This is a genomic window from Variovorax sp. dw_308, assembly GCF_019207085.1.
GTDB lineage: Bacteria > Pseudomonadota > Gammaproteobacteria > Burkholderiales > Burkholderiaceae_C > Variovorax.
The window spans coordinates 1-56643 of the sequence record NZ_JAATOM010000018.1 but is presented as its reverse complement, the minus strand read 5'-3'; the positions used below and the strand labels follow the sequence as shown (position 1 = coordinate 56643).

Genomic DNA, 56643 nt, shown 5'->3' with positions numbered 1-56643 from the left:
GGCATCACTCCCATGCCAGCGTCCCGCACGCAACCGTTCATTGTATCGCCCGGGTCCTAGGCGGCAGGACGCCGGGCGCGCGGCTTGGTCGACCATGCGTGACGCATGGCGCTCCATGCCTGCGAAATCGACTGTTCGTTCAGGCGAGACTGCAGGCTCACGAACCGAAGTTGGCACTCGATGCTCACGCGATCGGCAATCACAAGATGGCGCGCGGCGGCTTCCGCCTCGGCAATCGAATCGCGGACCAGGCTCAATCCGACGCCGGACTCCACGAGGTCCAGCATCGACGCTTCCCGATCGCTGGTTGCCGATCGCTGGGGCGTGATGCCTAGCGGGCTGAAGACCGACGTGAGCAACCAACTGTGAGCTGAGAATTCCGGCGCGGAGACCCAAGGTAGCTTGGCGAGGCTCTTCCAGTTCTTGCCGCGAACGCGTGCCTCCCACTGCGCAGGTGCGGCGACGCGATAGAGAACGTTGCGCAGAGGTTCGGAATGGAAGCGCGTCTTGATGGCGAGCCTGTCATTTGGCGATGCAATCCGATCGCGGGTGCCGGCGGCGCCACCGGCCGGCGGCAGCTCCAGGCAGTAACCGACATCCAACTCCTGCCGAGACAGCTTCATCAGGACCTCGTCGCTCATGCAGTGCGTCAGCCTGAGCTCGGCTTTTGGCGCGCAACTGACCAGTTCTTTCAAGAACGAGGCCAGCTTGATGACCTCCGCGTCAAGGATCGTGCCGATCCGAAGCATCTGTTGATGCGTGCCCTTCAGTTTGGCCACCTGCTGACCGAAGCCTTCGAGGGCGAGCAGGGTCTTGTCGGCTTCCAGCAGCAGGCGCGCCCCCTCGGTCGTCAACACCAGGCCACTGGGCGAGCGATGAAAGAGCACCAGCCCGATCAAGGACTCCAGGCTCTTGATCTGAAGGCTGACAGCAGGCTGGCTGAGGTGAAGCGTTTGGGCCGCGACAGATATGGAGCCTGCGCGGGCCACCGCCGCGAAACATCGCAGCGTCTGAAAGTTCTGAGGGACCAGCGGCATTTGAAGATCTTATACCCCCTCGGCAGAACTCATTAGACGCGCCCCGGCAGTCCTGCCAATACTCGCCGCATGAGACAAATCGACCCTGGAGACAAGGGCATGCATCCGTTGTTCCTTTCCGTGCGCCGGCAAGGCCGCGCGGCATTGCCGCTTCACCGGAGAACGCGCGCAGCGTACTTCTCATGATCGGCCAGCAGCTCCTCAACGGGGTAGTGGCAGGAAGTGTCTACGCGTTGTTCGCACTCGGCTTCACCCTGATCTTCAGTGTGAACCACATCCTGAACATGGCCCATGGCGCGGTCTTCATGGTCGGCGCGTTCACCGGACTGGTATGCGTGACACGCCTTGAGTTGCCGATTGCCCTGGTCTTCGTGATGGCCGCCGCATGCGCCGGCATGCTCAACGTTGCACTCGATCATCTTGCTTTCAGACCCCTTCGAAAACGCCGCGCGCCGGAATTCTCGGCCATCATCTCGAGCGTTGGGGCCGGGCTCATCATCATGAGCGTGGTGCAGCGCCTGTCGGAGACGCGGGTCCTGCGATACCCCTTCGGCACCTTTCCGGTGGTGGTGTTCGAGATACTGGGGCTGCGCGTCACCCTCATCAATTGCGTGATGGTCGGCACGGCGCTCGTGTTGTTCCTGGCACTGATCTTCTATCTGTTCCACACGCGCTTCGGCGCACAGTTGCGCGCCGTGGCCGTGAGCGAGCGCGCGGCCGCTCTGCTGGGGATCAATTCCCAGGCCATCTATTTCCAGGCCTTCTTCATTTCGGGTGCCTTTGCCGGCATCGCGGGCGTCCTCATCGGCATCGCCTACAACTCGGTGCACTACATGATGGGTGAAGGCTACATGCTCAAGGCATTCGTGGTGATCGTCCTCGGCGGCCTCGGCAGCATTCCGGGCGCCCTGCTGGCCGGCCTGCTGCTGGGAATCGTGCAGACCTTGACGGTCGCGTACCTCTCCACCGGCCTGAGCGACGCCATCATCTTCTCCATTCTCTTCGTCACCCTGCTGGTGCGACCCACAGGATTCTTCGGCTACATCCGCAAAGAGCGCCGCGTCTGCCGCGAATGAGCCCATCACCATGAACGAATACCTTGCCAGCTTCGTGCCACTCATCTGTCTGACGATCCTCAATTGCGGCCTTGCCTTGAGTCAATACGTTGTCTTGCGCGTGGGCGTTTTCTCCGTGGCGACCGCGGCGCTCGCTGCCATGGGAGCCTACACCGCAGGCGGGCTCGTGCTTCGCTTCGGAGCGTCCACGCCCATCGCGGTGCTGGCCGGGACACTGGTCGCCACGGGGGCGGCGCTGGTGCTCGCCATTCCGTTGAGCCGACTGCGCGGGGTGTTCCAGGCCATCGCGACGGTGGCGGCCGTGCAGATCAATCTGTCGCTGGTTCTCTACTACGCGGACTGGACGGGCGGCCCGCTTGGTCTGAATGGGATACCGCGCTCCGTCGGACTCGCGGAACTCCTCGTGTTTCTGGCCATCGTGCTGCTATTGCTGATACGCATGGGCCGCTCGCACGCAGGCGCCGCCTTCGACGCCATCCGGCAGGACGAGACCGTTGCCGTCTCGCTTGGCATTCGGGTCGCCCACTATCACTTTCTGGCCTTTGGGCTGAGCGGGGCCATCGCCGGCGCGACCGGCGCGCTGATGGCTTGCTACAACCACGTCGTGGTTCCGGAGGAGTTCGGATTCAACATGCTGGTGTCGGTCCTGACGTTCGTCGTGCTCGGCGGCTCCAGGTCCGTGCTGGGCCCGATCGTCGGAGCCGTGATCCTGTCCCTGCTGCCAGAGGTTGCGCGACCCTTCGCCGAGAACCGGCTGGTCATCCACGGCGCGCTCCTGATGGTCGTCATCATCTACCTGCCGCTGGGCATTGCCGATTCGCTCGCACTGGCGACGCGTCGCCGGCGCACGCGGCTTGCCCTCACGGGACAACTCGACGCGGGGCGAGCCAATGTCACTGCTTGAACTCGACGGCGTTTCGCGGCAGTTCGGGGGACTCTGGGCGGTTCGCGGCGTAAGCCTGAGCGTTCCTGCCGGCCGTATCACTGGATTGATCGGTCCCAATGGTGCGGGCAAAAGCACCATCGTGAACATGATCGCCGGCCTGACGGCGTTGACCGAAGGGCGCATTCTCTTGGATGGCGCCGAGATCCATCGGCAGCAGCCGGGCCAGGTGGCGAGACTGGGCATTGCACGCACGTTCCAGAACGTGCGCCTGCTCAACGAGGCGAGCGTCGTCGAGAACATCGCGGTGGCTTGTCACCACCACCAGGGCGTATCGGCAATGGCCGAAGTGTTCGGCCTGGGGACGGCTCGCGCGGCGCAGGCCCAGGCGTACGCGCGAGCCCGGGAACTGATCGCCATGTTCGACATGGAACGCTACAGCGACTTCCTGGCCGGTGAGCTTTCCTACGGGCACCAGCGGCGCGTCGAAATCATGCGCGCGCTGGCGATGAAGCCGCGCGTCGTTCTCCTCGACGAGCCGGTCGCCGGCATGAACGACGTCGAGGCGCAGCAATTGGCTGTGCACTTTCGCCGCCTCGCCTCGGAGGGCATCGCGCTCCTTCTGATCGAACACAACATGCAGTTCGTCATGTCGCTGTCCGACCAGGTGCACGTCATTGCCGCCGGTGAACTGATGACCAGTGGCACGCCGCGCGAGGTGCGCAACGACCCGCGGGTGATCGCCGCCTACCTCGGAGACGAGCAATGCTCCGCGTGAAGAATCTCAGCTCCAAGTACGGAGGCATCCTCGCGCTGGACCAGGTGTCCTTGGAGGTCAGCGCAGGCGCCACGGTCGCGCTCATCGGCAGCAACGGGGCCGGCAAGTCGACGCTGCTCAACACCCTGGTCGGTGCACAGCCCGATGCCGGAGGCGAAGTGGTGTTCATGGACCGGCCCCTGCTCGGGCTCGAATGCTTTCGCATCGCCCGTCATGGAATGCTGCTGGTGCCGGAAGGGCGCCAGATCCTGGCGCCGCTTTCCGTTCGGGAGAATCTGGAACTCGGCACGCAGGCGCGGGGAGCGCGCAAAGCGCGGTATGACCTCGGCGATGTGTTCGAGTTGTTTCCCCGGCTGAAGGAAAGACAAGGCCAGGTTGCGGGCTCGCTCAGCGGGGGCGAGCAGCAGATGCTTGCCATCGGACGCGCATTGATGGGGGCCCCGGAGATATTGCTCCTGGACGAGCCAAGCCTGGGGCTGTCGCCCGTCATGGTCAACCTGGTATTCGACACGCTTCGTATGTTGAATCGAAACGGGCTGACGATCCTCATCGTCGAGCAGAACGCCCGACGCGCGCTTCAGATCTCCAACAAGGCCTATGTGTTGGAGCGCGGACGCATCGTGCGGCAAGGCGACAGCGAGGTGCTTCGCAATGACCCCGAAATCGCCACGCATTACCTCGGAGAAGCGGCCTAGCCGCTACTCGGCGCGTCTTCGCTCACTTTTTCAAAGGACGAACCATGAAGACAATGCATCTTTCAAGGCGTTGGGCGGTACTCGGGATGGGGGTCGCGATGGCACTGGGAGCGGATGCAGCGAGCGCGCAGTCGAAGGAATACGTCATCGGCGCTCCTGTGGCGCTGACAGGGCCTTACGCCTGGGTCGGGGTGCCCAGCCGCGAGGGTATGGATGTCGCGATCGCCGAACTGAACGACAGCGGCTATCTGGGCACAGGCAAGCTGAAGGTGCTCATCGAGGATACGGGAAGCGACAAGTCGCAGGTCGTCGCCTTGATCAATCGCTTCGCGAGCCGCGACAAGGCGCTGATGATTCTCGGCCCCAGTTCCAGCGTCGAAGGCATGGCGGCGGCGCCCGTTGCCAACGACCTGAAGATCCCGATGCTCTCTCCGACCGCCGCATCCGACCGGATCAACAAAGCAGGGCCCTGGACTTTCCGAATGCCCGCCAGTCCGAGCGCGGTCTCTATAGAGGTGTGCAACTATGCCGTTAAGAAGCTGGGCATCACGTCGGTGGCGCTGGTGGTTGCCCGCGACAACGACGCCATCGTGACGCTGCACGATGCCACCTTGAAGTGCTTCAAGCAGCACGGCGTCAATGTCGTTTTCAACGATTCGGTGCTCGCCGCCGAGAGCGATTTCCTGGCGCTGCAGTCCAAGATGATTGGCTCGAAGCCTCAGGCGCTGTTTATGGCGTTAGGCGGCGAGCAGGCCGGAAACTTCGCCGTACAGGCGCGCCAGAATGGGATCGACGCCAAGGTCCAGTTCATGGGCGGACCTGCGATGGGCGCGGGTCAGTTCCTCACCATCGGCGGGGGCGCGGTCGAAGGGACCATTTATCCCGCCGACTACTTCGCGGGACTCGCCGGAAACGACAATAAGCGATTTGTTGCCGCCTACGAAAAGCGCTTCAACCGGCAACCGGATTTTGGTGCCGCGCTGGGCTATTCGGCGGTGAAGATGGCGGCGGCGGCCATCAAGTCCTCGGGGCCCGATCCGACACGCGATCAGATTCGCGACGCGCTGCGGTCCATCAAAGACCAATCTTCCATCATCGGAGCAGGCCGTTTCTCCTTTGATGAAGATCGAGGTGGAAGCTATACGCCATTAATTCTCCGGGTCAAAGGCGGAAAGATCGGCACCGCCGAATGAGCGACTCAGAACTTCCCTCCCATGAACTCGGCAACCAACGTTCATTCTGCGCTCACTCACTCTTTCTCGAAGGAATAACCATGAAGCAAAGGCACTTTTTGAGGCGTTGGGTGGGGCTCGGAACCGGGCTCGCCGTGGCACTTTCTGCGAACGCAGCGAACGCGCAGCCGAAGGAATACATCATTGGTGCCCCCGTGGCGCTGACGGGGACATACGCCTGGGTCGGAGTGCCCAGTCGCGAGGGGATGGATGTAGCGATCGCCGAGCTGAATGAGAGCGGCTATCTGGGCACAGACAAGCTGAAAGTGATTGTCGAGGATACCGGTAGCGAGAAGTCGCAGGTCGTCGCCTTGATCAATCGCTTCGCGAGCCGCGACAAGGCGCTGATGATCCTCGGTCCCAGTTCAAGCGTTGAAGGAATCGCGGCGGCGCCGGTAGCTAATGATCTGAAGATCCCGATGCTCTCTCCGACCGCCGTTTCCGACCGGATCAACAAGGCAGGGCCGTGGAGCTTCCGGATGCCCGCCAGCCCGAGCGCGGTCTCCATCGAAGTCTGCAACTATGCCGTGAAGAAGCTAGGCACCAAGTCGGTGGCACTTGTGGTCGCCCGCGACAACGACGGCGCGGTGGCACAGCATGACGCGGCACTGAAGTGCTTCAAGGAGCATGGAGTCAACGTCGTGTTCGATGATTCGGTGCTCGCCGCCGACAGCGACTTCCTGGCGCTGCAATCCAAGATGATTGGTTCGAAGCCCCAGGCGCTGTTCATGGCGCTAGGGGGCGAGCAGGCCGGGAACTTCGCCGTGCAGGCGCGCCAGAACGGCATCGACGCCAAGGTCCAGTTCATGGGCGGACCTGCGATGGGGGCGGGTCAGTTCCTCACCATTGGCGGGGGCGCGGTCGAAGGGACCATTTATCCGGCCGACTACTTCGCGGGACTCGCCGGAAACGACAACAAGCGCTTCGTTGCCGCCTACGAAAAGCGCTTCAACCGGCAGCCGGATTTTGGTGCCGCGCTGGGCTATTCGGCGGTGAAGATGGCGGCGGCGGTCATCAAGTCCTCAGGCTCCGATCCAACGCGCGAGCAGATTCGCGCCGCGCTTCAGTCCATCAAGGACCAGGCCTCCATCGTCGGCTCGGGGCGCTTCTCCTTCGATCAGGATCGGGGTGGGACCTACACGCCCGTGATTCTTCGCGTCAAGAACGGAAAGATCGTCGCGGCCGAATGACGTACTTCGGATCGACGATGCGACAGGTCCTTTAGGGGCTCGCACGCATCAGCGGAACGGCGGCCAAGCCGTATCAATCATCAACTAGGAAAGGTTTCTGGAAATGTCAGCGAAGAGGCTTGAAGGAAAGATCGCGATCGTGACGGGCTGCGGCAGCTCCGCACCCGGCTGGGGAAACGGCAAGGCCACCGCCGTTGTGTTCGCGCGTGAAGGCGCCACCGTAATCGGGACGGACGCCAATCTCGAAGCCGCGGAGGAAACGCGCAAGATCATCGAATCCGAAGGCGGCCGTGCCTTCATGTACGCTTGCGATGCGCTCGACAGTTCCCAGGTGCGCGCTTTCGTGGAGAAGGTCGTGCAGCAGTTCGGCCGCATCGACATTCTGGTCAACAACATCGGCGCGTCGGCGCCCGGCGGGCCGGTTGAGATCTCCGAAGAAATGTGGGATGCGCAATTCAACATCAATGTCAAGAGCGCCTATCTGGCCTGCAAGTTCGTCCTGCCGGTGATGGAGCGCCAAGGCAAGGGCGCCGTCGTGAACACGGGGTCCATCTCTGCGCATCGGTACACGGGCAAGCACCAGGTCGCCTACTCGGCAAGCAAGGCCGGGCTCGTGCAGTTCACGCGAGCGACTGCCGTGATGTACGCCCCGAAGGGGATCAGGCTCAACACCGTCATTCCGGGACTGATCAACACGGGTGCGCTTAAGGCGCATGCCGACCGCTACGGCGTCGACTACGACGCGATGTCCGAGGGACGCAACAAGGCGGTGCCGATGTTGCACATGGGTGACGCATGGGACGTGGCCTATGCATCGCTCTATCTTGCGTCCGACGAAGCGAAATACATCACCGGCATGGAAATCCCGGTCGACGGCGGCATCCGGCTCACGACCGGCATGTCGTATTGAACACAATGAAGGAAAAACGATGCCGCAGAATCCACTGATCGCACTCGTACACGCCATTCCGGACTCCATGCCCGCGGCCATCGCGGCTTTCGAGGCAGGCTGGCCGGAAGCCGATCTCGTGAATATCGTCGATGACTCACTGTTCCACAACCTCAGTTCCGGCAAGGCCGACCGGGAGGCGGCCGTGGCGAGATTCCAGGCCCTGACGGAGTACGCGCTCGGGCCGACCACGGACGGCCGCAGGCCGCAGGCCTTGCTGTTCTGCTGCTCGGCATTTGCCTATGCGATCGAGCTTGCGCGCGCCGGCCGGCAGGTGCCGATTCTCACGCCCGCCGAAGCTGGCCTAGAGCAGGCGCTGCAAACCGGCAGGAGAATCGGACTGGTGGTGTCTACCGACCCGGTCATGCCTCCGCTGGCCGAGGAACTGGCCAACATCGCGCGTGCCATGGGGCGCGACTATGAATTGGTGCCCATCGTTGCCGAAGGCGCGATCGCTGCCCTGCGCGCCGGTGACGGGGAAGCGCATGACCGCCTGGTGATCGAGGCGATTGCCGCGGCGCCCGCCACGGACGTGGTGCTGATGGGGCAGTTCACCATGTCCCGCGCCGCATCGGTCGTTCCACGCGATCGCATGCCACCCGTGCTGACGACGCCAGGAGCAGCTGTCCATAAACTGCGCGCGCTGCTGCAGCATTGAAAACGCGAACCGCTTCACAAGGTCCAGAGTCCTCATGTTTGAACTTCCTCCTCCCATTACCACCAGGATCTTTGCCCGCGTGCCCAATGACACCGCGGCGGGGCCCATCGATCCGGAATGGACGGCGGGGCAGCTTGCGATCGCCCCGGCGCACGGCGTTCTGGAGGGTCCTTCCTTCGATCTCGACGGCAACCTCTACTGCGTGGACGTTCCGCGGGGCTGCATCCACCGCATTGCGCCGGACGCCAGTGTCGAGCTCTTCATCCAGTATGACGGCTGGCCCTGCGGATTGAAGATCCATCGTGACGGCACGATCTTCGTCGCCGACATGAAGCACGGCCTGATGAAGCTGGACCCCAAGACGCGACGCATCGAACCGGTGGTCACGCGCTACAAGCTGGAGCGATTCAAAGGCATCAACGACCTGTTCTTCGCTCGCAACGGCGACATCTATTTCACTGACCAGGGGACCACCGGATTGCATGACGCGACCGGCCGGCTCTTTCGCCTGAGTGCGTCGGGCGAGTTGACCTGCCTGCTCGACAACATTCCGAGCCCTAACGGCTTGGTCATGAATGCCGACGAGACGGTTATCTACCTTGCCGTCACTCGTGGCAATTGCATCTGGCGCGTGCCGCTGCTGCGCAACGGCATGCCGTCGAAGGTCGGCCTGTTCATTCAGATGACCGGAGGATGGGGGCCAGATGGCATCGCCCTGGACACCAAGGGCCGCCTCGTGGTCACGCATGTGGGCTTGGGCATCGTGTGGCTCTTCGATCCCTCGGGTGAGCCGGTCTACAGGATCAAGGCATGCGAGGGCACGCACGTGACCAACGTGGCCTATGGCGGCCCGGACGGCGCCACGCTCTACATCACCGAGTCGCATTCCTCGACCGTGCAGGTGGTGGAATTGGATGCACCCGGAAAGCCGATGTATTCCCACCACTAGCAGCGTCTTGGCGATCACTTCATCGACGCGCGCATCGTCGATGGTTCTTGGCGGACCGCTGCGCGGCGCATCCAGCAGGCCATCGAACCGATGAGCAACGAACCGTGCCCGCCACTTACTCACCATCTGCGTATCTGTCCGAGCAGCCCCGTTGCTTGGTGGAATATTCAGATGTCCATCACGTGGCGCAGCATGTGGAATGGCACTCGCCCGGAGGAGGCGTCCTCGCATTCTGAAATGACAGTGCGAAAGCGAACCATCGAACACGCGTTCGGAACTCTTAAGCTGAAGTTCCACGACCAGTCAGGCGAGATTCCCTTGTGATTCAAGCACTTGCCTGAATTTGCGGGGATGGTTTCTGTCTACGGAGTGATGGCCTGGGCGAGCGCGAGGGCGCGCTGATGCAAGGGCTGCGCGGTGGTGACGATGTCGAAGGTCGGCGCATCGGGGGCGCCGTCGGGCGTGCGGCAGGTGTTGCGCACGACGGTGGCGAGTTCGTTCATCAACGTTGCGAAGCTGTGCGCGGGGGTGCCGTCGGCCAGCGTATGGGTTGAGACCTTTTGCTGCGCTGTCCCGGAGCGTTTGGCAGGGGCCACCGGATCGCGCGTGGCCTTGGCCTGTTGATCGGTATCGGCGAACATCAACTCGCGCCAGGCCTCGCGCAGATGCCACTCGACGTAGTAGGCCAGCATGCACAGGAAGATGTGCGCGCGCACCCGGTCGGCCAGGCGGTGGTGAATCGGACGCACCTTCAGATCGATCGTCTTGATCGAGCGGAATGCGCGCTCGACATTGGCCAGCGACTTGTAGTTGCGCACGCACTGAGCGGCGTCCATTTGCGCGGCGGCCACCGAGGTGCGGATGATGTACAGGCCGTCCAGCGCGGCCTCGCTGGCGATCTCCTCCAGCTTGCGCGTCCAGGACAAGGCGATGTCGGTGATGCTCAGCTCGAAGTGCTTGGCGACCTTGTACTGGTTGATGACGCGACCCACCCGCAGCCCGATGGCATCGGCCCCTTGGAGCTTGCCCGCGTGCACGCGCTGCTGGACCTTGGCCAGGTTGGCCTCGGTGGCGGCGAGCAGTTCCTCGCGCTTGTGCGCGCGCAGCTTGGCCAGCGCATCGTTGCGACACGCCACCAGGCGCTCGCCGGGATAGTCGGGCGAGGCGAGTTCCACCAGATTGCGCTCATCGAACAGGCCCAGTTGCAGTTGGCCCTGCTCGACCAGCGAGCGGATCGAGGCGCTCTTGAGCGCCGTGATCCAACCCACGCCGTCGCTCTCGCGTTCAGGAGACACGATGGCCCAGAGCTACGCACAGATCCAGAAGCAGATCGCATCATTGCAGCGACAGGCTGAAGCAATTCGCCTGAGCGAACTTAAAGGCGTTATAGACCGCATCAAAGTCGCAATCGCGCACTACGGTCTGACACCTGCGCAGTTGTTCGGCTCGACCAAGTCGCCCACGTCGAAGAAGACCGTTTCAGTCACTGAAAAGTTTGTCGACGGGAAAGGCAACGCGTGGTCAGGTCGTGGGCCCCGACCTCAATGGCTCCGCGATGCAATTGCGGCGGGAGCGAACATCGATGATTTCAAGCCTGCTCCGGTCTCAAGCGCTGTCGCCGACAAATCCTCAACAGCGGTGGCCAGCGCTACCGTTAAGAAAGTAAAGCGCGCGGCATCAAAGGCCCTATATGGCGACGATATGGGCAACACTTGGACCGGACGCGGACCCAAGCCAGGGTGGCTGAAGTCAGGGCTGACCGCTGGCAAAGATCTTAAGGACTTTGCAACGCAAGCAGACTGACCACGTCGCATCATTGGGGTTGCGGCAGGTCCACCTAGACTGCCAGTCGAAGCGGAGGTTCAGACTGTTTGCGGTTCGGAGCGCTTGTAGATGGTGACCGCTCAGCGCTACGTTGCAGGAGTCGAGCAGCCAGACGACCGCCCTGCTTGCTTCCATCGTTGGCCGCTGTTAGACATGTAGGGAGCCACGACTCAATCTAGGCGACGTGGAGTTCGCAGTTGCTGTTGTGACGTCTCCCCCGAATTCCGGACTTTTCAAAACTAGAGGTACGGTTGCTTTCCGGTGGCCCGAAGGGGCGCAAGGAGAAGCAATGAAAAGGTCGAGATTCAGCGAGGAGCAGATCGCGTATGTGTTGAGGCTGGCCGAGTCGGGGACGCCTGTCGTCGACGTGTGTCGCCAGATCGGCGAATTTGCGACGTCGTCCGCGTCGATGCGCCTTGTGATGCTGGCGGGCGAACAACATAATCAGCCCGGCAACTGCAATTCAAGAAAACAGGAATGCCTCGTCGTCTTGCTGTGCAAAGCGCGAGGCAATTCCCACCTGATGCCCCAAGCCCCCGCCGGGCGACTCGTGAGCTTGGCAACCTGAAGAAACGTGCCGTACGAATCGGGCGCAGTCAGGCATGAAGTCGGTCGGTCCGAGCCTGCGCGTGAACGTTTTTGATCCGGCGGACCATGTCAAAGTCCCTGCCATCGGCAGGCCCAAGACCGCAAGCATCCAGTAGACCCCGCAGTCCAAGGGAATGCGCATTGCGCCACGCCCAACATCAGGGCAGTGGTCTTCGAAGGAGTGAGCCTGTTCTCCGCCCCGTTGTGATCGAGGTGATCGCGCGCACCGGGTTACCGCCAAGCGCGTCCGACCACGACCCGCGCGCACCGGCATTCAAGGCATGCCGCGCAGTTCAGAAGGCCTCACCGCCGGTGGGGGGCCGCTACGGATGTTGGATCCTGTGTGAGGTCCCGAAAGCATCACCAGACGTTGCCGCGGCCTGCGCAAGCCAGTTCTTCAGTTCTTCAGCACCTCGCAGAATTGTTGCTGCCACTCGGGCCGCGAGAGTTGGTGGTCCGCCCCTCCGATGACATCGTGCTGCATGAGCGTGCGCCATACAGTGCGCGGGCATAGCTGTCGCTCACGGCATGCGGCACGATCTGGTCCAGGCCGGATTCGACGAGCAGCCCTCGAGGTGGACGAGCAACTCTTCGCCTCCGAACCGCGCGCACGCGCCGAGCGCCTTGTTCTGGCGCGGTTTCAGCGGACGCTTGCAATACGCCGCGAGGTCCTCCTTGTCGAGTTGCCGCCTTGGGCGTGGTCCAGCCCTCGTCCGACAATCCAGTTGCAGCGCGTGGAAGCGGTCCAGCAGACCGGACTGCGTCAGCCGGTCGACCAGAGGCTCTGGGCAGGTCAGACGGATCACGCCTGCGGCGTTGCGCTTGGAAACGACCAGCTCCTGTTCGAAGTCGCCGACGGCGACCTCGACCTCCCGCGGCCTGCAGCACTTCCGTGCCGAAGTCGGTGAGCCGGTAGCCGCCGGTGTGGCGCTGGACCAGCGCACAGCCGATGTTCGTGATGAGCGACAAGTTCGTCGACCTGCGCACCGGCGGAGGCCGACGTCGCGCTGCGCTCAGGCGACACCGACGATGCGGTGATGGTCGGGCGCAAGGTCGGCGACTCGCTGTGGCCCGTCTATGCGAGCAGGGACTATGTGGCGCGGCATGGCCAGCCCGCATCCATCGATGAACTTGCGGCGCACCCGCTGGCGGGGTTCGAAGAGCCCATGGCAGGCCATCGAGCCATCGAGCCATCGAGCGAGCCAATGGCTGCTCCAGGTGGCACCGGCCGTGAACATCGTGGCCCGCAGCGTCAGCGTGCTCGGGCTGCTGCTGTCGGTGAAGGCCGGTGTCGGCATTGCGCCGCTGCCGACTGCCCTCGGGGATTCCGAGGCGGACCTGGTCCGGGTGCTCCGGGCCGATTCCGGCGCTATCGCGGGACTGGCGCCTGCTGGCGATGCCCGAGATCCGGAAGACGGCGCGCGTCAGCGCCTTCTTCGACTTCATGGTGGCGGAGTTCGAGGCTCTCAAGCGATCATCACGGGCTAGCGAGGCAAGCCTCGGGCGCGCACGAAACGCACCTGCGCCATGTGCGGCAATTCGTCCCGCACCAGTTCCCGGGCGTCGTCGTCGACGCATTCGAAGAGCGCATCAGGGATCTCGTCCTGTTCCAGCGAGAACAGGATCTCGATGGCCTCCTGCTGGGCTACGGAGAAGGTACCGGTACGGTGCTGGAACTTGTCGGCCGCTGCGATGGGCACCAGTTCGCACAGATCGAGCAGTTCGAGCACGTGCTTGACTTGCGAGGGCGTGAGGGGCTTGGGGATCGCGGATGACTTCTTCATGGCAAATGAATCCTTGAGAGACGTGGCAGAGGACTGTTCCCGGGGTTGTGGAGCAGTCTCTGCGCCAGTGCTTAAGCGTCGCTGAAGTCGGCTTTGCCATGAGCCCTGCGGATCGCAGGAACCCGATCCCGGCGTGTGGAAAGTCTCCTCACGGCGCTGATCCTCCGCGGGCCGTCGCGCCATTGCGTCGGCATCCGCCGAAGCGACGCATCCGTCTCTATCAGGCGCCGCAGCGGGAGGCTCCGCAATCCGCGCTGATGCCAGGCTCTTCCCCGTTTTCTCCGGCGCTTGGCTTTTGGGCTGCGCCGAATAAACGGTTCACGCAGACCCTGCCGCGCGACGCGGGCCGCGGCTACGCCGCCTTGCGCAGTGGCACCGCCACGCGAACTTGCAGCGCGCAACAGACCTCTACCAGTTCCGCGGCAACGGCCGCCGGTTCACGGAGAAGTTCCGCCACATCGCGTTCTCCTACGCAGTGTCCCTCCAAGCGCACATAGATCCGCGGGAAATTCCCCCCGAGACCACGTGCCACATCAAGCAGGCAATCCGCCAGTGTGGCAAAGCCCTCGTCGACATAGGACACCGGTGGCACCACGCCATGCGCACGCGGCGCCCGAACGCCGTAGGTGTAGGTCGACGCGAGCTTCCGCAGTTCGACAACTGGCTGCATCACACGATCGGCTTTCGCAACAATTTCGAGCATGGCCCAGTCTAAGGGCCGCCGCCGCCGCCGCGACAACGGCTTTGGCGTTCCGACCGGCGGCATGGGCACGGGCAGAACAACCGCACGATTTCTTTACCTTACATAACCAGTGCAACGCCGGGCCTGTACGACAGGTATTTGCGGAGCCGCTGTAGGTCCTTGCCTAGCGCTTCGCGAGCGCGACGTGCCGGCTTGGGCGCAGGCACCGTCGAAGGCGACGCCATCGCGTGCTGCTGCGCGCCAATTGGGCAGACATCGAAACGCGCGAGTTCCTCGACACGATCACGCCCGGGCCGGCGCAGAAGAGAGGGCACGGCTGAATGCGCCGTGCGTCGCCGCATTCATCGTGGGCCTTGCGGAGTCGAAACGCGCTCCGAATTGCGGAACGCTTTCCCGAACCGGCTTCTTCTGCTCCGCTACTAGGCGAACGCGATCGAGCGGAGCGACCTGCATACCGACAGCAACCCGGCCATGACGCATCAGACAGCCAAGTTGGACGGATCACAACATGACGTCGCCCCCGTTGGGCGACAAGGTCTGGCCTGAGTAGAAAGCGCCGGCGTCCGACGCCAGCAGCAGGGCCGTCGGCGCGATCTCGTCGACAGTTCCGAAACGGCCGATCGGCAACTGCCCCTTCTTCATGTCCAGCCATTGGGCGCTGTGGCTGCGAAGCAGTTCCGTGTCGACGGGGCCGGGTGCGATCGCGTTCACCATCACGCCGACGGGAGCACCTTCGTAGGACAGCGCTCTCGTGAAACCAACGACGCCGGCCTTGGCCGCACAGTAGTGCGCAAGGCCCGGTGCGCCCTTGTAGGCCAGTTGCGATGCGATGTTGATGACACGGCCATGGTTGCGCTCGACCATGCCGCCGAAGAACGCCCGGGTCACCAGCATGGTCCCCCGGAGGTTGATGCCGACGATGCGGTCCCAGTCGTCGTCGCCCGTCTCGCTGAACGGCCGATCCCCGCCTCCCACGCCCGCGGAGTTGACGACGATGTCGACTTCACCGAGCACCGACCGGGTCCACTGGGCGAATGCCGTGACGGCGACCGGGTCGGACACGTCGCAGGAGGCCGCGTGAACCGACAGCCCCCGGCTGGACACCCGTTGATTGAGTGCACGGACTCCGTCTTCGTCGCCAACGTGGCAGATCGCGACCTGCGCACCGTGTTCGACAAAGGATTCCGCGATCGCTGCACCGATTCCGCGGCTGCCGCCGGTGATGACGGCCCGGCGGCCGGTCAGATCGAAAGTGTTTTTCACAGGGATGAATCCGGTTTGTAGGGGTGGAAGCAGTGCCAGTGCTGCGCGATCTCGACGCGTCGGGTGATCCATACGTCAGGGAACCGGGCGACGTGATCGAGAAATCGTTCGAAGGCCGCCGCTCGCGCGGGATGGCCCACCAAGCGCATGTGCAGGCCCACCGACATCATCTTGGGCTGGGACTTGCCTTCTCGATAGAGCATGTCGAAGGCATCGCGCAGGAAGCCGAACCATTGGTCCCCCGTGCTCACGCCGGCGGCGAACTGGCCGTCGTTGTTGGTGAGCGAATAAGGCACGACGAGGTGGGGTTGGCCCTCCACGAGCTGCCAGAACGGCAGTTCGTCGCCGTAGTAGTCGGAGTCGTAGAGGAAGCCGCCCTCCTCCTTCAGCAGGCGGCGGGTGTTCACGCTGGGCGAGTAGCGGCAATACCAGCCCAGCGGACGCTCGCCGATCGAGCGCTTCAGCGATTCCACGGCGCGACGAATGTGTTCACGCTCCTCGGCCTCGGAGAGAAGGTAGTGCTTGATCCAGCGCCATCCATGCGAGCACACGTCGAACCCCGACGCGCGGATGGCCTCGCACACTTCTGGATTGCGTTCCAGTGCCAATGCGCACCCATAGATGGTCGCCGGCATCTGGCGCTCCTGCAGCAGGCGAAGGATGCGCCAGAAGCCGACGCGGCTTCCATACTCGAACAGGCCTTCGGCCGCGAGGTCGCGCCCCGGCACGCCGCTGTTGAGTCCGCTGCTCTCGGTGAACCAGGTCTCCGTCTCGCTTTCGCCGTCCTGCAGGGATGGCTCGGATCCCTCTTCATAGTTCAGGACGAAGTTCAAGGCGAGTCGTGCGCCGCCGGGCCACTGGGGGTCGGGCGGGTTCCGGCCGTATCCGACGAAGTCTCGTTCAAGGTGATGCATGGTGACTGTCTTTCAAGGCGTATGGCAATGCGATGGCGAGCGGCGGAATGTTGGCGAAGCTTTCGTCGCTCCCGGTTCCGTCGCGCCACATGAAGATGGCGTGCGTCGACGCGCGGTCGAGCACGTGCAAGCCCAGGTGCCACGTGCCGGGAGCGTAGGTGACCGCCTGGCTTGCCGAGGCAACGAATGCACGGATATGGGCTGCGTCCGGCTGCCCACTGTCGTCGGGGGCGACCACCACCAGCCAGCGGGCGGCATTCATCGGGACGAAGGTTTGCGAGGAATGCGCATGGCGCTCGAGACTGCGGACCACCAGGCTTTCCCCGAGCATCGGCGCGTTGCGGACCAGGGACAGCGACGGCTTGGCGTGCGGTCGCGCCGTCGAAAGCGCGCCGTCGAAGTAATCGCGCCCCGGCTCGATGGGCGAAGGATGGACTGCGCCGAACGGTGCGAAGCGTTCGGCGTTCAACTCGACCGGATGCACACGCCTCACGATCGAACCTTCCTCTGATTGGCCAGCCATGCCGAGTAGCTCGCGATGCCTTGCTGTAAATCGACATGTGGTGAGTAGCCCAGATCGCGGCGAGCGGCTTCGATGCTGAATCTCGCCTGCTTCTCGTCGACGGGGTCGTCGCCGGCTTTCAGCTCGATGTCGGCATTTTGGTGGACGACCCTCACCAGCCGCGCAACCTCGCCGAGCGCAACCCGGCCATCGCCCGTGATGTTGTAGGCGTGCTGTCGAAGCTGTGGCGCATCCAAGGCCAGGAGCAGTCCGTCGACGGCATCGTCCACGTGGATGAACTGTCGAGGGAAGTCGAGGCCAAACGCCATGCGCGTGGGCCGTTGCGCCTGCGCGTCCTCGATCATCGTGCGGATGACGCAATCGGTGGTGCGCCGAGGGCCGTAGACCCAGGAAAGGCGCACGCTGACACCCGACAGCCCATACTGCTCGGCGTAGGCCTTCACGATGTATTCGGATGCCACCTTGCTGGCACCGTAGAGGCTGCCGGGCCGCAGCAGCACGTCTTCCTCGATCGACGACTCGCCGTCGGTCACTGTGCCATACGCGCTGGTGGACGAGCAGTATACGAAGCGGCGGGCTGCATGCACGCGGGCCAGTTCGAGCATGTTGGCTGTCCCGACGATGTTCACCTGCACCATCGAGTACGGGCTGTCCCTGGCAACCATCGGACCGGAGTAGGCGCCGCAGTGAACCACCGCATCGATGCCGTCTTTCGCGAGCGCGTGCAAGCAGTGGACATCGCCGAGGTCGCAAGGCTGCACGTCGACACCATCGGCAATGGATTGCGCTTCCCGGTCCAGCGCGATTACCGGACGACCCAGCCCCGCGAGCTTCTGGACCAGGGCGCGACCGACGAGTCCGGCCGCGCCGGTCACCAATGTCGGCTTTTGCGACAGCCCGGTCATTCGTGCACCTCCATATGGGGAAGGTTCTGGCGAGGCTGCGCACGAACTTCGATGGGAAGTTCGGCATCCAGCAGTTTGCGGGTGTAGGCCTCGACAGGACTGGCGAAGATCTTCTCCGTCTCGCCCTGCTCCACGATCTTGCCGTGACGCATCACGGCCACGTAGTGCGCCAGCGATCGGACGGAGTTCAGGTCGTGCGTGATGAACAGCGCGGACAGGCCCATCTGCGCCTGGAGGTCGCGCACGAGGTCGATGATCTGTGCTCGCACGCGGATGTCCAGCGCGGTCGTCGGCTCGTCGAAGATGACGAAGTCGGGTCGGACCGAGAGCGCTCTCGCAATGCCGACACGCTTTTGCTCTCCCGCCGTGAGCTCGTGGGGATACGACTCCAGGCGGTTGCGTCCGATGCCGACAAGGTCCAGCAGTTCCAGCACCCGCGAGGTCTGGTCGGCACGCGTCATGGCTTCGCCCAGCTTGAGGGGCTCCGCCACCAGGTCGCGTACGGTCCATCGCGGATTCAGCGCGACGTAGGGTTCCTGGAACACCATCTGCATTCGACGGCGGATCGGCCGGAATCCGCGGTCGGACAGCGGCAGCGTGTCCTGGCCGTCGAAGCGGATGACGCCGGAGTCGGCCGCGAGCAATCGCACCAGGCATTGGCCCATGGTCGTCTTCCCGGAGCCGCTCTCTCCGACGAGCGCCAGCGTCTCGCCCTTGCGGATCGATAGGGAGACGCCATCGACCGCCCTGACGACGGACTTCGAGCCATCGACCTTGAAGGTCTTCACCAGGTCGACCACTTCGAGCAATGGCGGTCTTGATCCGCCGCCGGCACCGGCGTCGCCCGATTCGTCCATCGGGGTGGGCCGGACGCTTGCCGCCTCCAGGAGTTCACGGCTGTAGCGTTGCCGCGGCCCCTCCTGCAGGAAGGATCGCACCGGTGCCAGCTCGATCAGCTGGCCCTTGCGCATGATGCCCACCCGGTCGCAGTAGCTGGCCACCATCCCGAGGTCATGGGTGATGAGCACGACGCCGAGGCCCAGTTCCCGCGCCTTCTGAACCATCAGGTCCAGGACCTGCAACTGGATGGTCGCGTCGAGGCCGAGCGTCGCGTCGTCGGCCAGCAGTACCTTCGGCTGCGCGATCAAGGCCATCGCGATCACGACGCGCTGCGCCATGCCGCCGGAGAGCTCGTGCGGATAGGCGTGGGCCCGCGCCTCGGGGTTGACGATCCCGACCTGCTCGAACAGATGGATCGAATCCCGCCACGCCTGTGCCTTGCCAATGCCGCGATGGGCCCGGAGCACGCGTGCGATCTGCTCGCCGACCTTGACGACCGGGTCCAGCAGTGCCTTGGCGTTGGTTCCGATCAACGCGACGCCAGCGCCCCTGAGCATGCGCTTCTCGGTGTCCGTCATCGTCGCAACCGGTTGCCCGGCCACGAGGACCTCGCCGCCGCTGATCCGGCCCGTGCCGGGCAGCATGTCGATGATAGCGCGGGCGAGGACCGACTTGCCGGCCCCCGTCTCGCCAACGATGCCGATGATTTCACCTTGCTTCAGCGAGAAGCTGACCCCTTGCAAGGCGGGTGTGTCGGCGTGCGCGAACGATACCGACAGGTTGCGCACTTCAAGAAGCGTGGGACTGGCGTCGCTCATGGTTGGGTCCTAGATTGCGGGTCGAACTTTTGCTTGGCTGAATCGCCCAGCAGCGCGAAGGTCAGCACGGAGAACACGATCGCCAGCCCGGGAAACAAGGCGATCCACCAGATGCCGAGGATCATCTGCTGCGCGCCATTGCTCACCATCAGGCCCCACTCGGGCACGGGCATGCGAACGCCTGCGCCGACAAAGGACAGCCCGGCGGTCAGAAGGATCGCCATGCCGATGCTGATCGAGATCTGCACGATCGCGGGAGTCAGCGCATTGGGCAGGATGTGACGGAACATGATGTCGACGTCGGTCGCTCCGCTGCAGCGCGCTGCCGCAATGAATGGCCGCTCGCGCAGGGAAAGGACTTCTGCCCGGATGAGGCGGGCGAACACCGGCGTGAACAGAACCGCGAGCACGATGGCCACGTTCCAGATCTCCTGCCCCATGACGGAAACCAGGACCATGCCGAGCACGAAGACAGGGAAGGACTGGACGAAGTCGAAGATTCGCATGGCCAGGGAACTCGCCCAGCCCCGGTAGTACCCGATGGCCAGGCCGATCGGGACGCCGAGCGCGAATGCGATGGCGACGGCCGTCACGCTGATGAGAAGGTTGATGCGGGTGGCAAAGACGACCCTGGAGAAGATGTCCATGCCGGACACATCGGTGCCGAAGAGGTGCTGCCAGGAAGGCGGCTGCAGGGAATTCATCGGATCGGCAGTGACCGGCGAATACGGCGCGATCCACGGCGCGAAGACGATCGCCACCACCTGGATGAGCAGGAGGACGAGACCGATGGACATGCCTCGGCCGCCCGTTCCCCGGAAGAATGCGTTCAGTCTGTTCATACTTCAATCCTTGGATCTGCCAGGCCGTAAAGGACGTCGACGACGGTATAGACGACCAGGATGAAAGCCGAGGCCACCAGGACAAAGCCCTGGAGCGCGGGATAGTCGCTGTTCATGACAGCCGATACCGCGTATTGCCCCAGGCCGCCCCAGGCGAAGATGGTCTCGACCAGCACCGCCGCCCCGAGAAGGAACCCGAACAGGAAGCCGACCATGGTGATGATGGGCGGCAGGCTGTTGCGCAAGGCGCTTCGGATGAGTTGCGCTTCCGTGAGCCCGCTGGCGCGGGCGTGCCGGATGTACTCGCTTCGATAGTTCTCCGCAAAGACCATCTGCGTCATCTTCATGAGTGCGCCGGCGTTCACGATGGCCAAGGTCAGGACGGGCAGGCAGAGCCGTCCCAGCGCCGATTGAAAGGCGGTCAGGTCGCCCGCCAGCAAGGAATCGATGGTCAGGAAGCCCGTGATGACCGGCGGCGCGGACACGATGGCATCGAGGCGGCCAAAGGGCGCCGGCGCGATCCCGAAAAGGTAGAAGAGGAAGTAGATGAGCAGCAGGCCGACCCAGAAATCGGGAACGGCGCCTGCGGCAAGGCCGTACACCTTGCTCACCCGGTCGACGACACCCTTGGGACGAACCACCGACACGATGGCCAGGCTGACGCCGATCGCGATCGTTAGCAGCATCGCGTACGTGATGAGTTCGAGGGTGGCCGGCACGCGGTCGAACAGATCGACTGTCACCGGGTTGGCCGTGAACATGGAGGTTCCCAGGTCCCCGTGCACCACGGTTGCGAGATAGCTCACGAACTGGGTCCACAGGCTTCCGGTCAGCCCGAGCCGTTCGCGAAGGCTGGCAATCTGTTCCGGCGTGGCCATGTTGCCTAGCATGAGCAAGGCAGGATCACCGGGCAACAGGCGGATCAGGAGAAAGGTCGCCAGCAGCACGCCAAACATCTGGGGGATCAGGATGGCGAGACGCGACAGGACGATTCGCAACGGTCGCGGAAGCGATCGAAAGGTCGAGCGTAAGGTGAACAAAGTGTCACTCCTTGGTGGATCTGGACAGGATGCGCCGCAGCGCATCCCTGGAGGATTCGGCGTGGGGCTACTTCTTGTAGAAGTCGTACCAGCTGTTGCTGTTGGGCGTGTACCAGCTGTAGCCGGCGACACTGGCGCGCGTGGCCAACTGGTAGCCGGGGTTCATCAGGAAGACCCACGGCGACTTCTCCATCACGATTTCCTGCACGCGCTTCATGCCTGCATCGCGCTTGGCCATGTCGTTGCTGGACAAGCCTTCGTTGATGAGCCGGTCGACCTCTGCGTCCTTGAACTTCGGGTAGTTGATCAGCGAGGCACTGTTCAACCAGAGATTCGCGACATAGGCGGCGTCGGGAACGATGGCCATGTCGCGGAAGAAGTACATGGGGATGGTTCCCTTCGAGTACCGCTCGACCAGCGTGGAGGCCGGGAGCTTGACGAGTTCGACATCCACGTTCGCACGCGCAAAGGCGGTCTTGAGGATGACGGCGATCTCTTCCTCGATCTGGTCGCCGGTGCGGTAGCCCAGTTGCGTCTTGAATCCGGCTTCGAGGCCGGCTTCCTTGAGCAGCGCCTTGGCCTTGGCGACGTCTTGCGTGTAGTGGAAGTACTGGTCTGTGAACGAGGGATAGATCTCCGAGATGGGGCTCTTGGTTGGCCGAGCCTTGCCGTAGTAGACGGCCTTCAGGATCTCGTCACGCGGGACCAGGTAGTTCAAGGCTTGCCGCACCTTGACGTTGTCGAAGGGCGCGCTCGTGTTGTTCATCTCGACGCGATGGATGTAGTTTCCGAACACCTGCCAGACCTTGAGTTGCGGATTCTTCTCGAGGGTCGCCAGTTCGCGCGGCGACAGCCATTCGGCCACATCGACCGCCCCGCCCTGTAGTGCGGCCAGCCGGTTGGCCGAGGTGGGCATCTCGCGGAAGATGATCTTCTTCAGTCGCGGCGCGCCACGGTAGTAGTTGGGGTTCGCCTCGTAGACCACCTCCTGCCCTGACTGGAACTTGGTGACCTGGTACGGCGCGAAGGATGAAGAGTGGTTCGAAAGCCAGCGCGAAGCCCAGGGATCCTCGGCGACGACGTGCTTCCTGGCCTCGGTGGCGTCGAGGATTCCCAGGTCATTGTTCACCCAGATGCGCTCGATCAGCGGTGACGTCTTCGGCAACGTGACCTTGACGGTCATGTCGTCCACCTTGGTGAACGAATCCTCGAACTTCTTGACGCCGAGGATCTGCGTCATGTACCAATGGAAGTTGGCATTCTTGTTCCAACCTCTCTCGAACGACCACATCACATCGTCCGCCTTCATTTCGTTGCCGGCCGCGCTCTTCACGCCCTTGCGCAGGAAGAAGGTGATGGAGGTCTTGTCCTGGGAAACTTCCCACTTCTCCGCGAGCCCGCCGACCAACCTGTCGAAGTTCTCGACCTGAACCCCATCCACGGTCTTCGCCTCATAAGCCAGCAGCCGCTCGTAGATGTTGCGCTTGGCCTCGTGCGTCGCTTCTGTCGGCGGATATTCCTGGTCGAGCGATTCCGGGGTTCTGGGGCCAGCGACGACGAGGATCGACTTCGCGTCCTGTGCGTGCGCCGGCGCCAGCGCCGCGCAGGCGAGGAAGGCTGCCAGGCCGAGGCGATACGCAGGCTTCAGGAACCGACGGTGCGGCGGTTGGGATTCGATGGTCATGGATGCTCCGGGTGTTGCTCAGGGGTTGATGGGATGGGGAAAGATCTCGTCGCGCGGCGCACGCGCAAGGACCGAGGGGCGACCTGCAGGCAGGAACTGGCCGCGATGGCGGGGGCCCACGAACGCCCGGCCGTCCCACATCACCTCGCCTCTCAGCAAGGTGCAGCCTGGCCAGGCCTTGAGTCGCATGCCTTCGTAGGGCGTGTAGTCGACCTGGTGGTGCAGTGCCGTGTTCGTGATCACGACGTCGCGCTCGTCCCAGATCACGAGATCGGCATCGGCGCCGATGCAGATGGCGCCCTTGCGGGGATGCAGTCCGTAGGTCTTGGCGGGGCCGGTGGCCGTCAACTCGACAAACTTTTCAAGGCTGATGCGACCGGACAGGACGCCCTCGGAATAGAGGAGAGCCATCCGCGTCTCCAGGCCCGGAATGCCGTTGGGGATGTGCCTGAAGGCCACCTGGCGGCCTTCAGGTTGCTTGCCTTCGGTGCCTTCGAACTTGAAGGGCGCATGGTCGGAGGAGAACACGGTGAAGAGTCCGTCCTTCAGGCCGTCCCAGATCACTTGCTGGTTGGCCTTGTCGCGCGGCGGCGGACTGCAGATGCACTTCGCACCGTGGTAGCTGTCGTCGATGCCCAGATCTTCCGCCGTGAGGAAGAGGTACTGAGGGCATGTCTCCGCGAAGATGTTGAGTCCCTGCGCCCGCCCCCACCTGATCTGTTCGATCGCTTCGCGGCCCGAGACATGAACGATCAGGATCGGCACGTCGACCAGTTCCGACAGCGCGATCGCGCGGTGCGTGGCCTCGCGCTCGACCAGCATGGGACGCGACTGCGCATGGAAGCGCGGCGCGGTGCGCCCCATGGCTTCGAGCCGCCTGGTGAGCCACTCGATGCAGTCGGAGTTCTCGGCATGGACCATCGCAATCGCCCCGTGCCGCTTCGCAATGTCGAGGACGTCCAGGATCTGCCCATCGTCCAGCTTCAGGTCGTCGTAGGTCATGTAGACCTTGAAGGACGTGTAGCCGCTCTTGATGAGGGCTGGCAGTTCCTCCCTCAGGACGACGGGGGTCGGATCACTGACGATGAGGTGGAAGGCATAGTCGACATGCGCCTTGCCTTCTGCCCGCTCGTGGTAGTCGAGCACCGCGCTCTTGAGACTGGAACCCTTCTGCTGGGCCGCGAAGGGAATCACCGTGGTCGTGCCTCCGCAGGCGGCGGACAGGGTGCCGCTGTCGAAATCGTCCGCCATCCTGATGGGTGACGGGGACGGCTGATCCAGGTGGCAATGGGCATCGACGCCGCCGGGCGTCACGATCCGGCCGCCTGCATCGATCTCCCGCGTGGCTGCGGCGAGCCCGACGCCGAGTTGGACGATCTTTCCGTCGCGAATGCCAATGTCGGCATCGAACACGTCCGAGGCCGTGGCGACCCGCCCGCCACGCACGACGACATCATATGAACATGCAGTCAATTAACTCTCCATGCACCAAAATAATCAACAAACCTTGCACATATTGTCGACAAAATATTGTATTTCAAGCAACTACTCGTTGTCAACGCTATTGTTGAATCCTGTGACGACAATAATTTTGTGCGCTCTGCCCCGTGTGTCGAACGAGTGGAAACCCTTGGTACGAGGGCGTAGGAGCGAAGGTGCTGGTCGCACCTGCCTGGGCGCTGCCATCTCGACGAAAGATCACTCGACCCTCGAGCGGATTGCCGTTGAGGTTTGAGGCACATTCGCACACGAAACCGGGCCACCTGCATCAACAACCAGGCGGGATTGGATTGTCGACAACCCTGTTGGCGATCCAGTTGCAACCGGGATAGACTTCAGTTTTGGCCCGGAAAATCCATCGATGCGAGCTGCTTCCCCCACTGCCATCCCCTCCACTCGTCAAGACAAGGAAGGGAACGAGGAGATCTATGAACGGATCTACGTCGCCATCCTTGAACACCGCCTGCTCCCCGGCTCCAAACTGCCGGAAGAAAAGATGGCCAAGGTGTTCAACGTCAGTCGCTCGCGCATCCGTGAGGTGTTGTCCCGACTCGCGTACGAAAAGATCGTCGAGCTGATCCCGAACCGCGGCGCCTACATCGCCAGCCCAACAGTCGCTCAGGCGCGCGACGTGTTCGAAGCCCGCCGCGTCATCGAGCCAGCGATCATCCACAGGCTGGTGCAGAACAAGAGCGAGCTGGCACTCGAGGGGTTGCGCAAGCACCTTGATCTCGAAGCGCTCGCCAGGAAGCAGAACGACACGCGGTCCGTGATTCGACTCTCCGGCGAATTCCACAACCTGTGCGCCAAGCATGCGGGCAACGCGGCATTCACACGAAGCCTGCGCGAACTCACCAGCTTGACCTGCCTGATCATCCTGCTCTATGACGCCGCACTTTCCGACAGTTGCCGAGCCGACGAGCACGCTCTGATCGTGGAGGCGATTGCAAGAGGAGACGGCGTGCAAGCCTCACAGCTCATGCTTCATCATCTGGATCACATCGAGAGCAGCCTGGAGCTGACCGACCGGTTGAATGCCGAGGTCGACATCGACGCCATATTTGGTGCGCCGCGGGTCGACGCCGCAGCCTGAAGGCTTTGCGTCGTAGGTGCTCGCTCTTGCCAGGCATCGCAATCCGCACCGCCCCCCCTCATGCCCTGCAGCACCTTGAATCAGCAGTTGGCGTTCCTGCGCGAGATTGATCGACTGAAGAGCGTAATTCGACAGTCGCCGCTCCTTGACCGAAGCCGCAAGGAGAACAGCGCGGAGCACTCCTGGCACCTGGCGATGTATGCCCTGCTCCTGCAGGAATACGCCGCTGGAACGGTGGACGCCGCACGCGTGATCCAGATGCTCCTGATACACGACATCGTTGAGGTGGACGTCGGAGACACGCCGATCCATCACGTCCCTGCAGGCGCATCGCAGGCCGAGCTGGAGGCACGCGCCGCAGTACGCCTCTTCGGCATGGTCCCGGGTGACCAGGGCGCCACCTTGCTCGCACTCTGGCGCGAGTTCGAACTTGGACAGTCCGATGATGCGAAGTTCGCCAAGGCCCTGGATCGGGTGCAGCCCCTTCTCGTGAATATCGGCACCGCCGGCGGCACCTGGACGGAAAACAACGTCACGCTCGAGCAGGTTCTTCAACGCTATGGCCCGACCATCGCACGAGGTTCGCCGACGCTATGGGCCGCTTGCGAGCAGTGGGTGCGAGAGCACTTTGCAGCGCGCGACGAGCGTCAAGGAGACTCCGCCTCAGTGCCGAGAGCCAACCCCGATCCACATCAAGTCCTGTCCGACGACCAGTGAACCGCTGAATCCCTGCTGCGCCTTGGACCAGCGTGCCGGGTTGCCGTCGGCGGGGGCAAGGTGCGACAGGACGAGCGTCTTCGCCTTGGCTGCCTGAGCCACCGCGCCCACCTCTTCAATCGTCGTGTGCGAGTGGAGCAGGTGGTGCGCCTTGGCCGCCTGTGAGGCGTTGCGCGGCATTGGCAGCAGTTCGTCGACCCAGCGCGTATCGATGACTTCGTGAACCAGCACATCGGCCTTGTCGGCAAGTCGAATCAGGTTGGCGCTCGGACTCGTGTCGCCAGAGAACACGATCGAGCCATCTGCCGTATCGAAGCGGTAGGCGAACGACGGATAGACCGGCGGATGGCTGACCAAGGTCGCGGTGACCTTGACCTTGTCGTCCTGGTAGACAAGGAACGGCGGCATCTCCGGCGCAGGATTCCTGTTTTCATCCACGACGACGCCTGCGGGGAGCCTGATGTCTTCGACCTGGACCAGCGAACGAGGATCAGGCTTTTGACTGTCCCTGATGTTGTCGTTGATGTCGATCGCGAACGCGCTGTAGATGGACTCGGTCATTCGAACGGTGCCAGGCGTCGGGTCCTGTGGACTGACGACCGCCACGGCTGCCTGCCTTCCCTCCATGGGCACCATCGACCCGCGCGATCCGGGGCCGAATATCCTGACTGGACTGCGTCGCGTGCTGAGGCCGTCCGAAGTGCCGAACATGAAGAGTCCCGGGTAGCCCACCACTTGGTCCGCATGCAAATGCGTGATGAAGGCGGCCCGAAGCGCAGCGAGCCCCCCGCCTGGATGCTTCCCGCCGAGCCCTGCCTGAAGGAAGTGACGTTGCCATCCCTCACCGAAGTCAACGAGGTAGACGTCGCCATCGACCTCAATGGCCGACGAGATGCCTCCCAGCTTCGTCCCATTCCATGAAGTGCGACCACCCGCGGTGCCAAGCAGCACAAGCTTGGTTCGGTAGTCGTGCTGGATCGTGCGAGCCGCGGACGCGGACTGCGCAGCAGGGGTGGTGAACGTCGTGCAACCCGCCATCCCGACCAACGCAACACATGCGCAGGCGAGAAGCGCCAGAGGGCCGTACACGGTCGGATGTCGTGCAATATTTTCCATCGGGGTCGAAGACTGGACTTGAATGCTCCGGCAGCGATCAGAAGGCATGGCGGATGCCAACATCGAACCCCGTCGACATGCTCGGCGCCCAGCGCGAATTGCCTTGCAGGTACGAGTAGGTCTTCAGGTTGACCGAGGCGCCCATCACCGACGGGTTGTTCTGACCGTCGTCAACCTTGATTCGCGCGACGGTGGTGTACAAGGCTGTTCGCTTGGAGAGGTTGTGCACGTAGCTCAATGCAACTTTCGTCGCCTTGGACGAGAGTTCACCGAGGCTTGCTGCGGGTGGTGACAGGAGGGTGCCGGCGACGTTGGTGGACCTGACCTGGCCATAGGACGCACGGATCAGCCCGGGGCCTACGGGAACCGTGGCGCCGATCATTGCGCCGCGGTAGCTGTCCTGGTAGGCCCTGTAGATCGGGCCGGCCTGCGGCGAAGTCGTCGAGACGCGTTGATCGTCCTTGAGCCTTGAGAACTCGCCAAACAGCTTGACCGGGCCGAAATCGTAGGACGCCCCCAAGTTGAGCGTCTTGATCGTGTCTTTCAGCGCGGCGGTATCCGTTTGCACGCTCTCCGCGTATGCGAGCGCTATATCCAGGCCGTTGGAAGCGTAGCCGAATCGACCACCCGTGTAGCGGGCGCGCACGCTGGGGTTCGGATTGGGCGCATTCGAAGTCTTCACGCCTTCGGGCAGTGCGTACATGACCTGCCCGTAGAACCCTCCAAGACCGGACGGAAGAAAGTATCCGATGCTGTTGCTGGCACGCGTGTAGTTGTCGGTGTTGCCCGACAGACCACCGTTCAGGCCTGTCCCGACATAGGGCGCGCTGAGCGATGGCCCGGCTCCGGGCATGAGTCCGGCATTGACGACAGAGAGGTTCTGCGCGACTTGGTAGAGCAGGCTCGCGCCGACTCCTACAGCGCCCATCGGATCGAAGATCACGTCGTTCCAGAACGTAGGAACGTTGTCGCGGCCAAGCCGCAATTCGCCAAGGCCACCTGTCAGACTCAGCGTTGAGCGGCGCTGGAAGAAGCCGACATTTCCAACGTCGTTGGCCAACGATCCTTCCAACCAGAATCCGGCGGCCAGTCCTCCTCCGAGATCTTCGGAACCGCGAAATCCAACGCGGCTCGAGTTGTAGCCAGAGTTGCCCAAGACGGTTTGGCTTTGGCTAGGCGGCGGCGTGGTAGCCGGGCTGCCGGGCACCACATTGCTCTTGACGGTGTAATGGCTCACCGAAGCGTCGACGACACCGAACAAGGTGACGGATGACTGCGCCGTCGCACTCCCGGCGATGGCAAGAACACTCAGGGCGGCTATCGAACGTTTCACGGTGGTTCCTTCTCTTTGGTTCAAACAAAAATCTGCAAGCGGCATCCGGCACGCGCGCTTGCGCCTGCGCGGCATGAGCGCTTCGCTCGAGCGATGGCTGATGGGGTTGCAGGGGGCGCCAGGCTTGGCGCCGGGGCGGGGCGCTATTGCGCCGGGCTCACTGACTTTCGAAGGGGAGAGGCGACGGTCAAGTCGTCGCTGTCGATGTGGGTGCCGCTCTCGTGGTCGCGTGGTTCCACAAGGGGTCGATAGCGGCCAAGCGAGAGCGCGAGGCCTGCCGCCAGCGCGAGCAGCACGGGCATGATCGCGAGTGGCATTGCGTAGGAGCCGGTGTTGTCAAAGTAGATTCCGACAACGATGGGCCCAGCGACGGCACCCAGTCCGTAACCCGCAAAGGCGATGCCGAACAGCGAGCCGAACGCGTCGAGACCGAAGTACGACCGGATGAGGTACGCGATCATGTCGCCCTCCGCACCGATGGTCAGGCCGACCAGGAAGCACGCCGCCAGCAGCAACGGATAGGTGTCGGACACACGGATCAGGTAGGTGCCGACGGCACCCGCCACGAAGAAGCCGCAGGCAACGAACGGCGCATGAATCCTGTCGATCAGGACGCCCGTCAGGATGCGACCGACCAGGAGCCCTGCCCCGACTGTCGAAGCGCTCCGCGCAGCATCCATGGCAGCGAAGCCCTTGCCGACAAGCATCGAAGGAAGATGCGGCCCAAATGACAAGGTCGCGGCGGAGGCCAGGACGAATATCGAGAAGATGGCCCAGAGGCGCCACGAGCGCAGCGCAGCCGCAAATGAACGGCGATAGGCGTGGCCATGCGCGTGCGCCAGATCCTTGTCGAGCTGCGTGCGACGTTCCTTGATCAGCAGCCAGGCAGGCACCGACAATAGCAGCGAGCCGCCACCCAGGACAACGTAGGCGGTCCGCCAGCCCAGGGCCGAGACCAGTGCCTGCGTGAGGCTCGGCATGACGATGGCGCCAGCGCCCAGGCCGCACATCGCGATGCCCACGGCCAGGCCCAATCGTTTGTCGAACCACTGCGGCAGAACGGCGAGGTATCCCAGGACGGACGTCGCTGCGCCAGTGATTCCGACGATCAGTGAAATCCCCGCCCACATCAGCTTGCTGCCATTCTGCAAACTCATCGAAGCGACGCTCGCGGCGAACAGCACGATGGCAACTCCGATGACGCGCTTCACGCCGTAGCGGTCCATCAGTCGCCCCACCAGCGGACTCACCAAAGCGAGTCCGAGCATCGATGCCGCATAGGACAGCGATGCATCGGCGCGGCTCAAGCCGAACTCATGCGATACCGGGCCAAAGAAGATGCCGGCCGTGCTGTTGAAGACCGGTGCGAAGCCCGCAAACATGCCGATCGACGCCGCAAGGACGACCGCGAGGTAGGTCCAGCGGGACGGTGTATCTCGGCGCGCTTTTTTCATCTTTGTCTCCATTGGTTTTGTTGCATGGCTCACGGCGCATGGCCCACGGTGCGCTGCCTGCAGCAGCATTAATTGATGCACCATTAATATGACTTTAGATTTTATTTGATGGTGCGTCAATTAATCGCTGCAACTTCGGTACGGGTGGTTACCCTCGCGCTGCACGCCAATGTCGGCCAGCGGGCGTTTCAAGCGCGGTTTTCGGGAGTTGCGAGCCTCCTGTTTGGAGGCATCGAACAGGCGAGAACGAAGGCGGGCGTGCTTCAGGGCAATCCGCTCAGCGAGGATTTACCAAGTCAAAGCCAGCTTGCCGATGTGCCCGTGGGACTGCATCAGCGCATGCGCATCGACAACCCGATCGAAGGGGAACTGCTGGTGAATGACAGGCACGAACCTCTTCTCCTCGAGCAAGGGCCAGACCACTTCCGACATCCCCCTGAGCACCGATCCCTTCGCTGCGGGAGACAGGGGGCGCAGCACGGAACCGAACAGCGACAGTCTCTTGCGCATGAGATCGACCAGGTCAAGCTCGACCTTGCGTCCGGCCAGCGCGGACACATAGACCATCCTGCCGTCGCGCGCGAGGACCTTGATGTTCTTCGGAAAGTACGAACCACCGATCATGTCGAACACCACATCGACGTGCTTCCTGACAGAGCCACCCGTGAGGACTTCTTCGAAGTCTTCCGAGCGGTAGTTGATGGCTCGCGTGGCGCCCTCCTCCTCGCATCGACGGCATTTCTCGTCGGTGCCAGCGGTGCAATAGACCTCCGCGCCCCAGGCCGTCGCCAGTTGGATCGCAGCGATACCGACCCCGCTCGATCCACCGTGCACGAGCAGTCGTTCACCGCGCTTGAGTGAAGCCTTGTCGAAGACGTTGAGCCATACCGTTGCGAAAGCTTCCGGCAGCACGGCCGCCTGCGCGAACGTCATGCCGCTCGGCATTGGCAGGCATTGAACTGCGGGCGCCGCCACGTACTCGGCGTATCCGCCCCCCGCCAGCAACGCGCAAACGGCATCGCCCTCCTTCAGGCTCACGACATCCTTTCCCACCTGCACGACTTCACCGGCGACTTCCAGGCCAAGGATGTCGGTCGTGCCCGGCGGCAAGGGGTACAGGCCGGCCCGCTGCGCAAGATCGGCGTGATTCATGCCGGCTGCGCGCACGCGAATGAGAACCTCGTCAGGCTCGGGCACGGGCTGCACGCGCTCGGCAAGGCGTAGGACTTCCGGCCCGCCTGCGCGTTCGACTTCGATGACCTGCATGATCGCTCCCGCGCCTATGCCAGCAACTTGCCGAAACCCGGCGTGGCCGCATCCAGCCCGAGCAAGTCCAGCATGTTGCGAACGGTGCAGACGGAGGTCGAGGTCACCGGAATGCCGAGCATGTCCTGTGCCTTCTGGATGGCTGGGATCGATTGCATCTGCACGCAGGCGGAAAGCACCACGACATCGACGTTGGCCGTATCGAGCCGCTTGACGTCATCGAGCAGGCGCATCGGATCCCGGCGCCCGACTTCGAGGTTGTCCGGAATCTCGAAGCTGACGCGATCCTGGACTTCGATGCCTTCGTTCTCGATGTATTCGACGACCTTGTCGGTTAGCGGCTTCATGTACGGCGCAAGCAGCGAGATGCGCCTGGCGCCGAGCGCCTTCAACCCATGGATCAAGGCGCCCGCAGAGGTCATGACCTTGGCGTCCGACTTGTTTTCATTCGCCACGCGCCTGAAATCCGATTCGACCTGGCGGTGATAGCCCAGCCCCTGCGCCATGATGGCCACCAGGCACGCCGTGCTCATCACATCGACGCGCGCGTCGGCCAGTTCCGCGGCGCAGCGCAGCCCCTCGCGGTTCATGGCGGCCAGTTCCTCCACCGTCACGCGATGCATGCGCATCCGGCTCGAGTGAAAGGAGAAACGTTCCGGCCGCAGCGCTTCGCGGGCGCGAAGCATGGCGGGAATCTCCGTTTCCATCGTGGTGTTTGAACTGGGAACGATCTGGCCAATACGAAAGAGAGTGGTCATGACAACGAATGCCTTCGGGAATCAGGTGTGGGTACGGAACGGGGCGAGCGCATCGAGCAGCGCGGGGGGAACGGGGGCGCGCACTCGCGCGTCGCGCCGGATGCAGATCGGAGAGAAGCGTGCGCTGAAGATCCGGGTACCGGCCTGGACCGCCTCGATGCGAAGGTCGTACCCGTGCTCCCGCACCTCGGGTACATCGAGCAGCATTTCGAACTCTTCCTCGGGCCAGAGCACCCGATGAAACTCGAGCGCCATGCCTTTGCAGGGTGTGTCGACGCCAAGGGCCTGGCGCCATGCGGCGGGATCTCCTTGCGCCAGTTCGGAAGCGAAGAGCGCCGCGGCATTCAGCACGTACTCCGTGAACTTCCCGGTGTAGACCACGCCGGCGGGGTCGCAGTCCGACCAGCGCACACGGCGACGAACGACGAAGGGCCGGCGTGAGACAACCGACTCGTAGCTGTCGATCATGCGACCTGCCCATGGGCTGCATCGGTGGACGAGGCGCCCTTGCTGCGTGCCGCTTCGATCTGTCGAACCAGTTCCGGATAGGCCTCCGCCAGGCGCTCGTCGCTCACACGCCCGGTCCGCGTCATGAATGCGTGGATGAACTCGTGCGGTGAATACTGGCGCATCCATTTCGCGATGTCCTCGTACCAGCGATAGGACTTTTCGGACGCGCCGATCAGCTTCGACTTTTCCTGGCCGCGTGTCTTTGCGAAGCGGCCGAGACGGTCCACGGGCGCCACGCCAGGGTCGTCGCCGTCGGCCACCAGCGCGTCGGCCAGCGCAATGGCATCGTCCATCGCGATGCGGGTTCCCGAGCCAATCGAGAAGTGCGCGCTCGTCTCCGCATCGCCTATCAACACGATGCGACCCGACGTCCAGTGCGCATTGCGGATGACGGGGAACTGCCGCCATGCAGAGTTGTTGGAGATCAATGGATGACCATCGAGCTCCGGCGCGAACACCTTCTCGAACAGCGCCTGGCGCTGGTCGGCCGACATCTCCGCCATGCCAAGGCGCTGCCAGGTGGCGTCATCGCACTCGGCCACGAAGGTGCTGTTCGACGGGCCATAGGGATAGTAGTGCGCGATGAACGCCCCGCCCTCGTATTCCCGAAACACCAGGGCGGCGGTTGCGAACGCCTTGCCGACACCAAACCACGCGAAATGATTTGTCAACGACTCGCGCGTCGTGCCCAACTCCCGCTCGTACGCTGCACGAACGACCGAGTTGATGCCGTCGGCTCCAACAACGACATCGGCGTCATCCAACCCGAACTGGCGCAGATCGTCGGGGTGCTGGATGCGCGTGCCAAAGCGGATGTCGACGCCAGCGCCGGTTGCGGCTTCCTGGAGCACGTGCAGCAGATCGATGCGTGCAATGGCGCCTCCGCCGGCGTTCGGGCGCTTCACCGCGATCGGCGTTTCCCTGGTCGTGATGATCTGGTGCGTCGTGAACGTCATCTTCGCGAGCATGGCGTTGTACGTCGCCTCGTCAGCAGCTTTCAGTCGGTTCAGGCCGGTCTCTGCCAGGACGACGCCGAAGCCGAAAGTCGAATCGGCAGCGTTCTGCTCGACTACGCTGACCTGCCAGTCCGGACAGCGCCGCTTCACGAGAATTGCCAAGTACAGCCCCGAGGGACCTGCTCCCACGATTGCGATCTTCATGATGCCGGCCTTTCCTCGCAGATGACCAGGTCGTCGTTGTCGAAGTGCTCGACGTGACCGACCAGGCCCCCGGTCAGGGCGCCGTGCCAGACCGCCGGCTTGAATCCCAATGCCTTGCGGTTCAACCGGATGTGCGTCGCTCCGTCCAGGCGGAAGTAGCCCAGCTTCGGACCACTCACCCTGAGAGAGTCGACGGTGCGCGCATGCTCGACCAGCGGCAGGAACTCCGGCACGTCGAGGACAAAGATGGCGGGCATCATTGCACCTCCATGTCTGCGGCCAGGCGCTCGCCCTTGCCGCGCCACACGTCGTCGATGGACGAAAAAACGGTTGTCCCTTCGCGGCTTGCGTTCTCGAGTGCGATGCCCGCTTCCAGCGTCCGGTTGGCGTCCGCGACATCAAGTTCAGTGAAGGGGCGAACCTGCCACGTGATCTCGAGCGAATAACCGTTGGGATCGTTGAAGTAGATCGATTCGATCACCTCGTGCCGGATCTGATAGTTGACCTTGAGTCCGGCCCCTTCGATCTTCGCGCGACATGCCAGGAGATCCTCCCGCGTCTCCACGCGCCAGGCGGTATGCGTGGCGCGGTAGCGATAGTCGTCGCGGGCGGTGGCGAACTCGGGCGCCTCGGTTCCAATGTAGTAGAAGAAGGCGATCGTGCTGCCCGTTCCGCTGTCGAAGAAGAAGTGGAGGAAGTCGGCATGGTCCTCCGGCCCCCAGCCCCGTGCGGAGATGGCATGCACCAGCGGCAAGCCAAGCAGGTCGCGATAGAAGTGAACGGTTTCTGCCAGCTTCCAGGTCGGGCGCGCCGTGTGGTGGACGCCCACGAGCGGAAGTCCTGAGGTGGGAATCATGTTGAGCTCCTTGCTTCGGAATGGTTGTTCGCGGCAACGCCCCGTTCGGCTGCCAGTTTGTCGACGATGACCTGCCTGAGCAGCGGTTTGCTCAACTTGCCGGTCTTCGTGAGGGGAAACTCGTCCAGGACCTCGATACGTTCTGGCCACTTGAACTTGGCGACACCAACTTCGCTGAGGAAGGCGCCGAGGTCTGCAACGCTCGGGGCCTCATGGCCTTCCCGGACGACCATGAAGGCACACACCCGCTCGCCGAAGACAGGGTCGGGCATGCCGACGACAGACGTCATGGCCACTGCCGGGTGGCGCGAAACGACACCTTCGACTTCTTCGCAGTTGATCTTCTCGCCGCCGCGGTCCACCACGTCCTTGGTGCGCCCGCAGAATTTGTAGTAGCGCTGGCCCTCGATGTCCCGGAACAACATGAGGTCTCCGGAACGGTAGAAGCCGCTTCGCGTGAAGGTCTCCTTGTTCCGCTCCGGCGCGCGGTAGTAGCCATGGATGGTGTAGGGCCCAGCGAACGCACATTCGCCTTCAACGCCTTCTTCCAGGATCTCTTCCTCCGTTCCGATCCGGAAGAGCTTGACCTCGTCGTGCGGAGAAACAGGTCGGCCCACCATGGAATCGCGTACGACTTGCGGCTGGTCATCCCGCGTCATCATGATGACACCCTCGGTCATTCCGAAGATGTGGTAGGCGGGCACGCCGAGGATGCTGCGTAGCCTCGGCGCACCGGTCGACGAAACGACGCCGCGCAACTGCTTCACCGGCATCTGGCCGGACTCGATGGCCGGACGCAGCTTCTCGAGGATCGGCCCACCCAGGACTGCCCAGGTTGGCAGGTAACGCTGGAAGATCGCCGTGAGCGATGCAGGCTGCAGATCGCTCGCCACCGTGACGGCACCACCGGTCAGCAGGAAGGGACCGAAGCAGCATCCCATGTTGAGGTTGTGCATCATGGGCAATGGCATGAACAGCACGTCGTCGGCCCGGTAGCCGTTGAACTGCGCGACCGCGCGCATGTTGTAGAGGTATTCGTTGTTGAAGCGCGGAATGATCTTGGGAACACCGGTCGTGCCACCCGACAGCTGGAACACCGCCACCTGGAATGGGTCGAGTTCGACATTTGCCAGCGCACGGCGCGCCACGTCCAGCGGCATTGCATCGATCATCGAATGCATGCCATGCGCATCGGAACGCGCCACGCCTCGGGCCTGGATGATCCATTTCAAGCCCGGAACCCGGGACCGCATCTGCTGCGCAAACGCCACGTCGTCGAACTTGCCGTCGTCGCCCTGGACGAAATGCGCGCGTGCTCCGCTGAGGCCCGCCAGGTACCCGATCTCGTGCTCACGGTGCGCAGCGAGCGTCGCAACCGGAATGAGGCCTGCCTTGAGGCAAGCGACGAATCCGATCACGAGCTCGTTGGAATTGGCAAACTGGAAGATGACCCGATCCAGTGTGCGCAGGCCCAAGGCGAGAAGAGCCGCCGCAAACCGGTCCGTGATGTCGTCAAGCTGCCGATACGTGAGGTCCCCTGCGCTCCCGCAGAGCGCCGTGCGATCGGCATGATTGGCGAATGACGCTCGGAGCCCGTCGGCCAGCGATTCATGTGTCAGCGCGCCGGCCTCGAGATAGCGTTGCAATCGCTCGATCGGGGGATAGACGACGCCTTCGATGGGCGAGGCGACGCCGATGCGGCGGGAGACGTTCGTTGCAAGAGTGTTCATTCCGGGATTGCTCCGATCGATTTGACGACGCCGCCAAACAGCGCCTTTTCACGTTTGACAAAGGCCTGTGCAGCCGCCACCGAGCCGGGCGTTGCGTAGGTTCCGAATTCCGCGAACTTCGCTGTCACGTCAGGCATTTGCAGCGCGGCGTTGAGCTCTGCGTTCAGTCGCTCGACCACGGGCTTCGGCGTGCCCTTGGGAGCGGCGATCATGAACCAGCCATAGACGTTGAGGCCCGGCACCGTGTCCTGCGCGAGTGGAATGCCTTCCAGCCCGGGCAAGACCTTGTCGGAAGCGACTGCGAGTGCGTGCAACCGGCCCGACTTGACCAGTTGCAACAACGGGCCAACCCCATCCGTGTACATCGAGATGTCGCCCGAGACGACGGCCTGCACGCCTTGCCCGGTCGTGGCAAAGGGAACCTGCTGGAAGTGCGTTCCGGTCTTCATGGCCAGCAGCTCGTTCGCGAGGTGCGGGATGGACGTGCGCTGCGGGTTGCCGATCGACACCTGGTCGGGCGCTGCCTTAGCCGCCTTGATCGCCTCTGCCAGCGTCCTGGCCGCGAACTTGGGCCCTGCGACGAACAGCATGGGCGTGACGCCGAGCACGGCCACCGTTTCGTAGTCGCGCTCGATGTCGTACTTTCCTTCCTTGTAGGTCAGCGGCGTCACCGTGGCAACGGCCGCGTGGACGAGCGAGAAGGTGTAGCCGTCGGCGGGCGACTGCCTGAGCTGGTTCATCGCGAGGATGCCCCCAGCACCCGGTTTGTTCTCGACGATCACGGGCTGCCCCATTGCCAACGCCAGCTTGTTGCCGATGATGCGGGCGATGGTGTCCGGCGCGGTACCGGGCGCGGTTGGAAGCACCATCTTCATGGGCTTGGTGGGAAAGGCTTGCGAGAACGCAGGGACGCATTGCAGCGTCAACGCGAGCGCACAGGTCCATCCGGCGAGGTGGTTTCTTTTCACGGAGTCTCCTGAATTCATCGGGATGCGGCGGCCCTGTCAGGCCATTGCCTCTTCTCGCAGCCACGACTGGACTGCACGACCGACGGCAACCTGCCCGGACTCCTCGCCCTCCACGAGCGGCATGCCGTGGTGATTGCCGCGAATCTTCTGGCGCGACTTTTCTGTCGTTCCAAGGGATTCGAAGATGGCATCCATGTCGGAGGGAAAGGCTGCCTGGTCTCCCGTGTACTCGAGCATCAAGGTCGGCAGCCGGAGTTCCTGGCCGCACTTTTCGAAGCTTGCGTTCGAGCTGAGGCCCGACCAGGTCGAAAGCCACGACTCGGGCGTGACCAGCCGTGCAAAACCGACGCTCCCGAGGTTCGATGTGAACGGGTCCTGGCCCCAGAGCGTCCCGACGTCGCGATCGGAGGGGTCGAGGCTCAGATCCCAGCAGCGCAGGTCCGCGTCGGTGCGCCACACCGGAAAGATCGGCGTGTGGGCGACCTTGCGCCGCAATGCGCCCGGGAGGGTTGCGTCTGGCCCATAGGCCTTGAGCTCCTTTCGCGCCGCGGCACGTTCCCGCAGAAGGGTCCTGGCGTGTGCGTCGATGCGCTCGACCCGAGCGCGCTGCGCCGCACGGTAGCGCGTTGCGAATTCGGAAGCGTAGGAAGACGATGCCGGCGCAGCACGATAGCCGTTGATGGGGTCGAAGGGATCCAGGGCTTCATCGACCGACATCGGATCGCGCTCGTCGGTCACCGAGGCATCGATGCAGTTCATCAGCAGCTTGCCTTGTCCCGGATGAGGCGACACGAAGATCAGCCTGTCCGGGGGTGGCATGTCGGCTGCCGCCAGCTTGACCGGACGGCCTCCCGGCGTGGCAGCGAGCCGTTCGGCGGGGGCGCGCAATGCCTGCTGCGTATAGAAGGCATAGAGGCCAGCGCCGCCAGAGTTGCCGAGCAACACCACTTCCTCGAAGCCAAGCGTGCGCAGGTGCGCGACGCCCGCTGCGACATCGAGCAGTGCAACCTCGTGTTCCAGGCGCAGGTCGTTGCCGATCGATCGCGGCGCCTGCACCCAGCATGCGCATCCCGCATCGAGCACGTCTGGCACCAGGTAAGGGGTACCCGAGAACTCCCGGGGGTGCATCAGGCACACGACTGTCTTCTCCTTGCCGGTCAGCGAGTAGAGGAAGCCCAGCGTGCGCTGGTTGTCGGCTGTTCGCAAGCCGTGCGGCCTGACGTTGTAGGGCCGGTCCATCCGGGCCGGGTTCCAGCCGGCGCCTCTCAACCCTGCAGTTACTTTGGCCTTCGCTCTGGGAGCTTCGATCATGCTGTTGTCTCCGTTAATTAACTACGCATTAATTAAATGTAGGGCAAAATTAATGGTGCGTCAAACAGGCAGAAAGCCCCTATGAAGACATCAGGCAAGACATTGAACCCAGTGCCCTCCGCCGTGCCGGCAGGGCGGAAACCACGGGCGCCGAAGAGCGGGATCGAGACGCCGGCAGTACCGCGTCGGCGCGGCCGTCCGAGCAAGGTCGATGGCCTCGATCCTTCGGTCACTCCGATGATTTCGAGGGAAGAGATCCTCAACAAGGCTGTCGAACTGGCGATGGTGGAGCCGCTCAACGAGTTGTCGATCGTCGGACTGGCGCGGCACTTCGGCGTGACGCCCGCCTTGATCCACTACTACGCCGGCAGCAGGGATGAGTTGATCTCCGGGGTGATCAACCGGTACTTCATGGACCGCGTCCAGCAACTGCGTCCGCTGACCAAGGAGAACTGGCGCAGCAACATGGAGGATCACGCCCACGCGATCTTCGACGTCATGAGGAAGTACGGCGGCGTACTGCGCTACCTCATGTCCCACAACCGCTTCCGCCTCTTCCAGCAGGTGGGCCCCGGCGAAACTGACTACGGGATGGTTTATCTCAACAGGATTGCCAGCATTTTCAGGGCGGGAGGCTTCACGCCGGAACAATGCGCATTGGGCTACCACCTGTTCATGCAGTACGTCATGACTTCCGCATACGCCGAGGTCAATCGCCAGTTGCCGGCGGAGCATGGCGAGTACATCCGCAGCCGCATCCGGATGACCTCGGAAGCGGAGTACCCTGACGCGCACTTCTTCGCCGAGGCGTTCTCGAAGGTCGACACGAAGACGGCCTTCGACGCGGGCCTGAAACTTCTGCTTGATGGCATGGAGCGTTGGCTCGCGCAGCCGGCCAAACGCGCGACGGGTCAGCGCGCTCGGAATTGAGCGATGACACGGAGTTCGCCCCGGTTCCGATGGGAGCGCCTACGCCGGGAAGTGGACTCTCCGACTTGAAGGGCACGGTGCCTGACGCGAGCCGCATCGCGAGCGTCGAGTACAGACTCTGAATGCTGTCATTCACGACTGTTCCACGGCGCTCGCGATTCGGAAAAGTGAACAGGCTACGATTGCCGCATGGACCTGCGTCAACTCCGCTACTTCGTCGCACTCGCTACGCAGCAGCACTACGGCAGGGCAGCAGGCGTCCTGCATGTGACGCAGCCCGCGCTTAGCCGTCAGATACAGTTGTTGGAAGAGGAACTCGGCGTACGACTATTCGAGCGTCACGCGAGGGGCGCCGCCCCAACCGAAGAAGCACTCCTGTTGCTCGAGCGCGCGGTATTCCTGCTGCGTTACGCGGAGCAGATGAAGACCGACCTTGTGGTGCGCCAGCGCGAACCGCGCGGGCCCGTGGCTGTAGGCCTGTCGCCAGGGCTCGCTCAGCAGCTGACCGTGCTGCTCACCAAGGCCGTACTCGAGCGTTTTCCCGACGTGCGCCTGCGCATCATCGAAGGCTTTGCACCCTCGCTGCAGCAAATGCTGGCGCAAGGCGAAGTGGACGTCGCTTTGCTGATCGAGCCTGTGGAGCGAGCGAACGTGCAGAGTATCCCGCTGATGAAAGAACAGGTCTGCCTGATTGCACGGCATGACGACGCGCGCTTTTCCAGGTTGAAAAAGGTTCGAGTGCGCGACCTCGATGGCGTGCCGCTGGTGATGACGGGCCGGATCAAGTCGGGCGTGAGGCTCGAGCTGGAGGTGGCAGCCGCGCGCGCAAAGATCGAGCTCAACCAGGTGGTCGAAGTCGAGACGGCCGAAGTGGCACGGCGGCTGGTCATGGCCGGCGTTGGCGTCACGGCCCACTTCGCCGCTGCCGTGCAGGAAGATCTGGACGCCGGCCGGCTGCGGGCCATTCCCATCGACGGGTTGTTCCTGCATCGCGTGATCGCCCGCGCGTCGGACCGCCCCGCATCGCGGGCCACCGAGGGCGTGATGGAGGTGCTGCGAGAAGCAATCGAGGCGCATGTGCGCGAGGGACGCTGGCCCAACGCCACCCTCGCCTGATCAGAGCGCCGATGCCGGCGGCTTATCGACCCGATCAGAAGATGTGCTTGGACGCGCTTGCCGGCCGCCCCTAACCTTGTGCCTCTCCTGAACCGCCTGGTTGCAGGAATCACAAGAACAGGAGACAAGCATGCTTCAAGACCGCAGGTCCTTCATCGGCGCACTGGCCGCCACGGCATTGGTGCCTCGCGGGGCGCAGGCCCAGGGCTCACAGCCGCTTCGCATTGTGGTGCCTTTTTCTGCCGGCAGCGGCACCGACATCACGGCGCGCATCCTCGCCGACGCCATCACCAAGGGCACGGGGCGGCCCGTGATCGTGGACAACAAGGCCGGCGCGGGGGGGTCCCTGGGCGCCCTCGAGGTGGCGCGCGCACGGCCGGACGGCAACACGGTCCTCTACACCACCGGCGGCTTCACGACGAACGCGGTGCTGATGAAGAAGCTGCCCTTCGACTCGATTGCCGATTTCACGCCGGTGACGCGCCTCACGCGCTCGTCGGGCTTCGCTCTGCTGGTCAGCGACAAGTCGCCGTACAAGACCATCGACGAGTTCATCGCTGCCGCCAAGGCCAAGCCGGGGTTCCTCAACTTCGGTTCGTCTGGCGTGGGCAACACCACGCATGTCATCGGTGTGCTGTTCTGCAAGGGCGTGGGCGTGGACCTGGTCCACGTTCCTTTCAAGGGCACGCCGACCACGGACCTGATCGCCGGAACGGTCGACTGCGCTTTTCTTTCGCCTTCGGTCGCATACCAGCAGATCAAGGCTGGGCAACTGCGCGCGCTGGGCATCTCGGGCACCACGCGATCCACGCTGTTCCCCGAGGTACCCACCTTCGCCGAATCGCGCCTGAATGTGCAGGACATCCCGGCCTGGAGCGGCGTGTGGGCACCCGCCAAGCTGCCGGCCCCGCTGTTGGAGTCCCTGCACCAGACCATGGCCAATGCCGCTCAGGCACCCGCCTTCGTCAAGTTCGCCCACGAGAGCGGTGCCGAGCCGGACGGCCAGCGCCCGGACGCTTTCAAAGCCTATGTCACTGCGGAGATCGAGCGCTACCACCAGCTGCTGCCCCCGCTGGGCATCGAGATGAGCTGAAGGGGCGTGACCTTGTCGGACACTCTGGAACTGAACGAGACACGCACTGCATACGAAGTGGAAGGCAGCGGGCCACCCCTGCTGCTGCTGCACGGCGCCGAAGGCAGCAGGCGGCAATTCGCACTCGTCCGGCCCGCGCTCGCCGAGCACTTCACGGTCATCACCTACGACCAACGCGACTGCGGTGACACCGCCAATCCCGAACAACCCGCCACCCTGGCGATGCTCGCCGACGATGCCAAGGCGCTGCTAGATGCGCTGGGCCATTCGACGGCCCATGTGTTCGGCACCTCTTTCGGTGGACGTGTCGCGCAGGCCCTGGCAGTGCGGCAGCCGGATGCGATCCGGCGTTTGGTGCTGGGCAGCACCTGGCCGCTCCAAGCGTCGCTCGCGCAGGCCAATCCTGAAGTAGCGCAAGCGCTGGCACGGCTGCGCGGCGAGCTGCCCGAATCGGCGGTGCAGATGGCTGAATACTTCTACCCGTCGGCCTACCTACAGGCGAATCCGGTCGCCCGGCGTCACTTTGCTTCGGCGCCAGTACGTTCGGCGCGTTCCGAACGGCGGGCCGCGGCCACAGGCGAAATGCCCAACCTGGACATCAGCCGCATCGCGAAGCCGACGCTGCTGATCGCCGGTGCGCTGGATCGTGTAGTGCCCACCGCACTCACCCTAGCCCTGGCCCAAAGCATTCCTGGCAGCCGAAGCATCGTGCTGCCCGACGTGGGCCATCTGGCCGTGACCCAGGCGCCGGCTTTGGTGGCCCGGCACCTGATCGAATTCCTGGCCTGAGCGCCTGAACCTGTGTGCGCCACGTGGCGCCTGGAGACCTGACACATGCTGGAGATTCCCGTCCTGATCATTGGTGGCGGCCCTGTGGGCCTCACCGCTTCTGTCTATCTGTCGCACTTCGGCGTCGACTCGCTGCTGATCGAGCGCCATGAAAGCACGGCCACGCTGCCCAAGGCCCGTGCGCTCAATGCCCGCACCATGGAGATGTACCGTCAGATCGGCCTCGAAGACGCGATTCGCGCCGTCGCGATGCCCGCGCGGTTCAATGGCATGGTGATGTGGGCAGAGAGCCTTGCCGGACGCGAGATCAATCGGCTGGTCCCCACGCGCGGAGCAGCCAGCCAGGCGTACTCGATCACGGGCAACTGCGGCTGCTCGCAGGACGTGCTGGAGCCGGTGCTGCGCCACCGGGCCGAAGCCGATGGCCCGGGACGTATACGCTTTGGCACAGAACTGGTCGGGTGGCACGTCGAAGGCGATGGCGTGCGTGCACGCATCCGCGACCGCGAAGGACGGGAACAAGACGTCCGTGCCCGTTACATGATCGCGGCCGACGGGTCGCAGAGCCGCATCCGGCGAGAACTGGGCATCGAGCGCGACGGCGAGCGCGACGTGTACGACAGCGTCAACATCCATTGCCGGGTCGATCTTACGCCCTGGGTGACCGAGCGGCCCGCCGGGCTGTACCTCATCGAGCAGCCGGAACTGCGCGGCACTTTCATGACCATCAACGGCACCGATCGTTGGGGCTTCCTCGTCACCTCGCTGGCGCACTACGGCTATACGCCCGAGCAGTTCACTCCCGACTTTTGCGTCGAGATCATTCGCCGGGCCGTGGGCGCCGGCGACATCGCGGTCGATGTGCTTGGCGTCGGCGCATGGAAGGCCTCGGCGTTGGTCGCCCAGCGCTACCGCGCAGGGCTTGTGCTGCTTGCCGGCGACGCGGCGCACGAGATGCCACCGACCGGCGGCTTCGGCCTGAACACCGGCGTACAGGACGCCCAGAACCTGGCGTGGAAACTGGCGGCTGTCGTCAACGGCGAAGCTGGCGACGCCTTGCTGGACACCTATGACACCGAGCGGCGGCGCGTCGGGCAGGCGGTGACGCAGACGAGCCTCCTGAATGCACTGTCGATGGGTCGCACGGCTCGCCAAGAGAAGGCTGTCCTGCCTCGCAAGGAATTCCTCAACGAGGTCGGACTGATCTTCGGTGCCAACTACGCCGCCGGGGCCGTGATGTCTGACGGAACCGAACACCATGTCGAAGACCCGGTGCTGCAGTACGCGCCCAGTGCAACGCCGGGTTGCCGCGCGCCGCATGTGGCACTCGCACCGGACGAACACACCCAGTCCACGCTCGACTACCTGGGTCGCGGGTTTGTGCTCCTGACGGCGCCCCGGGGTATGGCGTGGCGCGATGCGGCGGCAGGGCTGTCGCCGCCGCGCATCGAATGCGTGGTCATCGGCGACGAACGCCAGAAGGACGGCGTCGACTGGCTGCAGGCCTACGGCATCGACGCAGACGGTGCGGTGCTGGTACGGCCGGACGGCCACGTGGCCTGGCGTTCGCGAGGCGGCGCAAAATACGCGGCTGGAGTTCTTGGCAACGCGATGGACACGGTGTTATGCCGTGCCACGCAGGGAAGCACCGCATGATCGCCAACGTTTCGACACTCCATCACTTCACGGTGGGCTGCGCACCCGCCGACCTTCCGGTGCTGCTCGCGTTCTATACCCGCACACTCGGCTTGACGCAGGGCTATCGGCCGAACCTGCGGTACCCGGGTTACTGGCTCTACGCCCGCGGCCATGCCCTCGTGCACCTGAATGCATTGCTGAAGGAAACGCCGGCGCGTGGCGGCGGCGGACTCGACCACATCGCGCTGGTGGCACACGGGCTCCTGTTGACCCGCGAGTCGCTTCATTCCGCGGGCATCCATTTCGATGAGTCGCCGTTGAAGGGGACGCACCTGCACCAGGTCTTCCTCGAGGATCCGCTGGGCCTGAAGCTTGAGTTGAACTTTGACCTGGAGGCCGAAGGACTCCTGGCCGCGCCGTCGTTGCCATGAAGACCTCGCCGTCGGCCACAGAGGCGGCCTGGCGTACGCCGGCGGAACGGATGTTCATCGCGCGGGACGTGAGTTTTCGCAGCGGCGAGACCTTGCCGGAACTGCGGCTCAGCTACACGGTGCTTGGCAATCCCGCAGGCGCTCCGGTGCTCGTGCTGCACGGCACAGGCCGCGGCATGCTGTCGCCGGAGTTCGGTGGCCAGCTCTTCGGAGCCGGCCAGCCGCTGGATGCAGCCACGCATTTCATCGTGTCGGCGGATGCCATCGGTCATGGCCGCAGCATCAAGTCCTCGGACGGGCTGGGCACCGGCTTTCCGCGCTATGGCGACGAGGACATGGTCGACGCACAGCACCGGCTGGTGACCGAAGGCCTCGGCCTGCACAAGCTGCGCGTAGTGCTAGGGCGTCCATGGGCGGCATGCACGCGTGGCTGTGGGGGGTGCGCCATCCGGATGTTATGGACACGCTCATTGCGCTCTGGTCGCAGCCCGCGCCGATGTTGGGCCGCAACTGGTTGATGCGGCGCGTGATGAATCGATGCCATCCGGAATGATCCGCAATGGCAGGAGGGGCAGTACACCGAGCAGCCGCCCGCAGCCCGCGCCGGGGGGGAAGCCTTCAATGTGGCATCAATGGCGGCACGCTGGCCATCGTAGAGGCCGCGCCCGACCGCGAGGCTGCCGACCGGTGGCTGGCTGTCTTGCGGGCGCGACGCCTCGACACGGACGCCAACGACCTGCTCTACCAGTACGAGGCCGCACGCGACTACGATCCGTCGCCCGGTCTCGATGGACTTCGGGCGCCCGTGCTGACTGTCGTGTCCGCCGACGACGAGCGCAATCCGCAGGAAACCGGAACCTTGGAGCGCGCCATCGGCCATCTGCCGAACGCACGGCTTTTCGTCGTGCCGTCGAGCGCCAACACCTGCGGGCATGGCACGGTGCGCTTCGCGAAATGGTGGTCGGAAGAACTGGCGAATTTTCTAACTACAGTACTATCACGGCGGCTCTACTGCTGCGCGAGCTGGCGTCGCTGGTCAGCGACTCGGCCTTGCGCCGGCGGCTTCGCCACTGCGCCGCTCCGACCTGCTCATGATCGATGAGGTCGGCTACCTGTCGTACTCGAACCGCCATGCCGATCTGCTGTTCGAGCTGATCAGCCGGCGCTACCAACACAAGAGCGCACGGTGGCCACCACGAACAAACCGTTCGCAGAATGGGCCGAGGTGTTCCCCAATGCAGCCTGTGTCGTCTCGTTGATCGACCGGCTGATGCATCGCGCCGAGGTCTTGCGCATCGATGGCAAATCCTATCGCCAGAAGGAGGCCGACGAACGGGAGGCGGCGCGCAAGGCCGAGCGCGCTGCACGCAAGCCGTCGCCGCGCGCGAGCAAGGCCCCGTAATGACGCGACGCTCGACCCTACCGTCGCCGTTGTTCATGGTGCCGAGCCACTGGTCGCCCGAGCAGGCGCTGGCGGTGCTCGAGAGCCTGCACGCCGTACGTGAGGCCGTCTGGGCGGTCTACGGGCCGCAGGCCCAGCAGGCCTGCGCGATCAGCTTGTTCCCAACAGCGCACCGCCGGACTTCGACCACGACGCGCCGTTCTGATCTTGCGGCCGCAAGGCTCGACACAACGATGGCCCCTACGGGCCCATCGCCACTTCATCACTCGAATGTTGTTCGGTCACTGATCGCAGAAAACCGAGCCCTCGCCAGCGAATAGACGCGGATTTACACCAGCGCCAACAGCTGGCGGCTTCGTGCCTTTGCCGAAGTAACCGCCTCGGAAAAGCGGGCGCGCGGGGACGCAGGCGACGCCGGACTACGAGGGAACACTGTCTAGTTGCTTGCAACGGCCGCTTGGTTCGACCGTGCCCTACAGATTCTGCTTGGTCTTGGCCCTTGGGCCTTGAGTCGGCTATCGTTACGCGTACGATGCTGACGTCGTAACCCGAGGTGATGTCGGCCCTTCTACTGTCCGTCGGCATCGCGAGATGCCTGCCGCCAGCACATTGGGCTTGTAGCTGATAGAAAAGTCATTGGCTTCACAGTTCTCAGGGGGCGCCGCACCGGCCAAGGGCATGATGGCGTCGCTTCGAATCACGGTTGAGAACAACGGCTGCCGCGTCTAGCGGCAATCTGACGCGCAGGGCAACCCGGTCTACGTGGGCCAGGGCACGCACGTCGAGCGAGCGGTTTCGCATCAGGCGGGCGCCTCCAACTCGCGGTTTCGAGAGTGGCTGGCCAAGAACGAGCGGCAAGCGCAGGTTGAAATCATTGGGCCGCTTGGCTCCAAGGAGATGGCGGATGCGGTGGAGACGGCGCTGATTTCTGTGTGCAAACCAGCTGGCGCACTGAAGGACAAGTTCTTCAACGACCACCCTGGAGTCGGCGCCTTTGCGTTTCGACCCCTCGGCGTTCCACCGGAACTGGCAGCGCGTACCACCCAACCTGTGGGCACGGAAGACCTGGTCAAGGTCGCCCAGGAGTATGGGCCGCTCCTCTTCGTGCGGGTGAACAACAAGCCGGCGGTCAATGAAACGGAGGGCGTGGTGCCTGGCTACGACCTGGCAAATCCGCCAACCGACCAGCAAATCGCTCATCGGATGCGCGAGGCCTGGCAGCTTGCGTCCCGCATTCCTGGATTGATTGCGAACCCGGACACCTCGCCGGCGCTCCTCGTTGGAGTGACAGGAGGGCCTGGTACCCAGACCATCATCGGATGCGCACCCATCGACCGCGGTGGCTGGAATGAGGCCAAGCGCATTGACGGCAACCTGGTCATCGTTCCCCTGGCTGGTACCACCATTGATGTGGCAGAGCTGCGTGGTAGGCCCATCCTGCGCGACGCCGGACTGCGGTTTGACCGAGCCAAGTACGCCCACTTCCGTCTCTTCGGACCGAAGGGTTCTTGGTCAAGGCTGGCAAGTCCGCCGACTAACCGCGCGGTCAAGTATGTTGATGAGCTGCGGCACCGATTTGGCTGCGCACTGCAAATACTCGGCCACATTCGTCGCGCGAATTCTCAGGGGAGAAAAAGCCGCCGATCTACCCGTAGGGCGGCGTTCTCGGTTCGATCTCGCCCTCAATCTGGGCACGGCACGCGAGCTCGGCCTCTCGCTGCCGCAGTCGGTCCTCGCGCAGGCTAACATCGTGATCGAATAAGGCGCACGTCCCGCTCGGAAGTGTCAGGTCAGGTTCAAGAAATGCTTGAACGACTGTGAAGAACGCCTGACCTAGTCGTGGTCATCGCCTGGGTGACGGCGGCACTGGCTACCAAGCAGGCCGCAGCCAGATTCCGATCGACACGTACTCCGTCAACTTGAGGGAGCTTGCTTAGGGGGCAGCGAACCGACCGGCGACTTCGCAGCCGGATCCAGCCATCAGCTTCGCTTGCTTGTCGTGCCCCGGCGTCGTGAAAGAGGGCGCGCACGGGGTGAGACGAGGATTGACCGTGCCCCCGACGTTCGGGCGCCGGTTTCCGAGCGATCACCGGTCAACGATCGCTGCACGTCAGGTCGTCAACCCGTCCCGTCTGCAGACGATATGCAACTCCTCCACGAAGACGTCATGCACCCTGGTCGGCGACGCACTTGGGCGCAAGGTGCCGACTCGGCGCTTGCGTGGCCACTCGAGCGGCAGGGCACGCAACTCTTTCGACTTCAGCCAGGTCTGCACCTGCGCCCGATAGAAGACCGATAGGAGATCGGACTCCAGGACCATCTGGCGCCGCAGCGGAACGCTCTCGGTCTCGAGGACGACGTGTGGCACGGCCAAATCACGGAGGCGAAGGAAGTCTTGTAGGAGGTGCCGGGAGGCCTGCCCTTCCGGGCCAATGATCCAGCGCGCGTCGGTCAGCGCGGACGAGCGCACTTGCTTCGCCGAAAACAATGGACTGCGGGCGCTGCATGCGATGATGGCCTCCTCAATGTAAACCGTTTTTTCAACGATCGTTGGTCTGGGCGGCTGATCCGGAAGCGCTCCGAAGATGAAGTCGATCTGCGCGCTGAGAAGCTGGTCCACCATGCCCTGAAAGGACGCGACCTCGACGCGAATCGTCAGTTCCGGGAATGCCTCTTGGGTTTTCAGCAAGGCCTGGGCCGTGGGCACCAGCGGCGGCACTTCTGCGATGCCGATCGTTACCCGGCGCCGTTGGCCTTCGCGCAGCAACTTCATGCTCTTATCGGCACGCTCCAACTCCCCGCGAATGGCACGCGCGTGCTCGATCAGCGCGCCACCGGCTGCCGTCAGTTGCACCCCGCTGTTCGCGCGAACGAACAGGGCAGCGCCCAGGTAGGCCTCCGATCCCTGCAATGTCTTCGACAGCGCCGGTTGCGCGATGTGCAGCGCGCGCGCTGCCTGGCTCACGCTTCCATGCTCCGCGATGGCTAGGATGCGCATTAGGTCACGAAGCGGAAGCGGCATATCAAATAGTGATGGCAGTATCGGATATTGGTATTTTGCGGAATATACCCCTCCCACTAACCTTGGACTGGCCACGCGGCGCATCGACAGACATGCGATCCTGAAATGCGTGGTGAGCAGAGGAGACATATGCAGCAGTCGAAAAGCGCGATCGTTAGCCATTGCCAGCAGCTTGTCGCGGCGTTTGCGGTCCTTGTGGACGCGCGATGCGGTGACGCGGTGGCCGAACTGTTCGCGCAGGACGGTCGGTTCGAACGCCGCGGCGCCACCTTGGCGGGGCGTGAGGAGATCCGTGCAGCCCAGTCGCGGCGCCCGCCAGACCTGTACACCCAACACCTGTGCTTTCAATCACACATCGAGGTGATTGATGAGACGTCAGCGCGTGGCGTGACGCCTTTCCTCCTCTATCGCATCCAGTGCGCCGACCCGGCTGCGCCTGCGTTGCCACTGAGCCTCGCCGCACCGGAGATGGTTGGCCGATTCGAGGACGAATTCAGGCGGACCACCGACGGCTGGCGAATCCAGCACCGCCGTGCGGTGCTGGTACTGGCCGGGCAGTCCTGACGCTGAGGACGCGGGAAGGCAAAAGCGCATCCTTTTCCACAAGGAAACAAGCCAAGCAGCCATCTTGAATGACGAACTCAGGCGATCCCCGCAATCTCATTGCTCCAAGGCATCCTGGTGCAAGCGATCGCGATCAGGACGATCAGCAGCTTGTGCATGCAGGCCAGGAAAGCGACCTTTTTGGGCTTGCCAGCGGCCAGCAGCCTTGCGTAGAAAGCGTTGAGCACGGATTGAAGCGGGTTCCTACCAAGGAAGGGCGACCCGGGCTGCGCAGTGGCGAGTCCCCGTTCACTGAACGACGTGCTTGCCTGCACTTCGATCACTGAGGTTCGAATAATTTGAAAGATAAGGAGACAATCGTGAAGCAGAGACTATTGCGGCTCAGTCGCCTATTGTGCGCCGCCGCACTGGCGGTGGCGCAGGCCGCACTGGCGCAAGGCACCACGTTCCCCGACAAGCCAGTCCACATCATCGTTCCGGGTCCGCCAGGCGCTGCGACCGATGCGATCGCGCGGGGGCTCGGCGAGTTCCTGCGGCCGCGGCTGGGCCAGGCAGTCGTTGTCGAGAACCGGCCCGGCGCCACGGGGATCATTGGTACTTCGTACTTCGCGAAGTCGCCCGCAGACGGGTACACGCTGCTTCTCACCAACAGCGATCCGGTCATCATGAATCCGCTTCTCTATGACAAGCTGCCTTATGACGCCGAGCGCGACCTGGTGCCGGTCGCGAACCTTGGCATCATTTCCGGCATCGTCCTGGCGCATCCTTCCGTGCGTGCCAACTCGATGGTCGAACTGATGGAACTTGGCAGGGCGAAGCCGGGGTCGGTGAAGTGGGCGACATTCGGCGTCGGCAGCTTCGTGCACGTGTATGCGGAATGGCTGTCCAACTCGGGCGGCGCGGGCTTCCTTTCCGTGCCGTACAAGGGCGGCGGTCCGGCCTTGCAGGCCACCATCGCCGGCGAGGTGGATGTCACGCTGTTTGGCATCGGTCCAGCCATTCCCCTGATCGAGGCTGGCCGTGTCAAGCCGCTGGCGATCCTCGGCCCCAAGCGCAGCCCCTTGCTGCCGAATGTGCCCACCCTGGCCGAGCAGGGCTTTCCCCAGTACATCACGACCTGGCTCGGCCTTTTCGCCCCGCGCGGCACGCCGCAAGACGTCGTGCGCAAGATCAATGGCCTCGTGAATCAGGCCATGCAGGATCCGGCCTTCAAGACCAGTGTCATGGATCCGCAGACCATAGACCCGATGGTCGGAAGCCCGGAGGATTTCGCGGAGTTCGTGCGCAAGGACCGCGCCGTGGTCGGGCCCATCGTGCGGGAGTCGAAGGTCAAGATGACCATGGACTGATCGTATGCTGAAACAGATCGCAACATGAAACTTGCCAGAATTCGACACGGCGCGGAGGTTCGCTGGGTTGCTGCGGGACACGAGGGGCTGCGCATCTTGTCGCAGCAGGACGTCATCGACGCCTTGCGTCACACGGGCGCCCCCGGCGGCTGGACGGATGCCGCCGCAATGTCGTCCGAGCTGTCCGGCGCGGCGCTGGAGGTGCCCTTTGTCGAGGACGCCGCGCTGTTCTGCATCGGGCTCAACTACAAGGAACATGTGGAAGAGGTCGAGCGTGACATGCCGCCTTTTCCCTCAGTGTTCCTGCGGCTTGCCCGCAGCGTGGTCGGACACGGGTACCCGCTCGCCATGCCGTCCTCGTCGACGGCATACGATTTCGAAGGCGAGGTGGCGTTCGTCATCGGAAAACCGGGCCGCCACATCGCGCTGGCCGATGCCTGGGACCACGTGGGAGGCTTCACGGTCTTCATGGACGGCAGCGTCAGGGATGTCCAGAAGCAGTCGCTGACGGCAGGAAAGAACTTCCACGCCAGCGGGGCCTGCGGGCCCTGGATCGTGACCAGCGAAAAAATCTCGGATGTGGCCGCGATGCGCATCCGCACGACAGTGAATGGGCGCGAGATGCAATCCTCTTCGACCGACAAGCTGATTTACTCGATTCCGCGCATCGTCCACTACCTGTCTACGTTCACAGAGCTTCGCACCGGGGACATCATCGCCACGGGCACACCGGCTGGGGTCGGAGTGTCGCGCGAGCCCGCGCTGTGGCTAAAGGCCGGTGACGTGGTGGAGGTGACGGTAGATGGCGTCGGTGCGCTGCGCAACACGGTAGCGGCGGACGCGTCTGGCGGCCAGGTAGGCGACGTCCAAGGATTAAGACAGGAAGGTGAGAAATGAACCCAAGTCATGCGATGCGTACCCTGCCCGAGCAAGACCGTCCGCCCGAGAAGCTGGCGCACCTTGTCTTCAAGAGCAGGGACAAGAAGGCCATGATGGACTGGTACGCGACGGTCCTGCTCGCGCGAACCGTATTCGACAACCACTTCATCGGCTTTCTGTCTTTCGACGACGAGCACCATCGAGTGGCGGTGATCGAGATCCCGTCGCTGTCGGGCCCCGCGCCTGCCGCTTCGGGCTTGCACCATGTGGCCTTCACCTACAGCAGCCTTGGCGACCTGCTGCGCACCTTCGTGCGTCTGCGCGACGCTGGCATCATGCCGCACCATTCACTCAACCATGGCCCGACAACGTCCATCTATTACACCGACCCCGACGGCAACCGAGTCGAGCTGCAGATCGACAATTTCGCGGACATGGAGGAAGCGACGGCCTGGCTGTCATCGCCCGAGTTCGAGGAAAACCCGATCGGGGCGAACTTCGAGCCAGAAGCCCTGCTTTCTCGCTATCTGGCAGGCGAGCCGGAGGCGGACCTGAAGCGCCGTCCGAACGTGGGTCCCCGTTCAGCGCCGTCCCGCTAGCGTCGCCGACGACTGGACGCAGCTGTCGCAGCCGTACCGCTGTCCCTGGGGCCGCAGACCCGGGGAGCGCGCGGCTGTCTGCCAACGCAGACCCATTGAAGAAAGAATTTTCATGAACCCAACAGCCGGGCAGCCACAGGGCCCATCAGTCCATCCCGTGCTCATCGTAGGCGGCGGCCCGGTTGGCCTCATGATGGCCCTCCTGCTTGCGCGCCAGGGCCACCGGTCCGTCGTGTTCGAAAAGCGCACGCCGCGTGAGTCGAGTGCGCCCAAGGCCCATGTTTTCAATCCGCGCACCCTGGAGATCTGTCGCGCGCTTGCGATCGACGTCGACGCGCTGCGCGGCGCGTCGGGCCACGGACCCCGCAGCCATCATGCCTTGTTCATGCGCACGCTGGCCGGGCCCTTGCTCGGCAGCCTTCCGCTGGACAGCGAGACGGCCCTGTCGCCTGCCGGGGCCAGCCCGACGCCTCTGCTGAACATCGCGCAGCCGGACTTCGAGCGCGTGCTCCAAGCGCATGCCGCGGCCATGCCCCTGATCGACCTGCGCCACGGCCACACCTTCGTCGACTGCCGCGAGGAGTCGGGTGTTGTAGTCGCCCAGTTCGAATCGGCGGGGGAGAGCTACGTCGAGCGCGGCACCTACCTTGTCGCAGCCGACGGCGCGGGCAGCTCGGTGCGCGAGCGCCTCGGAATTCCGATGGGTGGGATTGCGTCCGTGCGGGCGCGCATCACCATTCATTTCGAGGCCGACCTCCGGCCGATCATCGGCGATCGGGAAGGCGTTCTGTACTGGATTCTCGGTCCCGATGCACCCGGGACGTTCATTGCCTACGATCCCGCCCGTACCTGGGTCTACTCTCCGCGGCTTGCGGCCGAACAGTTCGACAGCGCGGATTTCCCGGACGAGCGCTGCCTAGCAATGATCCGGCGGGCCATCGGCCGCGACGACGTGGACATCCGCATCAGGCATGTGCTGCCCTGGATGATGTCCGCGCAGGTCGCGCAAGAATACCGCGCAGGTCGCTGCTTCCTGGTGGGCGACGCAGCACACCGCTTTCCGCCGACAGGCGGCCTCGGCCTCAATACCGGCATCCAAGACGCGCACAACCTCGCCTGGAAGCTGTCGGCGCTCCTGCGCGAGACCGCGGCCGATGGCGAAGTGCTGCTCGACAGCTACGGCGCGGAGCGCCGGCCGGTGGCGGAGATCAACACGGCGCAGAGTCTCGCTAATGCGCAGAAGCTCCAGGGCCTGTTCGCGCTGGCGACAGGGGTCCTCGCCGATGGGCCGCCTTCGAGCGAAGGGCGCGCCACTCTGGCGGCGGAGCTGGCACTGCACAAGGAGCACTTTCTCAGCGAGGGACTGCAACTCGGCTTCAGCTACGGACCGCCAGTCCATGGGCCCGCCGATCCCCTGCGCTACGAGCCCTCGCTAGAGAGGGGTGCACGACTGCCGCATGCGTGGTTCGAGGAAAGCCCGGGCACGCAGCGCTCGACGCTCGACTTGCTGGATCCGGCGCGCTTCACGCTGCTCACCGGCCGTTGCGCCGACTGGAGCGACGTGGCGGGTGCGCTTCCCGACTGCCGCGAAATCCGCTTGCCGGCGAAATCGAGCTTTTTGACGGGCTGGCTAGCGCTGGAGGCCATCGGTGACAGCGGTGCGCTGCTGGTGCGGCCGGACGGGCACGTTGCGTACCTTGCCGGCGACGCTTCGGCAAAGAGCCAGCGCGCGCTGTGCGATGCGTATGCAGCATTCGGCCTGCGGCTGGGGCAGGAAAATGTGCAGCCCTCTGGGTGCGCCGTGCATTCAGCGACAAGGAGCTGACCACATGAATGGCGCCAAGAGTTTGGTGAAGACCCTGCTGGCCGCGGGCGTGGATACCTGTTTCGCCAACCCCGGCACCAGCGAGATGCACTTCGTGGCGGCGCTGGACCAAGTGCCCGGCATGAGGTGCGTGCTGGGACTGCAGGAGAACGTCGTGACCGGCATGGCCGACGGCTACTACAGGGTGACACGCAAGCCCGCCTGCACGCTGCTGCACTGCGGCCCCGGGCTGGCCAACGGCATGGGCAACCTGCACAACGCGCGGCGGGCACGCAGCGGCATTGTCAACATCGTGGGCGACCAGGCAACTTGCCACCGCCCCTTCGATGCCCCCCTGACGGCGGACACGGCCGGCATGGCACAGACCGTGTCGGCTTGGGTGCGCACCAGCACCCGCACCCCCGAGCTCGGACGCGATGCGGCAGAGGCGGTACGTGCTGCGCGCAGCTATCCCGGCCAGATCGCAACCCTAATCCTGCCGGCAGACGTCTCCTGGTCGGAAGGTGGCGAAGTCGGCACGCCCTTTGCGGCGCCGCCAGCTGCGGCCATCGACGGCGCTGCTATCGATGGCGCTGCCCGCATCCTGCGCGCCCATCAGGGGGACGTGCTCCTGCTGCTGGCCGGCAATGCCGTGTTGGCCGCATCGCAGCGCCTAGCCTGGCGCATCGCCAGCGCCACTGGGGCGAAGGTAATGGCCGACTACGTCACCAGCCACTTGGCGCGCGGACGCGGCAATCTGCCGCTCGAGCGCGTCCCCTACGCCATGGAGGCGGCGATCCGGGTTCTAGCGCCCTTCAAGCACATCATCCTGGTCAACGCTCGCCCGCCCGTGGGATTCTTCGGGTATCCCAACATGCCCTCCGTGCAGCACGCGCCCGATGCGCAACTGCACGTGCTATCGCGTCCAGATCAGAACCCGGATGAAGCTTTGCGCGGATTGGTCGAGGTCCTGAGGGCGCCCGACGTGGCGATGCCAGATCCCGGCCCCCAGCCGGAGGCAGGAAGTGGCGCGCCGACGCCCGAGGGACTGGCCCAGACGTTAGCGGCCCTGATGCCTGAGAACGCCATCGTTTCCGACGAAAGCATTTCCTACGGCCGCGGCTTCTACAAGTCCACCCATGCAGCACCGGCGCACGACTGGCTGCACTTGGCCGGTGGGGCCATCGGCGATGGTATGCCCGTGGCCACAGGTGCCGCGTTGGGAGCGGGCAAGAGGCGGCGGGTCATCAGCCTGCAGGCCGACGGTTCGGCGATGTATTCGCTGCAATCACTGTGGACGCAGGCTCGCGAGCGATTGCCGGTGACTACCATCATTCTGAACAACGGCAAGTACAACATCCTGATCGGCGAGTACGGGAACGTCGGCGCGTCGCCAGGCGAAACCGCCATGAGCATGCTGGACCTGGGGAACCCCCCGCTTAGCTGGGTCAAGCTGGCGAACGGCATGGGGGTGGAGGCCGCACGCGCGACCACGCTGGATGAATTGGGAAGGCTGATGCGTTCCAGCTTCGGACGAATTGGGCCGTTCTTGATCGAACTGATGGTCTGAGTCGCCAGGCGTCAGCGGGTGCCGCCGTCACAGGGGCCGCGCGACCCAGCGCGCCGACTCGCAGGATTGCCATATGCCGCGATCCGCGCGCAAGGGCGCGTCGCTGATGCGGCCCTTGCGGCGCAGGTCCCTGATCGGCATCGCGGCCGTACCCTGCTTGATGACCGGATCGGAGCGAACGCCAGCCAACAAGGCCCTACGCGAGTGCCTGGGGAACTCACAGGCCAGCATCGCCGCCACTGCTCAGCCGGCTACGCCTTGATGGCCGGCCATCAACGTCGAGCGCGCGTATCGACTCTATCGCGCGAAAGGTCTGATGGTGCGCAAGCGACGAGCAGTAGAGAAGTCGTCTCTGGCGCGGCGCGAGCTGCCTCGTGAAAGTCCCGAGGCCGCAGCCCCATAGAGCCGCCATTCGCGGCCGACTTGTCGCTGGCCCCGCGACCGCTCAATGCCAGACAGCGTGAGTACGTCCGGAGGCGACCACTGGCGCGCCGTGCTTCAGCAACGGGA

Annotated in this window: 54 protein-coding genes and 4 pseudogenes; 29 read left to right on the top strand and 29 right to left on the bottom strand. The window is 63.9% G+C overall.

Going from position 1 to position 56643, the window contains the following annotated elements:
- Positions 1-56 precede the first annotated feature (56 nt).
- On the bottom strand, positions 57-1037 hold the full coding sequence (locus HCU76_RS26685) for a LysR family transcriptional regulator (protein WP_213958017.1): 981 nt from the start codon (positions 1035-1037) through the stop codon (positions 57-59).
- A 182-nt stretch (positions 1038-1219) separates the two neighbouring features.
- Here HCU76_RS26685 and HCU76_RS26680 point away from each other — a divergent pair, with 182 nt between their 5' ends.
- The 9 genes from HCU76_RS26680 to HCU76_RS26640 all read left to right on the top strand — a co-directional run bounded on the left by HCU76_RS26680 (position 1220) and on the right by HCU76_RS26640 (position 9447).
- Positions 1220-2113 (top strand): branched-chain amino acid ABC transporter permease, encoded by an 894-nt coding sequence (locus HCU76_RS26680; RefSeq protein WP_213958016.1) that lies wholly within the window; start codon positions 1220-1222, stop codon positions 2111-2113.
- A 10-nt stretch (positions 2114-2123) separates the two neighbouring features.
- Positions 2124-3017 (top strand): branched-chain amino acid ABC transporter permease, encoded by an 894-nt coding sequence (locus tag HCU76_RS26675; RefSeq protein ID WP_213958015.1) that lies wholly within the window; start codon positions 2124-2126, stop codon positions 3015-3017.
- Complete coding sequence (locus HCU76_RS26670) at positions 3004-3774, top strand: ABC transporter ATP-binding protein (protein ID WP_213958014.1); 771 nt, start codon at positions 3004-3006, stop codon at positions 3772-3774. The genes HCU76_RS26675 and HCU76_RS26670 overlap by 14 nt, the downstream gene beginning before the upstream one ends.
- Positions 3762-4469 (top strand): ABC transporter ATP-binding protein, encoded by a 708-nt coding sequence (locus tag HCU76_RS26665; RefSeq protein ID WP_218511088.1) that lies wholly within the window; start codon positions 3762-3764, stop codon positions 4467-4469. Before HCU76_RS26670 ends, HCU76_RS26665 begins: the two co-directional genes overlap by 13 nt.
- Positions 4470-4513: 44 nt before the next feature.
- A complete protein-coding gene (locus HCU76_RS26660) occupies positions 4514-5662 on the top strand; it encodes an ABC transporter substrate-binding protein (RefSeq protein ID WP_213958012.1) in 1149 nt (382 codons plus the stop codon).
- A gap of 80 nt (positions 5663-5742) precedes the next feature.
- Complete coding sequence (locus HCU76_RS26655; RefSeq protein ID WP_213958011.1) at positions 5743-6891, top strand: ABC transporter substrate-binding protein; 1149 nt, start codon at positions 5743-5745, stop codon at positions 6889-6891.
- 103 nt (positions 6892-6994) lie between these two features.
- The gene (locus HCU76_RS26650) at positions 6995-7801 is read left to right on the top strand and encodes an SDR family NAD(P)-dependent oxidoreductase (RefSeq protein WP_213958010.1); all 807 of its coding nucleotides are present in this window, start codon (positions 6995-6997) and stop codon (positions 7799-7801) included.
- A 67-nt stretch (positions 7802-7868) separates the two neighbouring features.
- The gene (locus tag HCU76_RS26645; RefSeq protein WP_218511087.1) at positions 7869-8498 is read left to right on the top strand and encodes an aspartate/glutamate racemase family protein; all 630 of its coding nucleotides are present in this window, start codon (positions 7869-7871) and stop codon (positions 8496-8498) included.
- Positions 8499-8577: 79 nt separating this feature from the next.
- Positions 8578-9447, top strand: coding sequence for an SMP-30/gluconolactonase/LRE family protein (locus HCU76_RS26640; protein WP_345944761.1), 870 nt, complete (start codon positions 8578-8580; stop codon positions 9445-9447).
- Here the strand turns inward: HCU76_RS26640 and HCU76_RS36845 are convergent.
- Positions 9448-9588, bottom strand: a pseudogene (locus HCU76_RS36845) (helix-turn-helix domain-containing protein); the annotation flags it as partial.
- A gap of 221 nt (positions 9589-9809) precedes the next feature.
- Positions 9810-10742, bottom strand: coding sequence for a transposase (locus HCU76_RS26635; RefSeq protein ID WP_213958007.1), 933 nt, complete (start codon positions 10740-10742; stop codon positions 9810-9812).
- 1 nt (position 10743) lies between these two features.
- Between HCU76_RS26635 and HCU76_RS26630 the strand changes: the two genes are divergently transcribed.
- Both HCU76_RS26630 and HCU76_RS36840 read left to right on the top strand, forming a co-directional pair.
- Positions 10744-11250 (top strand): H-NS family nucleoid-associated regulatory protein, encoded by a 507-nt coding sequence (locus tag HCU76_RS26630; RefSeq protein ID WP_213958006.1) that lies wholly within the window; start codon positions 10744-10746, stop codon positions 11248-11250.
- A 310-nt stretch (positions 11251-11560) separates the two neighbouring features.
- Positions 11561-11656, top strand: a pseudogene (locus HCU76_RS36840) (transposase); the annotation flags it as partial.
- 724 nt (positions 11657-12380) lie between these two features.
- Here the strand turns inward: HCU76_RS36840 and HCU76_RS26620 are convergent.
- Positions 12381-12803, bottom strand: coding sequence for a hypothetical protein (locus HCU76_RS26620; protein WP_213958004.1), 423 nt, complete (start codon positions 12801-12803; stop codon positions 12381-12383).
- A gap of 181 nt (positions 12804-12984) precedes the next feature.
- Between HCU76_RS26620 and HCU76_RS36835 the strand changes: the two genes are divergently transcribed.
- The gene (locus HCU76_RS36835; RefSeq protein WP_256354471.1) at positions 12985-13347 is read left to right on the top strand and encodes a hypothetical protein; all 363 of its coding nucleotides are present in this window, start codon (positions 12985-12987) and stop codon (positions 13345-13347) included.
- On the opposite strand, the gene HCU76_RS36830 is transcribed toward HCU76_RS36835, so the two are convergent.
- The 11 genes from HCU76_RS36830 to hydA all read right to left on the bottom strand — a co-directional run bounded on the left by HCU76_RS36830 (position 13344) and on the right by hydA (position 24648).
- On the bottom strand, positions 13344-13643 hold the full coding sequence (locus HCU76_RS36830) for a hypothetical protein (protein ID WP_256354470.1): 300 nt from the start codon (positions 13641-13643) through the stop codon (positions 13344-13346). The genes HCU76_RS36835 and HCU76_RS36830 overlap by 4 nt on opposite strands.
- A 352-nt stretch (positions 13644-13995) precedes the next feature.
- Positions 13996-14346, bottom strand: a complete 351-nt coding sequence (locus tag HCU76_RS26610; protein ID WP_213958003.1) for a hypothetical protein — start codon at positions 14344-14346, stop codon at positions 13996-13998.
- Between the two features lie 501 nt (positions 14347-14847).
- Positions 14848-15609: an SDR family oxidoreductase gene (locus HCU76_RS26605; protein WP_213958002.1), complete on the bottom strand. Its 762-nt coding sequence runs from the start codon at positions 15607-15609 to the stop codon at positions 14848-14850.
- A complete protein-coding gene (locus HCU76_RS26600) occupies positions 15606-16523 on the bottom strand; it encodes an allantoinase PuuE (protein WP_213958001.1) in 918 nt (305 codons plus the stop codon). Before HCU76_RS26600 ends, HCU76_RS26605 begins: the two co-directional genes overlap by 4 nt.
- Positions 16510-17046, bottom strand: coding sequence for an ureidoglycolate lyase (locus HCU76_RS26595; RefSeq protein WP_345944760.1), 537 nt, complete (start codon positions 17044-17046; stop codon positions 16510-16512). The genes HCU76_RS26600 and HCU76_RS26595 overlap by 14 nt, the downstream gene beginning before the upstream one ends.
- Positions 17013-17951: an NAD(P)-dependent oxidoreductase gene (locus HCU76_RS26590; RefSeq protein ID WP_213957999.1), complete on the bottom strand. Its 939-nt coding sequence runs from the start codon at positions 17949-17951 to the stop codon at positions 17013-17015. Before HCU76_RS26590 ends, HCU76_RS26595 begins: the two co-directional genes overlap by 34 nt.
- Entirely contained in the window at positions 17948-19609 is a 1662-nt protein-coding gene (locus HCU76_RS26585; RefSeq protein ID WP_213957998.1) for an ABC transporter ATP-binding protein, read from the bottom strand. The genes HCU76_RS26590 and HCU76_RS26585 overlap by 4 nt, the downstream gene beginning before the upstream one ends.
- The gene (locus tag HCU76_RS26580) at positions 19606-20451 is read right to left on the bottom strand and encodes an ABC transporter permease (protein ID WP_213957997.1); all 846 of its coding nucleotides are present in this window, start codon (positions 20449-20451) and stop codon (positions 19606-19608) included. Before HCU76_RS26580 ends, HCU76_RS26585 begins: the two co-directional genes overlap by 4 nt.
- Positions 20448-21491, bottom strand: coding sequence for an ABC transporter permease (locus HCU76_RS26575; RefSeq protein ID WP_213957996.1), 1044 nt, complete (start codon positions 21489-21491; stop codon positions 20448-20450). The genes HCU76_RS26580 and HCU76_RS26575 overlap by 4 nt, the downstream gene beginning before the upstream one ends.
- Before the next feature lie 67 nt (positions 21492-21558).
- The gene (locus tag HCU76_RS26570) at positions 21559-23175 is read right to left on the bottom strand and encodes an ABC transporter substrate-binding protein (RefSeq protein ID WP_213957995.1); all 1617 of its coding nucleotides are present in this window, start codon (positions 23173-23175) and stop codon (positions 21559-21561) included.
- An 18-nt stretch (positions 23176-23193) separates the two neighbouring features.
- Positions 23194-24648, bottom strand: coding sequence for a dihydropyrimidinase (gene hydA, locus HCU76_RS26565; protein WP_213957994.1), 1455 nt, complete (start codon positions 24646-24648; stop codon positions 23194-23196).
- 388 nt (positions 24649-25036) lie between these two features.
- Between hydA and HCU76_RS26560 the strand changes: the two genes are divergently transcribed.
- Positions 25037-25768 carry a GntR family transcriptional regulator gene (locus HCU76_RS26560; RefSeq protein ID WP_213957993.1) on the top strand — a complete coding sequence of 244 codons (732 nt, stop codon included), beginning with the start codon at positions 25037-25039 and terminating at the stop codon, positions 25766-25768.
- A 60-nt stretch (positions 25769-25828) separates the two neighbouring features.
- Complete coding sequence (locus HCU76_RS26555; RefSeq protein WP_213957992.1) at positions 25829-26485, top strand: HD family hydrolase; 657 nt, start codon at positions 25829-25831, stop codon at positions 26483-26485.
- Here the strand turns inward: HCU76_RS26555 and HCU76_RS26550 are convergent.
- The 12 genes from HCU76_RS26550 to HCU76_RS26500 form a co-directional block, all read right to left on the bottom strand.
- Complete coding sequence (locus tag HCU76_RS26550) at positions 26432-27601, bottom strand: MBL fold metallo-hydrolase (protein ID WP_213957991.1); 1170 nt, start codon at positions 27599-27601, stop codon at positions 26432-26434. The two genes, HCU76_RS26555 and HCU76_RS26550, sit on opposite strands and share 54 nt — an antisense overlap.
- Before the next feature lie 37 nt (positions 27602-27638).
- The gene (locus tag HCU76_RS26545; protein WP_213957990.1) at positions 27639-28934 is read right to left on the bottom strand and encodes a porin; all 1296 of its coding nucleotides are present in this window, start codon (positions 28932-28934) and stop codon (positions 27639-27641) included.
- Between the two features lie 143 nt (positions 28935-29077).
- Positions 29078-30457, bottom strand: a complete 1380-nt coding sequence (locus HCU76_RS26540) for an MFS transporter (RefSeq protein ID WP_345944758.1) — start codon at positions 30455-30457, stop codon at positions 29078-29080.
- A 219-nt stretch (positions 30458-30676) separates the two neighbouring features.
- Entirely contained in the window at positions 30677-31654 is a 978-nt protein-coding gene (locus tag HCU76_RS26535; protein ID WP_213957989.1) for an NAD(P)H-quinone oxidoreductase, read from the bottom strand.
- Between the two features lie 14 nt (positions 31655-31668).
- Entirely contained in the window at positions 31669-32412 is a 744-nt protein-coding gene (locus HCU76_RS26530; RefSeq protein WP_275946418.1) for an Asp/Glu racemase, read from the bottom strand.
- 21 nt (positions 32413-32433) lie between these two features.
- The gene (locus tag HCU76_RS26525; protein ID WP_213957988.1) at positions 32434-32880 is read right to left on the bottom strand and encodes a thioesterase family protein; all 447 of its coding nucleotides are present in this window, start codon (positions 32878-32880) and stop codon (positions 32434-32436) included.
- A complete protein-coding gene (locus tag HCU76_RS26520) occupies positions 32877-34082 on the bottom strand; it encodes an FAD-dependent monooxygenase (RefSeq protein WP_213957987.1) in 1206 nt (401 codons plus the stop codon). Before HCU76_RS26520 ends, HCU76_RS26525 begins: the two co-directional genes overlap by 4 nt.
- Positions 34079-34339: a hypothetical protein gene (locus HCU76_RS37300; protein ID WP_345944757.1), complete on the bottom strand. Its 261-nt coding sequence runs from the start codon at positions 34337-34339 to the stop codon at positions 34079-34081. The genes HCU76_RS26520 and HCU76_RS37300 overlap by 4 nt, the downstream gene beginning before the upstream one ends.
- The gene (locus tag HCU76_RS26515; RefSeq protein ID WP_345944756.1) at positions 34339-34938 is read right to left on the bottom strand and encodes a VOC family protein; all 600 of its coding nucleotides are present in this window, start codon (positions 34936-34938) and stop codon (positions 34339-34341) included. The genes HCU76_RS37300 and HCU76_RS26515 overlap by 1 nt, the downstream gene beginning before the upstream one ends.
- Entirely contained in the window at positions 34935-36584 is a 1650-nt protein-coding gene (locus HCU76_RS26510) for an AMP-binding protein (protein WP_371319906.1), read from the bottom strand. Before HCU76_RS26510 ends, HCU76_RS26515 begins: the two co-directional genes overlap by 4 nt.
- An 80-nt stretch (positions 36585-36664) precedes the next feature.
- Positions 36665-37636 carry a tripartite tricarboxylate transporter substrate-binding protein gene (locus HCU76_RS26505; RefSeq protein WP_213957985.1) on the bottom strand — a complete coding sequence of 324 codons (972 nt, stop codon included), beginning with the start codon at positions 37634-37636 and terminating at the stop codon, positions 36665-36667.
- Positions 37637-37672: 36 nt separating this feature from the next.
- Complete coding sequence (locus HCU76_RS26500; RefSeq protein WP_213957984.1) at positions 37673-38947, bottom strand: alpha/beta hydrolase; 1275 nt, start codon at positions 38945-38947, stop codon at positions 37673-37675.
- Between the two features lie 237 nt (positions 38948-39184).
- On the opposite strand from HCU76_RS26500, the gene HCU76_RS26495 reads away from it, so the two are divergent.
- The 9 genes and pseudogenes from HCU76_RS26495 to HCU76_RS37295 all read left to right on the top strand — a co-directional run bounded on the left by HCU76_RS26495 (position 39185) and on the right by HCU76_RS37295 (position 48108).
- Positions 39185-39877 carry a TetR/AcrR family transcriptional regulator gene (locus HCU76_RS26495; protein WP_213957983.1) on the top strand — a complete coding sequence of 231 codons (693 nt, stop codon included), beginning with the start codon at positions 39185-39187 and terminating at the stop codon, positions 39875-39877.
- Positions 39878-40066: 189 nt separating this feature from the next.
- A complete protein-coding gene (locus HCU76_RS26490) occupies positions 40067-40993 on the top strand; it encodes a LysR family transcriptional regulator (RefSeq protein WP_213957982.1) in 927 nt (308 codons plus the stop codon).
- Positions 40994-41123: 130 nt separating this feature from the next.
- A complete protein-coding gene (locus HCU76_RS26485) occupies positions 41124-42086 on the top strand; it encodes a tripartite tricarboxylate transporter substrate binding protein (RefSeq protein WP_213957981.1) in 963 nt (320 codons plus the stop codon).
- A gap of 12 nt (positions 42087-42098) precedes the next feature.
- Positions 42099-42875 (top strand): alpha/beta fold hydrolase, encoded by a 777-nt coding sequence (locus tag HCU76_RS26480; RefSeq protein ID WP_213957980.1) that lies wholly within the window; start codon positions 42099-42101, stop codon positions 42873-42875.
- Positions 42876-42920: 45 nt separating this feature from the next.
- Entirely contained in the window at positions 42921-44531 is a 1611-nt protein-coding gene (locus HCU76_RS26475; protein WP_213957979.1) for an FAD-dependent monooxygenase, read from the top strand.
- Complete coding sequence (locus HCU76_RS26470; RefSeq protein WP_213957978.1) at positions 44528-44944, top strand: VOC family protein; 417 nt, start codon at positions 44528-44530, stop codon at positions 44942-44944. Before HCU76_RS26475 ends, HCU76_RS26470 begins: the two co-directional genes overlap by 4 nt.
- Positions 44941-45462 carry a hypothetical protein gene (locus tag HCU76_RS26465; RefSeq protein ID WP_213957977.1) on the top strand — a complete coding sequence of 174 codons (522 nt, stop codon included), beginning with the start codon at positions 44941-44943 and terminating at the stop codon, positions 45460-45462. Before HCU76_RS26470 ends, HCU76_RS26465 begins: the two co-directional genes overlap by 4 nt.
- Positions 45463-45943: 481 nt before the next feature.
- A pseudogene (locus HCU76_RS36825) lies at positions 45944-46346 on the top strand (ATP-binding protein); the annotation flags it as partial.
- Between the two features lie 1348 nt (positions 46347-47694).
- On the top strand, positions 47695-48108 hold the full coding sequence (locus HCU76_RS37295) for an ABC transporter substrate binding protein (RefSeq protein WP_371319905.1): 414 nt from the start codon (positions 47695-47697) through the stop codon (positions 48106-48108).
- 348 nt (positions 48109-48456) lie between these two features.
- Here HCU76_RS37295 and HCU76_RS26450 read toward each other — a convergent pair whose 3' ends face one another.
- Positions 48457-49344, bottom strand: coding sequence for a LysR family transcriptional regulator (locus HCU76_RS26450; RefSeq protein ID WP_213957975.1), 888 nt, complete (start codon positions 49342-49344; stop codon positions 48457-48459).
- A 153-nt stretch (positions 49345-49497) separates the two neighbouring features.
- Here HCU76_RS26450 and HCU76_RS26445 point away from each other — a divergent pair, with 153 nt between their 5' ends.
- Positions 49498-49932, top strand: coding sequence for a nuclear transport factor 2 family protein (locus tag HCU76_RS26445; protein ID WP_213957974.1), 435 nt, complete (start codon positions 49498-49500; stop codon positions 49930-49932).
- Positions 49933-50009: 77 nt separating this feature from the next.
- Here the strand turns inward: HCU76_RS26445 and HCU76_RS26440 are convergent.
- A pseudogene (locus HCU76_RS26440) lies at positions 50010-50185 on the bottom strand (IS110 family transposase); the annotation flags it as partial.
- 106 nt (positions 50186-50291) lie between these two features.
- Between HCU76_RS26440 and HCU76_RS26435 the strand changes: the two are divergent.
- The 5 genes from HCU76_RS26435 (at position 50292) to HCU76_RS26415 (ending at position 56133) form a co-directional block, all read left to right on the top strand.
- On the top strand, positions 50292-51281 hold the full coding sequence (locus HCU76_RS26435; protein ID WP_213957973.1) for a tripartite tricarboxylate transporter substrate binding protein: 990 nt from the start codon (positions 50292-50294) through the stop codon (positions 51279-51281).
- Positions 51282-51305: 24 nt separating this feature from the next.
- Positions 51306-52178, top strand: a complete 873-nt coding sequence (locus tag HCU76_RS26430; RefSeq protein WP_213957972.1) for a fumarylacetoacetate hydrolase family protein — start codon at positions 51306-51308, stop codon at positions 52176-52178.
- Positions 52175-52759, top strand: coding sequence for a VOC family protein (locus tag HCU76_RS26425; RefSeq protein WP_213957971.1), 585 nt, complete (start codon positions 52175-52177; stop codon positions 52757-52759). The genes HCU76_RS26430 and HCU76_RS26425 overlap by 4 nt, the downstream gene beginning before the upstream one ends.
- Before the next feature lie 112 nt (positions 52760-52871).
- Positions 52872-54584, top strand: a complete 1713-nt coding sequence (locus HCU76_RS26420) for an FAD-dependent monooxygenase (protein ID WP_218511086.1) — start codon at positions 52872-52874, stop codon at positions 54582-54584.
- A 4-nt stretch (positions 54585-54588) separates the two neighbouring features.
- Entirely contained in the window at positions 54589-56133 is a 1545-nt protein-coding gene (locus HCU76_RS26415) for an acetolactate synthase large subunit (protein WP_213957969.1), read from the top strand.
- Positions 56134-56643 lie beyond the last annotated feature (510 nt).

Excerpts from the sequence above, each read along its gene's own strand:
- HCU76_RS26685 (WP_213958017.1), bottom strand. The coding sequence starts at position 1,037 with ATGCCGCTGGTCCCTCAGAACTTTCAGACGCTGCGATGTTTCGCGGCG.
- HCU76_RS26680 (WP_213958016.1), top strand. The coding sequence starts at position 1,220 with ATGATCGGCCAGCAGCTCCTCAACGGGGTAGTGGCAGGAAGTGTCTAC.
- HCU76_RS26675 (WP_213958015.1), top strand. The coding sequence starts at position 2,124 with ATGAACGAATACCTTGCCAGCTTCGTGCCACTCATCTGTCTGACGATC.
- HCU76_RS26670 (WP_213958014.1), top strand. The coding sequence starts at position 3,004 with ATGTCACTGCTTGAACTCGACGGCGTTTCGCGGCAGTTCGGGGGACTC.
- HCU76_RS26665 (WP_218511088.1), top strand. The coding sequence starts at position 3,762 with ATGCTCCGCGTGAAGAATCTCAGCTCCAAGTACGGAGGCATCCTCGCG.
- HCU76_RS26660 (WP_213958012.1), top strand. The coding sequence starts at position 4,514 with ATGAAGACAATGCATCTTTCAAGGCGTTGGGCGGTACTCGGGATGGGG.
- HCU76_RS26655 (WP_213958011.1), top strand. The coding sequence starts at position 5,743 with ATGAAGCAAAGGCACTTTTTGAGGCGTTGGGTGGGGCTCGGAACCGGG.
- HCU76_RS26650 (WP_213958010.1), top strand. The coding sequence starts at position 6,995 with ATGTCAGCGAAGAGGCTTGAAGGAAAGATCGCGATCGTGACGGGCTGC.
- HCU76_RS26645 (WP_218511087.1), top strand. The coding sequence starts at position 7,869 with ATGCCCGCGGCCATCGCGGCTTTCGAGGCAGGCTGGCCGGAAGCCGAT.
- HCU76_RS26630 (WP_213958006.1), top strand. The coding sequence starts at position 10,744 with ATGGCCCAGAGCTACGCACAGATCCAGAAGCAGATCGCATCATTGCAG.
- HCU76_RS36835 (WP_256354471.1), top strand. The coding sequence starts at position 12,985 with ATGAACTTGCGGCGCACCCGCTGGCGGGGTTCGAAGAGCCCATGGCAG.
- HCU76_RS36830 (WP_256354470.1), bottom strand. The coding sequence starts at position 13,643 with ATGAAGAAGTCATCCGCGATCCCCAAGCCCCTCACGCCCTCGCAAGTC.
- HCU76_RS26610 (WP_213958003.1), bottom strand. The coding sequence starts at position 14,346 with ATGCTCGAAATTGTTGCGAAAGCCGATCGTGTGATGCAGCCAGTTGTC.
- HCU76_RS26600 (WP_213958001.1), bottom strand. The coding sequence starts at position 16,523 with ATGCATCACCTTGAACGAGACTTCGTCGGATACGGCCGGAACCCGCCC.
- HCU76_RS26595 (WP_345944760.1), bottom strand. The coding sequence starts at position 17,046 with ATGGCTGGCCAATCAGAGGAAGGTTCGATCGTGAGGCGTGTGCATCCG.
- HCU76_RS26590 (WP_213957999.1), bottom strand. The coding sequence starts at position 17,951 with ATGACCGGGCTGTCGCAAAAGCCGACATTGGTGACCGGCGCGGCCGGA.
- HCU76_RS26585 (WP_213957998.1), bottom strand. The coding sequence starts at position 19,609 with ATGAGCGACGCCAGTCCCACGCTTCTTGAAGTGCGCAACCTGTCGGTA.
- HCU76_RS26580 (WP_213957997.1), bottom strand. The coding sequence starts at position 20,451 with ATGAACAGACTGAACGCATTCTTCCGGGGAACGGGCGGCCGAGGCATG.
- HCU76_RS26570 (WP_213957995.1), bottom strand. The coding sequence starts at position 23,175 with ATGACCATCGAATCCCAACCGCCGCACCGTCGGTTCCTGAAGCCTGCG.
- HCU76_RS26560 (WP_213957993.1), top strand. The coding sequence starts at position 25,037 with ATGCGAGCTGCTTCCCCCACTGCCATCCCCTCCACTCGTCAAGACAAG.
- HCU76_RS26555 (WP_213957992.1), top strand. The coding sequence starts at position 25,829 with ATGCCCTGCAGCACCTTGAATCAGCAGTTGGCGTTCCTGCGCGAGATT.
- HCU76_RS26550 (WP_213957991.1), bottom strand. The coding sequence starts at position 27,601 with ATGGAAAATATTGCACGACATCCGACCGTGTACGGCCCTCTGGCGCTT.
- HCU76_RS26540 (WP_345944758.1), bottom strand. The coding sequence starts at position 30,457 with ATGCTGCTGCAGGCAGCGCACCGTGGGCCATGCGCCGTGAGCCATGCA.
- HCU76_RS26535 (WP_213957989.1), bottom strand. The coding sequence starts at position 31,654 with ATGCAGGTCATCGAAGTCGAACGCGCAGGCGGGCCGGAAGTCCTACGC.
- HCU76_RS26530 (WP_275946418.1), bottom strand. The coding sequence starts at position 32,412 with ATGACCACTCTCTTTCGTATTGGCCAGATCGTTCCCAGTTCAAACACC.
- HCU76_RS26525 (WP_213957988.1), bottom strand. The coding sequence starts at position 32,880 with ATGATCGACAGCTACGAGTCGGTTGTCTCACGCCGGCCCTTCGTCGTT.
- HCU76_RS26520 (WP_213957987.1), bottom strand. The coding sequence starts at position 34,082 with ATGAAGATCGCAATCGTGGGAGCAGGTCCCTCGGGGCTGTACTTGGCA.
- HCU76_RS37300 (WP_345944757.1), bottom strand. The coding sequence starts at position 34,339 with ATGCCCGCCATCTTTGTCCTCGACGTGCCGGAGTTCCTGCCGCTGGTC.
- HCU76_RS26515 (WP_345944756.1), bottom strand. The coding sequence starts at position 34,938 with ATGATTCCCACCTCAGGACTTCCGCTCGTGGGCGTCCACCACACGGCG.
- HCU76_RS26500 (WP_213957984.1), bottom strand. The coding sequence starts at position 38,947 with ATGATCGAAGCTCCCAGAGCGAAGGCCAAAGTAACTGCAGGGTTGAGA.
- HCU76_RS26495 (WP_213957983.1), top strand. The coding sequence starts at position 39,185 with ATGATTTCGAGGGAAGAGATCCTCAACAAGGCTGTCGAACTGGCGATG.
- HCU76_RS26490 (WP_213957982.1), top strand. The coding sequence starts at position 40,067 with ATGGACCTGCGTCAACTCCGCTACTTCGTCGCACTCGCTACGCAGCAG.
- HCU76_RS26485 (WP_213957981.1), top strand. The coding sequence starts at position 41,124 with ATGCTTCAAGACCGCAGGTCCTTCATCGGCGCACTGGCCGCCACGGCA.
- HCU76_RS26475 (WP_213957979.1), top strand. The coding sequence starts at position 42,921 with ATGCTGGAGATTCCCGTCCTGATCATTGGTGGCGGCCCTGTGGGCCTC.
- HCU76_RS26470 (WP_213957978.1), top strand. The coding sequence starts at position 44,528 with ATGATCGCCAACGTTTCGACACTCCATCACTTCACGGTGGGCTGCGCA.
- HCU76_RS26465 (WP_213957977.1), top strand. The coding sequence starts at position 44,941 with ATGAAGACCTCGCCGTCGGCCACAGAGGCGGCCTGGCGTACGCCGGCG.
- HCU76_RS37295 (WP_371319905.1), top strand. The coding sequence starts at position 47,695 with ATGAGGCCAAGCGCATTGACGGCAACCTGGTCATCGTTCCCCTGGCTG.
- HCU76_RS26450 (WP_213957975.1), bottom strand. The coding sequence starts at position 49,344 with ATGCGCATCCTAGCCATCGCGGAGCATGGAAGCGTGAGCCAGGCAGCG.
- HCU76_RS26445 (WP_213957974.1), top strand. The coding sequence starts at position 49,498 with ATGCAGCAGTCGAAAAGCGCGATCGTTAGCCATTGCCAGCAGCTTGTC.
- HCU76_RS26430 (WP_213957972.1), top strand. The coding sequence starts at position 51,306 with ATGAAACTTGCCAGAATTCGACACGGCGCGGAGGTTCGCTGGGTTGCT.
- HCU76_RS26425 (WP_213957971.1), top strand. The coding sequence starts at position 52,175 with ATGAACCCAAGTCATGCGATGCGTACCCTGCCCGAGCAAGACCGTCCG.
- HCU76_RS26420 (WP_218511086.1), top strand. The coding sequence starts at position 52,872 with ATGAACCCAACAGCCGGGCAGCCACAGGGCCCATCAGTCCATCCCGTG.
- HCU76_RS26415 (WP_213957969.1), top strand. The coding sequence starts at position 54,589 with ATGAATGGCGCCAAGAGTTTGGTGAAGACCCTGCTGGCCGCGGGCGTG.